Raw genomic sequence first — 49,409 nt, 5'->3', positions numbered from 1 at the left:
CTACCGCGCGCTTAGAAGCAAAAGCAAAAGCAAAAGCAACGGCAACGGCAACGACAACGACAACGACAACGACGACGACGACGGCCATTCAGGTTCGCGAACAGCACGTCCGAATACGGCAGGGTTGCGCGGGGAACTCGCCAGTTGACGAGATCATTCCCACCGAGAAAGACACCAAATTACCCCTTCGCCGAGCGATCAATGGAGAACCCAGCCCAGTCCTGGCTTACCGGCATCAGTTCCAGGCTGTTGATGTTGATATGCGCCGGCTGGTTGAGGATCCAGAAGATGGTCTCGGCAATGTCCTGTGGCTGAATCGGCTCGGCACCCGCGTAGGTAGCATCGTACTTGGCCTGGTCACCGCCAAAACGCACCAACGAGAACTCGCTCTCGCACAAGCCAGGCTCGATGTTGCTCACCCGCACGCCAGTGCCGCGCAAGTCGCACCGCAAGCTCAACGAGAACTGGCCGACAAACGCCTTGGTACCGCCATAGACGTTGCTGCCCGGATAGGGATAATTACCCGCCACCGACCCCACGTTCAGGATGGACGCCCCCCGCCCGTGGGCAATCAAGCGCGGCAGCAGCAAGCGCGTGGTGTAGATCAGCCCCTTGATGTTGGTGTCGACCATGGTTTCCCAGTCGTCGAGGCTGCAATTCTGTGCCGCGTCCACCCCCAGCGCTAACCCGGCGTTGTTGACCAGCCCGCGAAGCGTGTCGAAACCCGCTGGCAAGTTGGCGATGGCCTGTTCCATCGCCTGGCGATCACGCACATCCAGCACCAGGCCATGGACTTCGGTTTGCGCTGACAATTCGGCACACAAGGCATCCAGGCGGTCCTTGCGGCGCCCAGTGAGCACCAGCTTCCAGCCCGCCTCGGCAAACCGGCGGGCAGTGGCCTCGCCAAAGCCGGACGTGGCGCCTGTGATGAAGACGGTCGAAGTCATGCAGTGTTCCTCACGTAAGAGATCCTGGGTTAACCCGAAGCATGCCCGTGCTCGATGCGCCGGGCAAGTCGCCATACGCACTGATCGTTTTTTGACCACACCGCTGAAGGCCGCGTATGCACTGGGCTGCAGCCACCTATGCGCACCTTATCCACAAGCCTTTCCCCGCCAATTGGGGGCAACGGCCGCACCCGGCGGAACCCTTTCAGCGAACCACGGTCTCGTCTGACTTTTTCACTAGGGCCAGATCCTTGGCCACATGCTGCTTCCAGACGTCTGTCCAATGCTTTTCCACAATTTTATCCACAGACATCTGACCTTATGACATCACACTTAAAAAGTACTAGTCAGATAGGCATAGCACCACCCAGCACGCCCATGGTCAAAAAATGATCAAACCTGTGAAAGCCTTTGATTCAAGGGCCTGCAGAAAGATGCCACCATGTTTTCCACAGGCACCTCCACACGAATGGTGGACTAAATCAAGTTGTGGGTAACCGAGGGCGGCCTGTCGCCTCGCGCCTGTGCATAAGCCCGAGGTCATGGCAGTTGTCCACATGAGGACTGGCCTGTTGAGACGTGCAGGAAGATGCTTTCGAGCGCTGACCAGCCCCGATTGGCTCAAGGCTGGACGACCATCAGGGCTCAGTGCCCGCCCAGATAAGCACTGCGCACCTCTTCATTGACCAACAACTCCTGGCCCGTACCCGTCATGCGTATCTGCCCGTTGACCATCACGTAAGCCCGGTCGGACAGCTTCAACGCATGGTTGGCGTTCTGCTCGACCAGGAAGATGGTCATGCCCGTCTTGGCCAGCTCGCGCAGGGTGGCGAAAATCTGCTTGACGACGATGGGCGCCAGCCCGAGCGAAGGCTCATCCAGAAGCAGCAGTCGAGGCCGGCTCATCAGGGCGCGGGCGATGGCCAGCATCTGCTGCTCACCCCCCGACATGGTCATGGCGCGCTGGTTGCGTCGCTCCTTGAGGCGTGGAAACAATGCATACATCCGCTGCATGTCCTCGTCAGCATGCTTGTCGCCGATGGGGATGGTGCCCATCATCAGGTTTTCTTCGACACTCATGTCCGGGAACACCCGCCGCCCTTCCGGCGATTGAGCGATGCCATTGGCGGCGATGTAGTGCGAGGACTTGCGGGTGATGTCGGTGCCCCGGTAGAGGATCTGACCGGAAGCGGCGCGAGGTTGCCCGAAAATGGACATCAACAAGGTGGACTTGCCCGCCCCGTTGGCACCGATCAGGCTGACCGTCTCACCTTCGTCGATGTGCATGGACACCTGCTTCAGGGCCTGGATGGGGCCGTAGAATACATCCAGGTCCTTCAATTCCAGAATGGGTGCAGTCATATCAGCTCCTCTTCGTCGGCACCCAGATAGGCAGCGATCACTGTCGGGTTGTTGCGGATATCCTGGGGCGCGCCCTCGGCGATCACGTTGCCGTGGTCCAGTACGACGATGTGGTCGGAAATGCTCATGACCATGCCCATGTCATGCTCGATCAGCACCACGGTGATGTCATGTTCGTCGCGCAGGACCCGCACCATGCGGCTCAACGCTTCGGTTTCCTGAGGGTTCAGGCCCGCGGCAGGTTCGTCCAGGCAGATCACCTTCGGGCGGGTGCACATGGCACGGGCGATTTCCAGGCGTCGCTGCTGGCCGTAGGACAGTTCGCCGGCCAGGCGGTTGGCGCAGTCGACCAGGTCCACCACTTCCAGCCAATAGAACGCATGGTCAAGCGCGTCGCTCTCGGCCTTGCGATACCCCTTGGTGTTGAGCACGCCAGCCAACAGGTTGCGGTTGACCCACATGTGCTGGGCCACCAGCAGGTTCTCGACGACGGACATTTCCTTGAACAGCCGGATGTTCTGGAACGTCCGGGCCAGGCCGGCCCGGTTGACCAGGTGGGTGCCGCCAAACATCTTGTAGTACAGCCGGCTGGCGAACCGTGATGGCGAGACGAAGTCCGCCGCCTGGAAGCGTTCGCCCAGCAATTGGATGACGTTGGTATGGCTACCCCGCGCGTTGAGCTCGATCCGCCCGCCGCTGGGCTTGTAGAAGCCGGTCAGGCAGTTGAACACCGTGGTCTTGCCTGCGCCGTTGGGGCCGATCAGGGCGAAGATTTGGTTGCGCCTGACTTTCAGGCTCACATCGCTGAGCGCCTTGATGCCACCGAACTGCATCATCAGGTGGTCTACCGAGAGAATGATGTCGTCGCTCATGGCGCCACTCCTTTACGCGGGGTCACACCGGACCGGCTGATGCGGATCAGCCCGCGCGGTCGCCAGATCATCATCAGCACCATTAGCACGCCAAACAGCAGCACCCGGTACTCGGAGAAGCTGCGCAGCAGTTCTGGCGCAACAGTGAGCACGAACGCGGCAATCACCACGCCGACGGTCGAACCCATGCCGCCCAGTACCACGATGGCCAGGATCAGCGCTGACTCGAAGAAGGTGAACGAGGACGGGTTGACGAAGCCTTGGTAGGTGGCGAAAAACACCCCCGCCAGCCCCGCCGTCGAGGCGCCCAGGGTGAACGCCGAGAGCTTGACCAGCACATGGTTGAGCCCCATGGAACGGCAGGCAATCTCGTCTTCGCGCAGGGCCTCCCAGGCGCGACCTACTGGCATGCGCGTCAGCCGGTGCTTGATGTACAGCACGGCCAGCACCACCAGGAACAGTACCGCGTAGATGAACACGAACTTGAGGTTGGGGTTGTAATCGATACCCATGAACTCATGGATGGGCACGCCCCCGTCCTTGGCCCGCCGCCCGAACTCCAGGCCGAGGAACGTCGGCGCCGGGGCCGGCATGCCGTTGGGGCCGCCAGTGAACGACAGCCAGTTGTTGAGCACCAGGCGAATGATTTCGCCAAAGCCCAAGGTAACGATGGCCAGGTAATCGCCGTGCATGCGCAACACCGGAAAGCCCAGGATGCACCCGGCCAGCGCTGCGGCAATGGCCGCCAAGGGCAGCACGCTCCAGAAGCCAAGCCCCAGGTACTGGTAGCCCAGCGCCAGGCCATAGGCACCGATGGCATAGAACGCGACATAGCCCAGGTCCAGCAGCCCGGCCAGGCCAACCACGATATTCAGGCCAAGACCCAGCAGCACGTAAATCAGCCCGAGGATCACCACCGTCAGCAAGTACTTGTTGGCAAAGATCGGGAAGATGATGGCGATCACGATGAGCGCAGGAATGATATAGCGCAGCCGCGACTTGTAGTCTGGCGGGTTCACATGCACGCCCGAGCCGCCGTTGTCGAAGCCTTGCAGCATGCGCCGGCCAGCAGCGGTTTGCAGGTAAAGGCTGAGCAGGAAGCGCCCAAGCATCACACCGCCGACCAGCCACGCCACACGCCGCGGTTCGGCGTTGAAGCTGTAGCCGTCGAGCACTACACCGACGACCGGGCCGAACACGATGAGCGCCAGCAGCCCTGCGACCAGGGTTTCCACTACGCTGCGCTTGAGATCCAAGCCTGTCTTTTGGGGAACGGATACGGATTTGGCAACGGACATGGTCACACCTTAGCCACGAGTGGGCGACCCAGCAGGCCTTGGGGGCGGAAGATAAGGATCAGTACCAGCAGCGAGAAGCTGAATACGTCCTTGTAGTCCGAGTTGATCAGCCCGGAGAACAGCGATTCGGAGATGCCCAGGATGATGCCGCCAAGCATCGCGCCAGGCAGCGAGCCAATACCGCCGAGCACCGCGGCAGTGAAGGCCTTGATACCGATGATGAAACCGGCATAGAAATCGAAGGTGCCGTAGTTCATGGTGATCAGTACGCCGGCCAGCGCCGCCATCACGGCACCGATAACGAACACGTAGGAAATCACCCGGTCGGTATTGATGCCCAGGATCGACGCCATCTTGCGGTCCTGCTGAGTGGCCCGGCACATGCGCCCCAGCTTGGTGTACTTGATCACATAGGTCAGCAGGCCCATGCCAACGAAGGCCGCTACCAGAATGAAGATCTTGGTGTAGGTCAGTTGCACGAAGCCGCTGCCCACCTCGACGCGCCAGGCGCCTTCAAGCAGGGTTGGTACCCCCTGTTGCCGCGCACCTTGGCTGATTTGCGCGTAGTTCTGCAGGATCAGGGAAATGCCGATGGCACTGATGAGCGGCGCCAGGCGGGTGGAGTTGCGCAAGGGTTTGTAAGCGATGCGCTCGATGGTGAAGCCGTATACCCCGGTCACCACGATGGTGAACAACAAGGTGCCCAACATCAGCAGAGGGAAGGACTCGACGCCGAAATAGGCCAGCAATGCCAGGCTGATCGCCGCCAGGTAGGCGGAAATCATGTACACCTCGCCGTGCGCGAAGTTGATCATGCCGATGATGCCATAGACCATTGTGTAGCCGATGGCGATCAGGCCGTAGACCGACCCGAGGGTCAGGCCGTTGACCAGTTGCTGCAGGAAAATACCATCCATAACGCAATCTCACCTGATCGAGATCGCACCGGTGCTGCCCACGCAGGGCCCGGTACCAGGCAGCCATGACGCTGCAGCACTGTGCTGATCTTCGGATAAAGACGGGTACCGCAGGGCCGGGCCCTGGGGCTCGCGCCCCAAGTCCCTGGAGCCGTTGTTATTGTTGTTTTTCCAGCTGGTGGTACTTGCCGTCCTTGTCCCACTGGTAGACCACGTAGTCCGACACCGTCAGGTCACCCTTGCTGTCCCACTTCTTCTCGCCCATCACCGTCTGCACAGGGTTGGCCTTCAACCACTTGGCCGCGTCTTCGCCCTTGTTGGACTTGGCGCCGTTGAACGCTGCAGCCAGTGCCTGCAATGAGGCGTAGGCGTAAAGGGTGTAGCCTTCAGGCTCGGTGCCGCCTTTACGGAATTCCTCGACCACTGCCTTGCTGTCGGGCAGTTGACGCGGATCGGCGCCGAAGGTCATGTAGACGCCATCGACGTACTGCGCCCCGCCTGCCGTGGACACCAGTTCGTCGGTGACGATGCCGTCATCGGACATGAACCTCACGTCCTTGAGCCCTTGCTCGCGCAGCTGGCGGACCAGGGGGCCGGCCTCAGGGTGCAGGCCACCGAAATAGACCACGTCGGCGCCGGTGGAGCGGATCTTGGTCACAATGGCGCTGAAGTCTTTCTCGCCGCGGGTCAGGCCCTCGTACAGCACAGGCTTGACGCCGCGTTTTTCCAGCTGAGCCTTGGTCGCATCGGCCAGCCCCTGGCCGTAGGTGTCCTTGTCGTGCAACACCGCTACTTTCTGGCCCTTGAGTACATCGACGATATAGTTGCCAGCGACGACGCCCTGCTGGTCGTCACGCCCACACATGCGGAACATGGCCGACAGCCCGCGCTCGGTGACCTGCGGGTTGGTCGAGCCGGGCGTGATGGCAATGACGCCTGCTTCGTCGTACACCTCGGATGCCGGGATGGTATTGGAGGAGCAGAAATGCCCTACCACGCCAATGACCTTGTCCTGATCCACCAGCCGGTTCGCTACAGACACGGCCTGCTTGGGTTCGCACGCGTCGTCGCCTTTGACCAGCACGATCTTCTCGCCATTGACTCCTCCGGCTGCGTTGATCTTGTCGGCCGCTGCCTGCGCACCTTTCATGTATTGCTCGCCAAACGCTGCGTTGGCACCGGTCATCGGGCCTGCAACACCGATCTTGACGTCGGCCTGTACATACGAAGAAACACCCATGGCCGTGGCAACGGCCAGGGCGAGGAAACCTTTCCTGTAAAACGTCTGCGACATGAGGTGGTGCTCCTAGAGTTTTTTTGATTGGCACTACAACGACTCAGCCCTGTGCTCTGAGCAAGGGCCGTGCCATTAGATTCGCATCATCTCCAAACACCATCGTGCGTAGGGTGGCGGGCCGGCGTTGGCCGTTTCTTTATTGAGCGTGCAACCGTCTATTCCACCTCAGGTGACACCCATTATCGCGGCGCAGGGCAACCGTAACGGCAGGGCGTTGCAACTGGTGCACGGGCCGATGGGCAACCGACCTGTAACAATTAACGTCACCGAACTGCACACAGCTGGTGCATGACTGCTACAGCCCGCACCTTAACTACACTCGGCACGTGATGTAACGCCGCCTGGTTTGGCTGGTACGACACCGTAGTCAGATTCTTCTGAAGGGTTTCACGCTGCCTTACCTCTCCACCGGCGTCGCAATCACATCGGCATGGCAAAGACTGGCACAATGACCGCCTATTGCCGTTTCTGGAGCCACCTTGATGAGCGAGAGCGCATTCGCCGAGCGCATCGTGCATAACCTGCTCGACACCGATTTCTACAAGCTCACCATGATGCAGGGCGTGCTCCACAACTACCCTGACGCCGATGTCGAATGGGAATTTCGCTGCCGCAATGGCGAGGACCTGCGCCCCTACCTGCACGACATTCGCCAGCAACTCGAGCAGCTTGCCGAACTGACGCTGGATAACGGCCAACTTGCCTTCCTGGAGCGCATCAGCTTTCTCAAGCCTGATTTCCTGCGCTTTCTGAGGTTGTTCCGCTTCAACCTGCGTTACGTGCACCTGGGTATCGACGACGGTCAGCTGGTGCTGCGCCTCAAAGGGCCCTGGCTACATGTGATCCTGTTCGAGGTGCCGCTGCTGGCGATCGTCAGCGAGGTGCGCAACCGTTCGCTGCACCCGCACATGCGCCTGGCCGATGCCCGTGATCAGCTTTACCGTAAATTCGATTGGCTGCGCGCCAACGCCAGCACCGATGAACTGGCCGAAATGCAGGTCGCTGACTTTGGTACCCGCCGGCGTTTCTCCAGCCGTGTGCAGGAAGACGTGGTGCGCGTGTTGCGCGATGACTTCCCGGCCCGCTTCGTCGGCACCAGCAATGTGGACCTGGCCTGGAAACTCGACATCAAGCCGCTGGGCACCATGGCTCATGAATGGATCATGGCCCATCAACAGTTGGGCCCGCGGTTGATCGACAGCCAGATCGCCGCACTCGATTGCTGGGTGCGTGAGTACCGGGGGTTGCTGGGCATCGCCTTGACCGACTGCGTGACCATGGACGCCTTCCTGGGCGATTTCGACCTGTACTTCGCCAAGCTCTTCGATGGGCTGCGCCACGACTCCGGTGACCCTGTGCTCTGGGCCGAGAAAGCCATTGCTCACTACCAGCACCTGGGCGTCGATCCGATGACCAAGACGCTGGTGTTCTCTGATGGGCTGAACCTGCCCCGGGCGCTGGAAATCTTCCGTGCCCTGCGCGGTCGCATCAACGTAAGCTTCGGTATCGGCACCAACCTGACCTGCGACATTCCGGGCGTAACGCCGATGAGCATCGTGCTTAAGATGACCGATTGCAACGGCGCACCGGTGGCCAAGATTTCAGACGAAGCGGCCAAGACCCAGTGTCGTGACGAGAACTTCGTCACCTACCTACGTCACGTTTTCAAAGTCCCCAGCAAGGAGTAACCCCATGCAAGCGGTTCAGCAAGAGATTGCCCAGGCACTCAAGGTACAACCGCCGTTCGCCGACGCTGCCGCCCTCGAGGCCGAAGTGACCCGGCGGGTAGCGTTCATCAAGGACTGCCTGGCCAATGCAAGGCTCAAGACCTTGGTACTGGGCATCAGCGGCGGCGTCGATTCGCTGACCGCAGCCCTGCTCGCCCAGCGCGCCATCAATGAGTTGCGTGATGAAACCGGTGACAAGGGCTATACCTTCATCGCCGTGCGCCTGCCCTATCATGTCCAGCACGATGAGCATGATGCACAGGCGTGCCTGGACGTCATCAAGCCGGACGAGACGCATACCATCGACATTGCCCCGGCCGTCAAGGCACTGGCAGGCGAAACGCAGGCGTTGAAAAACGGCTCGCCCACGCTCGTGGATTTCGTGGTGGGTAACATCAAGGCCAGGATGCGCATGGTTGCCCAGTACACCATCGCAGGCGCGCGCGCAGGCCTGGTGATCGGGACCGACCACGCAGCCGAGGCGGTCATGGGCTTTTATACCAAGTTCGGCGACGGCGCCTGCGACCTGGCGCCGCTCAGTGGCCTGGTCAAGCATCAGGTACGCGCCATCGCGCGCCATTTCGGGGCGCCGGAGTCACTGGTGGAGAAAGTGCCTACCGCCGACCTCGAAGACCTCGACCCGGGCAAGCCAGACGAAGCGGCCCACGGGGTTACCTACCAGCAAATCGACGCATTCCTGCATGGCCAGGAAATCGATCAAGCTGCGTTCGATGTCATCGTTGCCAACTACCGCAAGACCCAGCACAAGCGCCAACTGCCGTTCGCCCCTTGAATACGCAATTGGGGCCGCGTTGCGGCCCCAATTCGTGTTCTACCGCGTGGTGACATCACTTGACCACAACTTTGCCTTTCATCATCGCGATGTGACCTGGGAAGGTGCAGAAGAAGCTGTAGTCACCGCCGGCTTCGAGCTTGGCGGTGTCGAACGTCACTTCAGTTTCCTTCTCTGGCGCGCCGATCATCTTGGTGTGGGCGATGATGGCGGCGTTGTCGGCCTTGATGTAGTCCTTTTCCAGACCCTGACTCATGCCTTCGGTGGCGATGCCCTGCATGTCGGCCGTCTTGCTGATGACCAGGTTATGGCCCATGACGTTCTTCGGCAGGTTACCGGAGTGAGTCAGTTTGACGGTGAATTCTTTGCAGCTCTTGTCGACCGTGATTTCCTTGGTGTTGAAGGACATCTGGTCAGTCGAATCGACAGTTACCGAACACTCGGCGGCGAAGACAGAGGCGCTGGCGAGGGTCAGCAGGGATACCGCTACAGCTTTCGCAAACATCGTGAATCTCCTTGGCAGGGTTTTATCAACAGCGAGACTGCCTGAAACCGTCCAGCCCCTGGGTGACGTGCGTCAAGGGGATGTCAATGGGCCAGTCAGTTGAATTGTTCAATGGATTGTATACAACCAATCTAAGGGCACATCATGCCCTTTTAATAGACGATGGGACAACCTCTCATTTAGGAGCAGTACCAAATGCCCATGTCCAGTTTCTTGAACAGCCTGCTCGCTGCCTATGCCCACGCTGCCACAGGCGCGATCTGCGAGTTCTCGCGCCCCGAGTGATGCCGTTGTGCAGTGATCGAGTAACCCTTTGTTGCTGAGGAAGGGGCCGCCAGGCGGCCCGGGGTTTAGCGTGGGATGACTGGCTGGCGCGGCTTCTTCCCGCCTTTGCCACCCTTGGCCGACTCCTTGCGCTCCTTGGCCGCCTGCTGGTTGCGGGCGAACGCCTCCGCCTTGGCCTTCTCACGCTTGTCCCATGGCTTGCTGCCATCGCTGGCACGCGGCGGCAGGCCGGTGTGCTGGGTCAGGATCTTTTGGTCCTTGCCCACCTTGTGGCTACCGGCAGGCGTCGAGTTCTTGCGTCGGGCGCTCTGGTAGGTATCGGATTGCGGCTGGTGCAACGGGATCAGCTGATGCTTGCCTGGCCCGATCAGGTCGGCACGCCCCATGCGCTGCAGCGCCTCGCGCAGCATCGGCCAGCCCTTGGGGTCGTGGTAACGCAGAAACGCCTTGTGCAAGCGACGCTGCTCGTCGCTCTTGACGATATCCACGCCCTCGCTCTTGTAGGTCACCTTGCGCAGCGGGTTCTTGCCCGAGTGATACATGGCTGTGGCAGACGCCATCGGCGAGGGGTAGAACGCCTGCACCTGGTCGGCACGGAAACCGTTGCCCTTGAGCCACAAGGCCAGGTTCATCATGTCTTCGTCGGTGGTGCCGGGGTGCGCCGCGATGAAGTACGGGATCAGGTACTGCTCCTTGCCCGCCTCCTTGGAGAACTTCTCGAACATGCGCTTGAAGCGGTCATAGCTGCCAATGCCCGGCTTCATCATCTTGTCCAGCGGGCCACGCTCGGTGTGCTCCGGGGCAATCTTGAGGTAGCCACCCACGTGGTGGGTCACCAGCTCCTTGACGTACTCCGGCGATTCCACCGCCAGGTCGTAGCGCAGGCCCGAGGCGATGAGGATTTTCTTCACGCCTGGCAGCGCACGGGCCTTGCGATACAGCTCGATCAACGAACTGTGGTCGGTGTTCAGGTTCTCGCAGATACCGGGGAACACGCACGAGGGCTTGCGGCAGTGCTTCTCGATTTCCGGGCTCTTGCAGGCGATACGGTACATGTTGGCGGTAGGGCCGCCGAGGTCCGACACCACGCCAGTGAAGCCTGGCACCTTGTCGCGCATCTCCTCGATCTCGTTGAGGATCGATTCGTGCGAACGGTTCTGGATGATGCGCCCTTCGTGCTCGGTGATCGAGCAGAACGTACAACCGCCAAAGCAGCCGCGCATGATGTTGACCGAGAAGCGGATCATCTCGTAGGCCGGGATGCGCTCCTTGCCATAGGCAGGGTGCGGCACGCGCGCATAGGGCATGCCGAACACGTAGTCCATTTCCTCGGTGCTCATGGGAATGGGCGGTGGGTTGAACCACACGTCCACTTCGCCATGTTTCTGCACCAGGGCGCGGGCGTTGCCTGGGTTGGTCTCCAGGTGCAGCACACGGTTGGCATGCGCATACAGGACCGGGTCGTTACGCACCTTTTCGAACGATGGCAGGCGAATTACCGACTTCTCGCGCGTCACGCGCGGGCTGTCCAGTATCTGCACCACCTTGGCTTCGTTCGGGTCTTCCTGGTCGCCCTTGGCTTGTTCGATGGCGCAGGCCTGGGTGTCCTGGGTGTTGACGTACGGGTTGATGATCTTGTCGACACGCCCCGGACGATCGATACGGGTGGAGTCGATTTCGAACCAGCCGTCCGGGGTGTCGCGCCGCACGAAGGCCGTGCCACGCACATCGGTGATCGACTCGATCTTCTCGCCGTTGGACAGCCGTTGTGCCACCTCGACCACGGCACGCTCGGCATTGCCGAACAGCAGGATGTCGGCGCTGGCGTCGATCAGGATCGAGTGGCGCACCTTGTCCTGCCAATAATCGTAGTGCGCGATGCGGCGCAAGGAGGCCTCGATGCCGCCCAGCACGATGGGCACGTGCTTGTAGGCTTCCTTGCAACGCTGGCTGTACACCAGGCTGGCACGGTCAGGCCGGCTGCCCGCCAGGCCGCCCGGGGTGTAGGCGTCGTCGGAACGGATTTTCTTGTCGGCGGTGTAGCGGTTGATCATCGAGTCCATGTTGCCGGCAGCCACACCGAAGAACAGGTTGGGCTCGCCAAGCTTCATGAAGTCGTCTTTGGACTGCCAGTTCGGCTGGGCAATGATGCCTACGCGAAAACCCTGGGCCTCCAGCAACCGGCCGATGATGGCCATGCCGAACGACGGATGGTCGACGTAGGCGTCGCCAGTCACGATGATGATGTCGCAGGAATCCCAACCGAGCAGATCCATCTCCTCCCTGCTCATCGGCAGGAAAGGTGCTGGCCCGAAGCATTCGGCCCAGTACTTGGGATAATCGTAAAGTGGTTTGGCTGCTTGCATATCAGTGACCGGCTCTGGTGTGCAGGGAAATCGCGGGCGCGGAGAATAGCACAAATTTTAACCAAATCCGACTGGATTCGTGGGAATTGACAGGCGTGCGATGATTGGGGCGTGACACCTCGCGGGGCACGTTCGCCCCACGGTGCAGGTGATGAGGTACGTCTGGTGAAGCAGAAACAGGTGCTATTCGTCGTCGTCGAAGTTGTACATGCCCGGCGCGAGGTTCTCGAAGCGGGTGTACTTGCCGATAAACGCCAGGCGCACAAAGCCGATAGGCCCGTTACGCTGTTTACCGATGATGATTTCCGCCACGCCCTTGTGCTCGGTCTCCGGATGGTACACCTCGTCGCGGTACACGAACATGATGACGTCGGCGTCCTGCTCGATTGCACCCGATTCACGCAGGTCGGAGTTCACCGGACGCTTGTTCGGACGTTGCTCCAACGAACGGTTGAGCTGCGAAAGGGCAATGACCGGGCAATTGAATTCCTTGGCCAGGGCTTTGAGCGAGCGAGAGATTTCGGAAATCTCGTTCGTGCGGTTGTCACCGGAAGATCCGGGAATCTGCATCAACTGCAGGTAGTCGACCATGATCATGGCGATCTCGCCGTGCTCGCGTGCCAGGCGCCGGGTGCGCGCGCGCATCTCTGATGGGCTGATGCCAGCGGTGTCATCGATGAACAGCTTGCGGTCGTTGAGCAGGTTTACCGCCGAGGTGAGGCGTGGCCAGTCGTCGTCGCTCAATTGACCGGAGCGGACCTTGGTCTGGTCGATACGACCCAGTGAGGACAGCATACGCATGACCAGCGATTCCCCTGGCATTTCCAGCGAAAACACCAGCACGGCCTTGTCGGTCCGCAGCACGGCGTTTTCCACCAGGTTCATGGCGAACGTGGTTTTACCCATCGAAGGCCGGCCCGCCACGATGATCAGGTCGGCCGGCTGAAGGCCGCTGGTTTTCTCGTCCAGGTCGGTATAACCGGTGGAAATACCGGTGATGTCGCTGTCGGAGTTGAACAAGGTATCGATGCGGTCGATGGCCATGGTCAACAGGTCGTTGACCCCTACCGGGCCGCCGGTCTTGGGTCGCGCCTCGGCGATCTGGAAGATCTGCCGCTCGGCGTCGTCGAGGATTTCCGCCGCATCACGGCCTTGCGGATTGAACGCATTGTCTGCGATGTCGGTACTGATGCTGATCAGTTGCCGCAGCGTGGCCCGCTCGCGAATGATCGCGGCGTAGGCCTTGATGTTGGCCACCGAAGGCGTGTTCTTGGCCAGTTCGGCCAGGTACGCCAGGCCACCGACCTGCGTCGATAAGCCTTCCTTGTCGAGCTGCTCGTGCAGCGTCACCACATCGAACGGCTGGTTGGCGTCGGCCAACTTGTGCACGGCACGGAAGATCAGCCGGTGGTCATGCCGGTAGAAGTCACCGTCCGACACCTGATCCAGCACCCGCTCCCAGGCGTTGTTGTCCAGCATCAGACCACCGAGCACGGCCTGTTCGGCCTCGATGGAATGCGGCGGCACTTTCAGGGCTGCGGTTTGCAGGTCGAGCTGTTCGGAGGTAGTGATCTCGTTCATGGCCACGAAAGAATTCTGGAGGATGAAAAAGACAAAGGGCACGGCCTGTCGAAGACAGGACCGTGCCCGATGTTAACCGGCTGACACCTGAGGGGCCAGCCAGTCAGCGCAGCTTAGGCAGCTACGACGACCACGCGTACGGTGGCTTCAACGTCGCTGTGCAGGTGCACGGCTACGTCGTATTCGCCAACCTGACGGATGGTGCCGTTCGGCAGACGAACTTCAGCTTTGGCCACTTCAACGCCGGAGGCGGTCAGGGCATCAGCGATGTCGTGGGTGCCGATCGAACCGAATAGCTTGCCTTCGTCGCCAGCGGTGGCAGTGATGGTCACTTCCAGCTCGGCCAGTTGGGCAGCGCGGCTTTCAGCCGACGATTTACGGTCTGCAGCTGCTTTTTCCAACTCGGCGCGACGCTCTTCGAACGCAGCCAGGTTGGCGGCGTTGGCAACGGTAGCCTTGCCGAATGGCAGCAGGAAGTTACGGCCGTAACCAGCCTTAACTTTTACTTTATCGCCCAGGTTGCCCAGGTTGGCGACTTTTTCCAGCAGGATCAGTTCCATTTGGTAAAACCTCTTAACTTTTAACCTTCACCGTTCGCGGAGTCATTCCCTTTGGGGGACTTGCGACCGCGAAAATCAATCAGGCTGTCGACAATGGCCAGGACCACCAGCAACGGGTAAATCAGCTGCATGATCAGCGGCAGCGTCACGTACATCCCTACCAGCCAGAAACCGGCCAGTCGGCCCTGCGCCACGAGCCCATGCATCAAAGCGATGCCGGCCAGCACCAGTACCAGGCTCGAAGCCGATGCCAGGATGATGAACTGCGGCCCGATGAACGGGGCCACCACCATCACTGCCACCAGGGCCACCATGGTCTGTTTCGGCAGCTTCAGGGCACGAAACTCGTGACCGAAGCCTCCAGGGTTGTACAACGCTGCCTGCCAATAGCGCGCTAGCACCAAGGCCAGCACGCAGAACAACTGCACTGTCACCGCTGTGGAAGTGACCAGCAATGGGCGGATCACTTCACCGGAGAGCACCGGCTGCCCTTCTACTTGCGGCATGGCTTCGGCAAACGCCTTGGCCAGCGCATCGAAGGTAGGGGCCAGCGCCAGATCGAGCACGAGGCTGAACGCCACGGCGAACACGGCACTGACCACCAACACCCGACTCCAGGGATGCTCGGCCCGCAACAGGCCGGCAAGTGCCAGGGCGCCCGCGATCACCATGAAGGTGATCGGATCGCCCATGACCCAAACGGCCAACCCTGCCAGCAAGCCGCCAGCGATGACCGTTGAAGCATCCTTGAACCCGCGCCGCAGCAGCACAAGGCTGCCGGCAGCGGCACTCAACCAGAACAGCAGCGGCAATACCGCGCTGATGACCACCACGAGGGTGGCCTGCACACGACCGCGCATGATGAAACTTGCTAACGCTCGCATGCTAATCCCTTACTGCTTGTCGACGACCCGGTCTCAGCGGCCGTGGCTGTCGGTGTAGGGCAGCAGGGCCAGGAAGCGGGCGCGCTTGATAGCGGTAGCCAGCTGACGCTGATAACGAGCTTTGGTACCGGTGATACGGCTTGGAACGATCTTGCCGGTTTCGGATACGTAAGCTTTCAGGGTGTTGAGATCTTTGAAGTCGATCTCTTTCACGTCTTCAGCAGTGAAGCGGCAGAATTTACGACGACGGAAGAAACGTGCCATTTAATAGGCTCCTCTAAAGGTCCGTGGATTACTCGTCAGCGTTATCGCTGGAGTCGCTGTCATTGCTGTCGTCGCCTTCGGCGGACTCGGCATGCTCAGGACGCTCACGACGCTCACGGCGCTCGCTGCGGTTTTCTTCAGCCTTCAGCATCTCGGACTGACCGGTAACGGCTTCGTCGCGACGGATGACAAGGTTACGGATAACGGCATCGTTGTAGCGGAAGTTGTCTTCCAGCTCGGCCAGGGCCTTGCCAGTGCACTCAACGTTCAGCATCACGTAGTGAGCCTTGTGAACATTGTTGATGGCGTAGGCCAGTTGACGACGGCCCCAATCTTCCAGGCGGTGGATCTTGCCACCATCTTCTTCGATCAGCTTGGTGTAACGCTCAACCATGCCGCCGACTTGCTCGCTCTGGTCCGGGTGAACCAGGAAGATGATTTCGTAATGACGCATGAATGCTCCTTACGGGTTAGTAGTCTGCCAGCGAATCTGGTCAGACAAGGAGTGAATGACACTGGTGTGTCTTGCCAGGGAGTAGAGGCACATGCGCACCTGCCAGCTCGGCAAGGGGCGCAATTGTAGAGAAGGCCAGACAGACAAGCAAGGCAATTGGCGATTATTTGAACAACCGGAAACACTTCGACGCGGCGCCTGTCGCTCCACGGGTGCAGCTGCCTGCATAGGATCAGTTCACGTGGTCAGGTCAGGCTGACGCCGCGCCGGCCACAAGACCGGCACGGCCCTGGGCTCAACCCTTGGCCTGACGCTGGCGCACGGCCTCGAACAGGCATACGCCAGTGGCCACGGACACGTTCAGGCTGCTGACGCTGCCGCTCATCGGCAGCTTCACCAGAAAATCGCAGTGCTCGCGGGTCAGCCGGCGCATGCCCTTGCCTTCGGCGCCCATGATCATCACCAGCGGGCCGGTCAGGTCCTGCTGGTAGATTTCCTGCTCGGCTTCGCCAGCGGTGCCGACCACCCATAGGCCCCGCTGCTGCAACTTCTCAAGCGTACGCGCAAGATTGGTCACGGCCACCAGCGGGATCACCTCGGCTGCGCCGCATGCGACCTTGCGCACTACAGGCGTAAGGGTCGCTGACTTGTCCTTGGGCACGATCACAGCCGTGGCCCCCGCCGCATCGGCGGTGCGCAGGCAGGCACCGAGGTTGTGCGGGTCGGTCACCCCGTCCAGCACCAGGATCAGCGGCGGCGTTTCAGTGCGTTCGAGCAACTCCTCGAGCATAAGCTCGCCCCAGACCTGGCTGGGGCTCACCTCGGCCACCACACCCTGGTGCACGCCCTCGACCCAGGCGTCCATCTCACGGCGTTCGGCTTGACCCACGGCCACACGGTTCTCGGCGGCCAAGGCCAGCAGCGCTTGCAGGCGCGGCTCGCTGCGACCCTCTGACAGCCAGATCTGCTTGACTCGCTTGGGATGGTGCTGCAACAGCGCCTGTACCGCGTGAACGCCGTAGATCTTTTCCAACTGACTCATGAATTGCTCTTGCTCTTGCGTGAGGCGCCGGATTTCGACGGCCCTTTACGGTGCTTGGTAGGCTTGCCGGACGTCTTGCTGCCCTTGTCCGACTTGCTGCTGCCGTGGCCGGTAGTGCGGGCCTCGGTCATCAGCGCCTTTTTCATTTCGCGGCTCTTGCGCACCTCGGCGTTGCGCTGCACGGCGTCCTTGGGGAAATACGCCTCGGAGGCTTCGCTCTTGCGGCTGCGCGGCTTGGGCGTGGCCTTGGCCTTCACTTGCTCCGGAGCTTGCTCGGTCGGGGCCGCCGCAGCCGTTGCACCACGCTGCTTGCGACCGATCGGAGCGGCCAAAGTGGCGTCGGCCACCTCGAAGTCGATCTTGCGCTCGTCCAGGTCCACGCGCATGACCTTGACCTCGATCGTGTCACCCAGCCGGAAGCTGCGGCCGGTGCGTTCGCCCGACAGGCGATGATGCACAGGGTCGAAGTGGTAATAGTCGCCCGGCAGCGCACTGACGTGCACCAGACCCTCGACGTAGATGTCGGTCAGCTCGACGAACAGGCCGAAACCGGTCACCGCAGTGATCACACCCGGGAACGTCTCGCCCACGCGGTCCTTCATGTATTCGCACTTGAGCCAGTTGACCACGTCACGGGTGGCTTCGTCAGCCCGACGTTCGGTCATCGAACACTGCTCGCCCAGTTGCTCGAGGGTGTTCTCGTCGTACGGGTAGATACGCGCCTTGGGAATGCTCATGGCACCGGCACGCTTGACGTGCGGGGTATCGACCTTGGAGCGGATCACGCTGCGGATGGCGCGGTGCACCAGCAGGTCAGGGTAACGGCGGATCGGCGAGGTGAAGTGAGTGTACGCCTCGTAGTTCAAGCCGAAGTGGCCGTTGTTGTCGGTGCTGTACACCGCCTGGCTGAGCGAGCGCAGCATCACGGTCTGGATCAGGTGGAAGTCCGGGCGGGCGGCGATGCTCGCCAGCAGTGCCTGGTAGTCCTTGGGCGACGGATCCTTACCCTTGTGCAGGGACAGCCCCAGCTCGCCCAGGAACGCGCGCAGCTTTTCCAGGCGCTCCGGTGGTGGGCCGTCGTGCACGCGGTACAAGGCCGGCACGTTATGTTTTTGCAGGAACTCTGCCGTGGCCACGTTGGCGGCCAGCATGCATTCCTCGATCAGCTTGTGCGCATCGTTGCGCACGGTCGGGCGAATTTCCGCGATTTTGCGGTCTTCGCCGAAGACGATGCGAGTTTCCTGGGTCTCGAAGTCAATGGCACCGCGGGTGTGACGGGCCTCGAGCAGGACTTTGTACAGGTTGTAGAGGTTCTTCAGGTCCGGGACGACTTCCTTGTATTCCTCGCGCAGCGCCTTGCCTTCACGGGTGCGTGAATGCTCGAGCATGCTGCTGACCTTGTTGTAGGTCAGGCGGGCGTGGGAGTGGATGACCCCTTCATAGAACTGGTAGTCGACCATTTGCCCGGCCTTGTTCATGGTCATTTCACAGACCATGGCCAGTCGATCGACATGCGGGTTCAACGAGCACAGGCCGTTGGACAACTCCTCGGGCAGCATGGGCACCACGCGCTCGGGGAAGTACACCGAGTTGCCGCGCTGCTGGGCTTCCACATCCAGCGCCGAGCCCAGGCGAACGTAGCTCGACACGTCGGCGATGGCCACATAAAGGCGCCAGCCACCGGAGAACATCCGCAGCTTGCCCAGCGGTTCGCAGTAAACGGCATCGTCGAAGTCGCGCGCGTCCTCGCCGTCGATGGTCACGAAAGGCAGGTGGCGCAGGTCGACGCGCTTTTCCTTGTCCTTGTCTTCGACTTCGGAGCGGAACTTGCGGGCCTCCTTGATCACATCCTTGGGCCAAACGTGTGGGATATCGTAGCTGCGCAAGGCAACGTCGATTTCCATGCCCGGCGCCATGTAGTTGCCGACCACTTCCACCACATCGCCTTGTGGCTGGAACCGCGCCGTCGGCCAATGGGTGATCTTGATCTCGACGAACTGGCCGATCTTCGCGCCACCGTTGCGCCCGGCCGTGACCAGCACTTCCTGCTGGATCTTCGGGTTGTCGGGGGTCACGTAACCGATGCCGCCCTCCTCGAAGTAGCGGCCGACCACGCTCTCATGGGCGCGGGAGACAACCTCTACCAGTACGCCTTCGCGGCGACCACGGCGGTCGACGCCAGATACGCGAGCCAGGGCGCGGTCGCCATCGAATACCAGGCGCATCTGCGACGGGCTCAGGAACAGGTCTTCGCTACCGTCGTCGGGAATGAGGAAGCCGAAGCCGTCGCGGTGGCCGGAGACGCGACCGCAGATGAGGTCCAGCTTGTCCACCGGGGCATAGGTGCCGCGCCGGGTGTAGATAAGCTGGCCGTCGCGCTCCATGGCCCGCAGGCGGCGACGCAGTGCTTCGATCTGGTCTTCTTCGTGCAGACCGAACTCTGCCGCCAGCTCCTCGCGCGCGGCCGGTTCGCCACGGTCGGCAAGGCGCTGCAGGATCAGCTCACGGCTGGGAATGGGGTTGTCGTATTTTTCCGCTTCGCGAGCGGCCTCGGGATCGAGGGATTGCCAATCGGCCATCAGAAGGGGTTCACCTTGGGGTATATAGATAGGAATTCTGGCATAGGCGTATTGAAACCGGAAATGTCAGCCTTGGACAGCCCCCTGAGGAGCGCTCGGCAATCGGCAATAGGCCCATGAAATCAACAAGTTGAATTTTTTGAGATTTTTTTTGATCGAGGGCTTTACAGCCCTTGGGAGCATCCGTATAGTGCGCACCACGACGACGGACAACCCCGAAGTTGTAGTAGAGATGAGCGGCGCTGTAAAGCATCTTTTATCTCGAATGTGTGCCCAGGTGGCGGAATTGGTAGACGCGCTGGTTTCAGGTATCAGTGGCTTAACGGCCGTGGAAGTTCGAGTCTTCTCCTGGGCACCAAAATTTTCAAGTAATAGATGACCAAGGATCTGTTACTACTGTGTGAAGCGAACAATAGTCGCCTTCATCAGATGATGTAAAGCTTTGCCCAGGTGGCGGAATTGGTAGACGCGCTGGTTTCAGGTATCAGTGACTTAACGGTCGTGGAAGTTCGAGTCTTCTCCTGGGCACCATACAAAAACCCACTAGCTTGCTAGTGGGTTTTTTCTTGCCTGAAATTCAGCACCTTGGCCGCGCCCTCCCGTGCTTTCGGCCTTCTGCAAGACGGTGCACAAGACCCAACGCCCCGCCCCTTCCGATGCATGCATAAGCCCACGTAACCCGCTCAATGAATTTATCGTCACCTCGCCACATGAGAAACGATTTCGTTTACCATTGTTTCCGAATATGTAGCCGTAAGCGAGGAAGTACCCGCATGACGATCCGCCCGCAACCGCTGATGCGCACCCTGGCCGCCGCCGTATTGAGCCTGGTCATCGGCGCTCCGGCCGCCATGGCAGACGCGCCGGTCACCTTGACCATGTACAACGGTCAGCACAAGGAAATCGGCGAGGCCATCGCCAAGGCTTATGAAGCCAAGACCGGCATCCATATCAATATTCGCAAGGGCAGCAGCAACCAGCTGGCCAGCCAGATCATCGAAGAAGGCGAGCGCTCGCCGGCCGACATCATCTATACCGAAGAGTCGCCACCCCTGAACAACCTGGGTGAATTGGGCCTGCTGGCAAAGATCGATGATGCCACGCTCAACATGCTGCCCAAGGAATACGTCGCCGCCAACGGCACCTGGATGGGCGTGACCGCGCGGACCCGGGTGGTGGTGTACAACCCCAAGAAAATCGACGAGAAGGACCTGCCGACCACGGTGATGGACTTCGCCAACCCTGAATGGGACAGGCGTGTTGGCTTCGTGCCCACCAGCGGGGCTTTCCAGGAGCAGGCGGTAGCCATCCTGAAGATGCATGGTCGCGAGGCAACGGAAGAATGGCTGACCGGCCTGAAGGCCTTCGGCAAGACCTACACCAACAACATGGTCGCCCTCAAGGCCGTGGAGAAAGGTGAAGTGGACGCGGTGCTGGTCAACAACTACTACTGGTACGCCTTGGAGCGCGAGCGTGGCAAGCTCGATTCCAAGCTGTACTACCTGGCCGACGGCGATGCCGGCAACCTGGTGACCATTTCGGGTGCCGCGGCCGTGAAGGCCAGCAAGCACCCCAAGGAAGCCCAGGCCCTGCTCAACTGGATGGCCAGCGAAGAGGGCCAGCGTGTCATCACCCAGACGACAGCCGAGTACCCGCTGCACAAGGGCATGGTCTCCGACCGGGGCCTGAAGCCGTTTGAAGACCTGCGCCCGCCCAAGATCTCGCCTGCCGACCTGGGCAATGCCGAGGAAGCCATCGAACTGGAACGTGAGGTCGGTCTGCTCTAATGACTGCCGCCCTGACCCAGCCGGTGCCGGTACGTTTCGTACCGCGCCGCAAGCGCCCCTCGATCTGGGTGGTGCTGCCCGTGCTTTTCCTGGTGGCGATGAGCGTGCTGCCATTGCTCTACGTGGCCATCAAAGCCTGGGAAGCCGGCTGGCGAGAGGCGCTGTATCTGTTGTGGCGCCCCTATGTATGGGGGCTGATGCGCAATACCTTGTTGTTGATGGTCGGGGTAACCCTGACTTGCATGGTGGTCGGCCTGGCGCTGGCCTGGTTGCTCGAACGCAGCGACCTGCCCGGTCGCAGGCTGTGGGGGGTGGTGTTGTGCCTGCCCTTTGCCGTGCCGTCGTTCGTCAGCAGCTTCACCTGGGTCTCGCTGAGCGCTGACTTCGAGGGCCTGGGCGGCGCCATTTTGGTGATGGCCCTGTCCAAGTACCCGCTGATCTTCCTGCCAGTGGCCGCCACCTTGCGCAACCTGGACACCTCACTCGAGGAGTCGGCGCGGACCCTGGGCTGTAGCCGCTGGAGCGTGTACCGGAAAGTCACCCTGCCGCTGCTGTGGCCATCGATGCTCGGAGGCGCCTTGTTGATTGCCCTGCACATGCTCGTGGAATTCGGCGCGCTGTCGATTCTAGGCCTGCAGACATTCACCACCGCCATCTACCAACAGTTTGAGCTGGAGTTCAGCAACGCCAACGCGGCCATGCTCTCTGCCGTACTGCTAGCCATGTGCCTGGTCATGCTCTGGCTGGAGCTGCGGGTACGCGGCAAGGCCCGGCATGTGCGCATCGGCCAGGGTGTGGCACGCCGCGCTCAGCCTATAAAGCTGCGTGGCTGGGCAATACCTGCTCAGTTGTTCTGCCTGGGCCTGGCAGTATTGGGCAGCGGTATCCCATTGGCCATGCTCGGTTACTGGCTCAGTGTGGGTTCCTCCGCAGCGTTCCCCATTGCGGATATTTCCAGTGCCCTGTTCACTTCGCTGTCCGTGTCGCTGGGCGGCGCCGGCTTCTGCGTCGTGCTAGCTCTGCCGATCAGCTTCCTGGTGGTGCGCTACAAGGGGCGCCTGGCCATTTGGGCAGAACGCTTGCCGTACCTGCTGCATGCCCTGCCCGGCCTGGTCATTGCCCTGACGCTGGTGTTCTTCGCCCTGCACTACGTGCCGGTGCTGTACCAGACCACGGCGTTACTGCTTTTGGCCTATGCACTGTTGTTCCTGCCTCTGGCCCAGTCCCCTGTACGCACGGCCTTGACCAAGGCCTCCCCTACGCTGGAAGAAGCGGCCCGCACCCTGGGAGCAAGCAGCTTTGCCGCGTTTTGCAAAGTGACCCTGCCGATCATCTTCCCGGCGATGGCAGCGGCCTTCGCCTTGGTGTTTCTGGACGCCATGAAGGAATTGACGGCAACGTTGCTGCTCAGCCCGACCGGCATGACGACCCTTGCCACCGAAGTCTGGGCACACACGGCCAATGTGGAGTTCGCGGCCGCAGCCCCGTATGCGGCGTTGTTGATTGTGGTGTCGGGGTTGCCGGTGTACCTGCTGACAACGCGGATGTACCTGAACCGGGCGTGATGGCCTCAAACGCATCAAGCCCGGAACTGGCCTAGACTCGCCCGAAGCTGCGCCGCCAGATCGTCCAGTACCTTGCTGCTTGCCGTGGTCTGCATCACCACTTCGGCTGAACGCTCGGCCTGGGTATGTATGTTCTGCACCCTGCCGCGCACCGCTTGCGCGCCGTTGGCTTGCTGTTCGGCGGCACGGGTAGCCAGGCCTATCGCCGCATGCACCTGCTCGACGGCAGCCTGTACCGACTGCTGGCGACGCTCGTTGTCACGCAGCACCAGCAGCCCTTCGCTGGCCTTTGTACCCGCCTGACTGATCGTGGCTACCGCCTCCTTCGCCCCTGCCTGCAGTGCGGCAATATGCGCCTGGATATCACCGGTGGAGCGTTGCGTCTTGCTCGCCAATGCCCTCACTTCGTCCGCCACTACGGCAAAGCCACGCCCAGTCTCACCGGCACGGGCGGCTTCGATGGCGGCATTGAGGGCCAGCAGGTTGGTCTGTTCGGCAATGCCATGGATCACCGTCAGTACCACCTCGATCTGCTCACTTTGCTTGGCCAGGCGCTCAATGACCTGGGAGCCTGCGTCCACCTGCCCAGCCAGGTTTTCGATCAGCCCGGCCAGTTGCGTCGAGGTTCGACTGTTTTCGTCGGTGGCCTGGCGGATGTCCACCACTTGCTGCAAGGCGGCCTGCATGGCGTAGCTCTCGGCCTGGGCTTCTTCAGCCATGCTCGACAGGTCGCTCAGGCTGGCCGCCACTTCATCACGTTGCAACGCAGCGGCGGCATCGGCGCCGGCGTTGCGCTGGGCCATGGCGTCGATTTCCACACCGGTGCGCTGGGCCACGTCACCGGCTTCGCGCACGATAGGTTGCAGCTTGTCGACGAAGCGGTTGACTGCAGAGGCCATGTCGCCAATCTCGTCGCAGCTGTCCAGCCGTACCCGCTTGGTCAGGTCGCCTTCGCCCGCCGCCAGGTCATCGAGCGCCGCGATCAACAGGCGCAACTTGCTCACTACACGCCGGCCCAGCACCACGGCCACCACCAACAGCACGCCCAACCCTACCAGCACCAGGCCCAGGCCGATGCGCCAACGCAATTCAGCCGCCGCATCGCGCACGGTTTGCGCTGTATTGTTCTGCATGGCCGCGGCGCTGCCTTGCGCAGCCTCAAGGCGTTCACGCAGGGTCTTGCCACTGTCGGCAGCCGCCCCTACCAGGCTGTCGCCAACCAGCTGTTCGCTGCTGGTGATCAAGGCTGCGAAACGCTGATCCAGCGCGGCCAGTTGCTGATCGATACCGGCGGTTGACACACCCAGCAGAACCTTGCCGATTTCCGCCCCGTTTGGGTTGATCGACGCTTCGACCATGTACACGGCAGGGTCACGGCGGGCGGCCTCGATCACCTTGTCCAGCGCTCGCTCCCCTTGGCCTTTCTCGAGCAATGCCTGGTTGATCGGGTTCTGTCGGTTCAGGTAGCGGGTCAGGTGCTGGCCTTCTGCATCGTCATAAATCACGAACAGAACGTTGGGATTGCGCTGCGCCCGTCGGGCGAAATCCGATAGCACCGGCACATCCTTGTCCCAGATGGCGCGCGGCGCCACCGAGGCCAGCAACTCTGCCATGTCGTTTGCGGACTCCTTCAGCGTGCCTTCGAGAGTTTCGCGCAGTTGCTGCTGCTCGGCCTGCAGGCGCGTCGAGAGCCCTGCACTCAAGCGTTGGCGCGTGCTGGCAGACAGGCCATCGAGGCCTGCGCGCACCTCCTGGCCGGCTTGCTCCAGATCGGTCGTGAGTTGCTGGCTGTCATGCCCCAGGCGTTCGGCCAGTTCGCGCTCAAGGGCCGAAACGGTGCTTCGTGTCAGGGCAACGGCCACCAGCACTTGCACCAAAAGGGCGATACCCAAGGCCACAAAAACAGGCCGCAACAGGCGGCTTCGTAACAGCGAAAGGATGGCAGACACGGTGAAACCCTCGCGTTTTCTGGCGCCATTACTTTGATGGCATCGACAGACACTTCTTACAGCAAGGGTTATGCCGGTAGCAGCGGGGATAAACGCCAAGTCCAAGCAATGCGCGTTTCATACCCACAATGAAAAACGCCGCGGCCCCTGTTCAGGGCCACGGCGTCAGATCAGCCTGCAGGGCAGATCAGGCGAACGGATGACGCAGCACGATGGTCTCGTTGCGGTCCGGGCCGGTGGAGATGATGTCGATCGGCGCGCCGATCAGCTCCTCGATACGGGTGATGTAGGCACGCGCATTGGCAGGCAGCGCTTCCAGGGTCTTGGCACCCAAGGTCGACTCGCTCCAGCCCGGCAGTGTTTCGTACACAGGCTGCAGGCCGATGTAGCTGTCGGCATCGGTCGGGGCTTCGATCACTTCGCCATTGGCATCCTTGTAACCTACACAGATGTTGATGGTCTCCAGGCCGTCCAGCACGTCGAGCTTGGTCAGGCAGATGCCCGAGATGCTGTTGACGTCGATGGCGCGGCGCAGGATGACGGCATCGAACCAGCCGCAACGACGGGCACGCCCGGTCGTGGAGCCAAACTCATGGCCACGCTTGGCCAGGGTGGCGCCCGTGTCATCGAACAGCTCGGTCGGGAACGGGCCCGAACCTACGCGGGTGGTGTAGGCCTTGGTGATGCCCAGGATGTAGTCCAGGTACATCGGGCCCACGCCGGAACCGGTCGAGATACCGCCAGCGGTGGTGTTGGAGCTGGTGACGTACGGGTAGGTACCGTGGTCGATGTCCAGCAGCGAGCCTTGCGCGCCTTCGAACATGATGTCCTTGCCGGCACGACGCAGTTTGTGCAGCTCGGCAGTGACGTCGAGCATCATCGGCTTGAGCTGTTCGGCATAGGCCATGCACTCGTCCAGCGTCTGCTGGAAGTCGATGGCAGGCTCTTTGTAGTAATTGACCAGCTGGAAGTTGTGGTAGTCCAGCAGCTCGCCCAGCTTGGCGGCAAAACGCTCGCGGTGGAACAGATCGCCCACGCGCAGGCCACGGCGGGCGACCTTGTCTTCGTACGCTGGGCCGATACCACGGCCGGTGGTGCCGATCTTGGCTTCGCCACGGGCTTTTTCACGGGCCTGGTCCAGCGCGACGTGGTACGACAGGATCAGCGGCGCAGCCGGGGAAATGCGCAGGCGCTCGCGCACCGGTACGCCCTTCTCTTCCAGCTTGGTGATCTCGCGCATCAGCGCATCGGGTGCAACGACCACACCGTTGCCGATCAGGCATTGCACGCCTTCACGCAGGATGCCGGATGGAATCAGGTGCAGAACGGTCTTTTCACCGTTGATCACCAGGGTGTGGCCCGCGTTGTGGCCACCCTGGTAGCGCACGACGGCGGCAGCATGTTCGGTCAGCAGATCGACGATCTTGCCTTTGCCCTCATCACCCCACTGGGTGCCCAGGACGACGACATTCTTACCCATTACATTGGTCCTCATTCACGCAAACTTGGTTGCCGGCCTGTTGCCGACGCAGAAACTCACTGGGCCAGCGGCAGAACCTGCCAGCGCCCGTCTTGCTGAATCAATTGACGATCACAATCCGCTTCAAGGGCAGCACTCAGCGGCTGACCAGGCAGGGCCTGGACCACACGCTGGCCCTCGTTGCGCAACTGGCAGACATGCTGCCATAGGGCCGCATCGCCACTGTCCGGCATCCAGATGCCGCCCGTGGGCAGTACGACCTCCGCTCGCCCCAGTGTGACCAGGGTCTTCAAATCCGTGGAGAAACCGGTAGCCGGGCGCGCCCGGCCAAAGTCGGCGCCGATGTCGTCATAGCGTCCGCCCTGGGCAATCGACTGCCCTTCACCTGGCACGAACACCGCAAACACCACGCCCGTGTGGTAGTTGTAACCGCGCAGTTCACCCAGGTCGAAGTACAACGGCAACTGCGGATAACGAGCGGCCAACCGGTCGGCGATGGCCAGCAAATCGTCCAGGGCCGCCAGCACGCTGGCAGGTGCACGACCCAGGCGTACGCGGGCCTCGGCCAGAACTTCCCTGCCGCCGCACAGCTCGACCAGGGCTCGCAGCATGTTGCCCACATCCTTTGGCAAGTCGGCCGTCAGCGCCTGCACTTCGTCGACCGCCTTGCGCTGCAGGGCGTCGAACAGCTGCTGCTCGACCGCGCCCGACAGGCCGGCGGCCCGAGCCAGGCCACGGTAGATGCCCACATGGCCCAGGTCCATGTGAACATCAGGCACATCGGCCAACTGCAGTGTGGCGAGCATCAGGCTGATGACTTCCACATCGCTGGTGGGGCTGGCATCGCCATACAGTTCGGCACCCAGCTGGATAGGGCTGCGCGAGGTAGACAAAGCACGCGGCTGGGCATGCAGCACACTGCCGGCGTAACACAACCGGCTTGGGCCTTCACGGCGCAGGGTATGGGCGTCGATGCGCGCGACCTGCGGCGTGAAGTCGGCACGAAAGCCCATCAAGCGGCCGGACTGCGGGTCCACTACCTTGAAGGTACGCTGATCCAGGTCCTGGCCAGCGCCGGTAAGCAGCGACTCCAGGTACTCGATATGCGGGGTGACGACCAGTTCGTAACCCCAACTCTGGAACAGGTCCAACACCTGGCGACGCGCGATCTCGATGCGCGCGGCCTCAGGTGGCAGTACTTCCTCGATGCCATCTGGCAGCAGCCAGCGGTCTACCGTTGCCATTACGCCTTTTCCCCTCTGGTCCGGGCGGCCGCCAGCAAGCCGGCCGTCAGTAAAGCAGGTATCGCGCACAGCAACGGGCAGCACTGATCCCAGCGCAGCCACCGTACCCGATACCCTCGAATTGCCTTGCGAACGTGTCAAAGGCGAACCGACACCAAGCCGATCAACCTTGCAGACGCAAAAAAGCCGGGAAATTTCCCGGCTGACTCATCATACACCCCTTTTGATTCGGGATGCACCCTGCCTGGCGTTTTAGCTGCCAGGCGGGGCGCCTGCCCGAATTCGCCTCAGGGCTTGCTCTTGTCCATGAAGCGGAAGAACTCGTTCTTCGGATCCAGGACCAGCACGTCGCTCTTGCTGGAGAAGCTCTCGCGGTAGGCTTGCAAGCTACGGTAGAACGCGTAGAAATCAGCGTCCTGCGTGTAGGCCTTGGCGTAGATAGCCGCCGCCTGGGCATCACCCTCACCGCGGGTCTGTTCAGATTCGCGATAGGCCTCGGCCAGCAGCACACGGCGCTGGCGATCGGCGTCGGCACGAATACCTTCGGCGAGCTCATTACCCTTGGCCCGGTGCTCGCGCGCCTCGCGCTCACGCTCGGTGCTCATGCGATCGAAGACACTGCGGTTGACTTCCTTGGGCAGGTCGATGGCCTTGACGCGGACGTCGATGACCTCGATACCCAGCTCCTTGTTGGCCATGCGGTTCAGCGAAGCGGTGATGTCGGCCATCAACGCGTCACGCTCACCGGACACCACTTCGTGCAGGGTGCGCTTACCGAACTGGTCACGCAGGCCGCTTTCCAGACGACGGGACAGACGCTCATCAGCGATCTGCTTCATGCCGGAAGTGGCCGTATAGAAGCGCTCGGCATCCTTGACGCGCCATTTGGCATAGGCGTCGACCATCACCGCTTTCTTCTCCAGGGTCAGGAACCGCTGGGTAGGGGCGTCGAGGGTCATCAGGCGGGCGTCGAACTTGCGTACCTGGTTCACGTACGGCACTTTCACGTGCAGCCCTGGCTGGACATCGGCCTGAACCACCTTGCCGAAGCGCAGCAATACTGCCCGCTCGGTCTGGGCCACGATGTAGAAGCTGTTCCAGGCCACGATGGCCAGAACCACGGCGGCGATCAGGGCGATCAGCGATCGGTTGCTCATCAGCGGCTCTCCCTAGTGCGCAGCGGCTGCTGTTGCTGTTGCGTGTCCTGCGCCGAGCGCGCGGCGGCAGCGTCGTTGGCCGACGATACACCGCTCGCAGGTGCGGACGAGTTGCGGCTGCCTTCGACCATCTTGTCCAGTGGCAGGTAGAGCAGGTTGTTCTGCCCATCCTTGGTTGCCACCATGACCTTGCTCGAATTGCTGTACACCGCCTGCATGGTTTCCAGGTACAAGCGCTCGCGGGTCACATCAGGTGCCTTGCGGTACTCGGTGACCAGCTTGGTGAAGCGGTCGGCCTCACCCTTGGCCCGGGCAATGACTTCATCGCGGTAGCCGTTGGCGTCTTCGATGATGCGCTGGGCCTGACCACGGGCTTCGGGCACCACGCCATTGGCGTAGGACTCGGCCTGGTTGCGGGCACGCTGCTCGTCTTCGCGCGCCCGGATCACGTCATCGAAGGCTTCCTGCACTTCACGCGGGGCTGCCGCGCTCTGCACGTTGACCTGGGTAACGGTAATGCCGGTGCGGTAGTTGTCGAGGAAACGCTGCAGACGTTCGCGGATGTCCACGGCCATCTGTTCACGACCTTCGGTCAATACCTGGTCCATGGACGTAGAGCCCACCACGTGACGCAGGGCGCTGTCGGTCGCATGCTGCAGGCTGACCTCAGGCTGGTCAACGTTGAGCACGAAGTCCTGCAGGTTGCTGATCTTGTACTGGACGGTCAGCGGTACCTCGACGATGTTCTCGTCTTCGGTCAGCATCTGGCCCTGCTTGGTGTAGGCCCGCTCGCGCGTGACGTTTTCCATGTACTTGCGATCGATCGGCGGGAAGTAGATGTTCAGGCCGGGACCGACCGTCTCATAGTACTTGCCGAAGCGCAGCACAACGGCCTGCTCCTGCTCGTCGACGACATACACGGCGCTGTACAGCCAGATGGCCGCCAGCACTGCCAGGCCGATGGCCAGCAGCCCGAGGCCGCCGCCTTTGCCGACATTGCGGTCACCGCCACCCCGTTTCTTGCCACCACCGAACATGCCGTTGAGGCTGTCCTGCAGTTTGCGGAAGGCCTCGTCCAGATCCGGCGGACCTTTTTTGTCGCCGCCACCACCGCCACCGCGGCGGCCGCCCCAGGGATCCTGATTGTTCGAGTTGCCACCCGGCTCGTTCCAAGCCATAGCGCTCTCCATCTGATAAAGCAAAGACGCGCCCACGGCGCGCCGTCCAATGCTACAGAATGCCTGTCACTGCTGCCCGACGACCTCGTAGGGCATTTATTGCAAAGTGTGTTGCTCGACAAACACTTGCGGCTCCATGCCTTCACGGCTGACCAGGCGATTGAGTTCTACCCTGGGCAGACGCACGCTCAGCAGGCTGCGCCCTTCTTCATCATGCGCTTCACTCTGCACCGCGCCCAGGTCAAAGAATTGCGCGCGCAGGCGGGCAAAACGTTGCTCCAGGCACAAGGTGCCGACAAACAGATCATCACCCAGCAGCTCGGCAATCGCCTGGCCAACCAACTCCAGGCCACGCCCGTCACGTGCCGAAACCCAGACCCGCTCGGGCTTGCCGTCGGCATTGCGCTGGATCTGCGGCTCGACCTCTTCGAGCAGGTCGAGTTTGTTATACACCTCGAGGATCGGCAAGCCTTCGGCGCCAATCTCGCCCAACACGGCCAGCACCTGCTCGATTTGCTCCATGCGCTCAGGCTCATGGGCATCGATCACGTGCAGCAGCAGGTCGGAGTTGCTCGACTCCTCGAGCGTAGCCCGAAACGCCTCGACCAGCTTGTGCGGCAGGTGGCGAATGAAGCCCACGGTATCGGCCAGCACGATAGGCCCCAGGTCGTTGAGCTCAAGCCGACGCAGCGTCGGGTCGAGGGTGGCGAACAACTGGTCGGCGGCGTACACCTCGGACTGGGTCAGGGCGTTGAACAACGTGGACTTGCCGGCGTTGGTGTAGCCCACCAGCGAGACCGACGGAATGTCCGCGCGCTTGCGCCCGCGACGCGCCTGTTCGCGCTGGCTGCGTACTTTCTCGAGGCGGGACTTGATCTGCCGGATGCGTACGCGCAGCAGGCGACGGTCGGTTTCGAGCTGGGTTTCACCCGGCCCCCGCAGGCCAATACCCCCTTTTTGTCGCTCAAGGTGGGTCCAACCGCGTACCAGCCGCGTACTCATGTGCTCAAGCTGGGCCAGTTCGACCTGCAGCTTGCCTTCGTGGGTACGTGCCCGTTGGGCGAAGATATCCAGAATCAGCCCGGTCCTGTCGAGCACACGGCACTCGAACACGCGTTCGAGGTTGCGCTCCTGACTGGGCGTGAGGGTGTGATTGAAAATCACCAGGTCTACCTGCTCGGCATGGACACGGTCGTGCAACTCCTCGACCTTGCCACTGCCAATCAGGTACTTGGCCGAGGGCTGATGCCTCGAGACCGTTACCAGCGAGACGATGTCGGCACCGGCCGACAACGCGAGTTCCTGAAACTCCTGCGGGTCTTCGCGCGCCTCAGGGTTCTGACCTTCCAAGTGAACGAGCAACGCGCGTTCACCACCACCGTGGCGCTCAAAGAACAATGCAGGCTCCTATCAGGCGTTGCCTGGCTCGCTGTCGCCGTGATCGGAATCGGACGGGCTTGGCAGACGAACCGGGCGGGCAGGTACAACAGTGGAAATGGCGTGCTTGTAGACCATCTGGCTGACGGTGTTCTTCAGCAGCACCACGAACTGGTCGAACGATTCGATCGAGCCTTGCAGCTTGATGCCGTTTACCAGGTAGATCGAAACCGGGACCTTTTCTTTTCTCAAGGTATTCAGGTAAGGGTCTTGTAGCGAATGCCCTTTTGACATATGCCGCACTCCTGTAAGGATAAATAATTGGAAAATCTGAAAAAACGATAAGTAAGGCCGGCTTTCACAAGGATAGACGGCAATCAGCAGGGACTCAGCTCAATATGGAGATGGCCCCAAGGTATTTCAAGGTGCGGGACAGATTGTCGCAGGCCAGGCTGTCGAGCCAATGCACGTCTGGCCAGCCACGCAGCCAGGTGAATTGCCGCTTGGCCAACTGCCTGGTCGCGATGATACCGCGTTCACGCATCTCATTCTCAGTCAGCTGGCCGTCCAGGTAATCCCAGACCTGCCGATAGCCCACTGCCCGTATAGACGGCAGTCCAGCGTGCAAGTCACTTCTGGCTCGCAGCAATCGGACCTCGTCGACAAAGCCCTGTTCCAACATCTGTGAAAATCGTAACGCAATTCGCTGATGCAGAATGTGACGATCTGTAGGCGCAATCGCAAGACTGGCGACAGTATAGGGCAAATGACCGCAGGCGCCTGCGTCTGCACCGCTACTTTCAGCCAATTGACGCTGTCGATGGGCCGTCATGCTTTGCCCGCTGACCCGGTACACCTCCAGCGCCCGGATCAACCGTTGCGGATCGTTGGGATGGATGCGCGCGGCCGACTCCGGATCGACCTCAGCCAATTGCTGGTGCAGCGCCTCCAGGCCCTCGGCCTCGGCCAGGGCCTCGAGCTCGGCCCTGACCTGGGCATCGGCCGCCGGCATGTCGGCCAGCCCCTCGGTCAACGCCTTGTAATAGAGCATGGTCCCGCCCACCAGCAATGGGATATTGCCGCGGGCGGTGATCTGGGCCATCACGCGCAAGGCGTCGGCACGAAACTGCGCAGCCGAGTAAGCGTCGGCCGGGTCGCGGATGTCGATCAGGTGGTGCGGATGGGCAGCCAGCACAGCCTTGGAAGGCTTTGCCGAACCGATGTCCATGCCCCGATAGACCAGGGCGGAATCGACGCTCACCAGCTCGCAAGGCAAGACCTTGCTCAGCTCGATGGCGAGGTCGGTCTTGCCCGATGCCGTCGGGCCCATCAGAAATATTGCAGGGGGCTTGCCACTCATTTCATCGACCGCGCAGGAATAGTTTGTCCAGATCATCCAGGCCCATCTGGGTCCAGGTGGGACGGCCATGGTTGCACTGGCCGCTGCGCTCGGTGTTTTCCATGTCGCGCAGCAAGGCGTTCATTTCCGGGATCGCCAGGCGCCGATTGGCACGCACGGCACCGTGACAGGCCATGGTGCCGAGCAATTCGTTCAGGTGTGCCTGGATACGGTCGCTGGTGCCGTACTCCATGAGGTCCGCCAGCACATCCTGTACCAGGCGGTTGGCTTCAGCCTGCTTGAGCAACGCAGGAATCTGGCGAATCGCCAGGGTTTCCGGGCCAAGGCGCTGCAACTCGAAGCCCAGGCGCTGGAACCAGGCGGCGTGTTCTTCGGCGCAATCGGCCTCGCGCTGGCTCAGGGCGAGCGTTTCGGGCACCAGCAATGGCTGACCGCTAAGACCCTCGCTGGCCATGGCCACCTTCAGCCGCTCGTACATGATCCGTTCATGGGCGGCATGCATGTCGACGAGCACCAGGCCTGCGGCGTTCTCGGCCAGGATGTAGATGCCCTTGAGCTGGGCCAACGCGAAGCCAAGCGGGGGGATGTCGCCCTGGCTTTCCGGCAGCGCGGCGGCGCCTTCGCTCAAGGGCTTGTAGAACTCGCGATAGACCGCCTGGGCCTCGGCAGCCGGCAATGGCGGCGACGGCCTGGGTGTGTATTGATACTGGTAACCCGCGCCACTGCCACTGCCGGCAACGGGAGACGGCGCAGCACGCGGTTGCTCGAGCACGGCCGCAGCCAGGCGCATTTCGCCCTGGGGCCCGAACTCGCCTGCCTGCTGCCCCGTCGGGCGGGTCGCCTCAGGCAGGGCAGCCGGGGCAGCCAACTGGTCTTCGGGACGCACATCGGCCAGGGCACGGTGCAATGTGCCGTACAGAAAGTCGTGGACGCTGCGTCCTTCACGGAAGCGCACTTCGTGCTTGGTCGGGTGAACATTGACGTCCACGCCATTGGGCTCAAGCTCAAGAAACAGGACGAAGGTGGGGTGACGGCCGTTGAACAGCACGTCCCGATAAGCCTGGCGTACGGCATGGGCCACCAGCTTGTCGCGCACCGCGCGCCCGTTCACGAAGAAGTACTGCAAGTCTGCCTGGCTACGCGAGTAGGTCGGCAACCCGACCCACCCCCACAGGCGCAGGCCGTTGCGCTCCACGTCGATGGGCAGGGCCTGCTCCATGAAACCCGGACCGCAGATGGCGCCCACCCGCCGGGCACGGTCGGCTTCCTCGCGTGCCTCGTGCAAGCTCAGAATGCTCTTGCCGTTGTGCCGCAGATGGAAGGCCACGTCGAACCGGGCCAGTGCCAGGCGCCGGATCACTTCCTGCAAGTGGTCGAATTCGGTTTTCTCGGCCTTGAGAAACTTGCGCCGCGCCGGCGTGTTGAAAAACAGGTCGCGCACTTCCACGGACGTGCCGACGGGGTGCGCAGCAGGCTGCACCCGCGCAGTCATCTCGCGCCCTTCGGTTTCCACCTGCCAGGCTTCGCTGGCGTTGGCCGTGCGCGAGGTCAGGGTCAGCCGGGCGACCGAGCTGATCGAGGCCAAGGCTTCACCGCGAAACCCCAGGCTCAGGACGCCTTCAAGGTCTTCGAGCTCGCGGATCTTGCTGGTGGCATGGCGCTCCAGCGCCAGCGGCAGGTCGTCGGCAGAGATGCCGCTGCCATCGTCGCGCACCTTCAGCAGCTTGATGCCACCCTGCTCGACGTCGACGTCGATCCGGCGAGCACCGGAGTCAAGACTGTTTTCCAACAGCTCCTTGGCAACCGATGCCGGCCGTTCCACCACCTCGCCAGCCGCAATCTGGTTGGCCAGCCGCGGGCTGAGCAGCTGGATACGAGAGCCGCCGCTCATTGCGAAGCCAACGTGGTGGCAGGAATGTCCAGGCGCTGGCCGACCTTCAGCTCATCGGTCTTTAGGCTATTGGTGCTGCGCAGGCTGGTGACGCTGACCTGATAGCGCACCGCAAGCATGGCCAGGGTTTCGCCGGGCCGCACCGTATGTTCACGCGGGCCCTGGGCGATCTTGCCGCTGTCGCGCAGCCACGCCACGTAAGTGCCTGGCGGTGGGTTCTGCTGGAAGTACTGGCGAACCCCGGTGTGAATGGAGCGCGCCAATGCCTGCTGGTGGCTGCGTGTGGCCAGCTTGGCGGCTTCTGCATTGTTCGAGATGAAGCCGGTCTCTACCAGGATCGAGGGAATGTCCGGGGACTTGAGCACCATGAAGCCGGCCTGTTCCACGCGCTGCTTGTGCAGCGAGGTGATACGCCCCATGTTGCCCAGCACCTTCTGACCGACGTTGAGGCTGGAGCTGAGCGTGGCCGTCATCGACAGGTCGAGCAGCACCCCGGCCAGCATGCGGTCCTTGTCATCGAGGCTGACATTGCCGGCACCGCCGATCAGGTCAGAGCGGTTTTCCGTATCGGCCAGCCAGCGTGCGGTCTCGGAGGTGGCACCGCGGTCGGACAAGGCGAACACCGAGGCGCCGAAGGCAGCGCGCGACGGGGCAGCATCGGCGTGGATGGAGATGAACAGGTCGGCGCCTTTCTTGCGGGCGATCTCGGTGCGCTTGCGCAACGGGATGAAGTAGTCGCCGGTGCGCGTCAGCTCGGCGCGAAAGCCCTTCTCGCTGTTGATCTGGCGCTGCAGTTCGCGGGCGATCTGCAGGACGATGTCTTTTTCATGCTGCCCGCTGGAGCCCGAAGCGCCTGGATCCTCGCCACCGTGACCGGCATCGATGGCCACCACGATATCGCGCTTGCCACTGGGCACCGGTGGCAGCTTGATGGCTGGCTGGGTTGGCGTGACGGGCACCGCTGGCGTGGTGGCTGGCGTTTGCACCGGTGGCGGCGTAGGCGGTGGGGCACTGGCGGCAATGGCGTCCGCCTCCTGATCGTACAGGTCGACCACCAGGCGATTGCCGTATTGCGCGTTAGGCGCCAGGGTGAAGCTCTTGGGCGTGACCGATTTCTTCAGGTCCACGACCACCCGCAGGTCGGTCGGCGTGCGCTGGGCCGAGCGCACGCTGCTGATCGGCGTATTGGACGTCGCCACCTTCAAGGGTGCGCCCAGGGTTGCGCCGTTGATGTCGATGACCAGCCGATCGGGTGCGCTCAATGTGAAGACACTGTGCTGCACAGGGCCAGACAGGTCGAAGACCAGCCGGGTGTTGTCCGGCGCACGCCACAGGCGCACGCTCTTGACTTGAGTGACGGCCAGAGCCTCAACGGTCACCGTTGTCAGCAAAAGCCCAACGATGGCGACCAGTGCGCGTATGCGCATACCTACCCCGCTTGCTGTTTATAGTATTCGGCCAGTGCCACGCACCAGGCGTCGCCGCGAGCCCCCTGCGGCGAAAGTACAAGCGAGCGTCCGCTCGCCTGGGGGCTTATGGTAATGGTCAGGTCAGGCTTTGGCAAAACGCCCGCACCCTTTTGTGGCCACTCGAACAGGCACAGTGGATCACCCTCGAAATAGTCACGAATGCCCATGAACTCAAGCTCCTCCGGATCGACCAGCCGATAGAGGTCGAAGTGAAAAGCTCGGACATCACCAATCTCGTAGGGTTCTACCACGGTAAACGTAGGGCTTTTCACTGCACCCGTATGGCCCAACCCACGAATAAGGCCGCGAGACAGGGTTGTCTTGCCAGCGCCGAGGTCGCCTTCCAGGAAGATGATCCCGCGCCCACCGGTCACACCGGCCAGTTGGCCGCCAAAGGCAACCATGGCCGCTTCATCGGCCAGAAACAGGTTTAAGCCAGACACGCTGAATGCTCCTCCAACAACGCACGAATCACAGGTATCAGATCACTGGCCGCCAACCCCCGGCCGCCGCTACCCAGGCGCTCGCCAGCACAGGCATGCAGCCAGACGCCCAGGCCTGCGGCGTCCCAGGCGCCAAGCCCCTGGGCCAGCAGCGCGCCGCACACACCACTGAGCACATCTCCAAGGCCTGCGCCCGCCATGGCTGGATGGCCACGGTCGCAGCGCGCCAACCGCCCTTCGGGGTCGGCGACCAAGGTACCTGCGCCTTTGAGCACGCACACACTGTTGTGGCGGCGTGCCAGCTTGCGCGCTGCACCCGGGCGGTCCGCCTGCACCGCTTCGGTGGAAATACCCAGCAGCCGTGCAGCTTCGCCTGGGTGCGGGGTCAGGATACTGCCACTGGGCAGCGCAAGGGGCGAGGCTGCCAGCAGGTTCAGGGCATCGGCATCCCAAACCTGCGCGCCCTCGGCGTTGGCCACAGCGGACAGCAGGCTGCGCCCCCATGCCGCCTGCCCCAGGCCAGGCCCCACGACCGCCACCGAAGCGCGGCCCAGCACGGTCATCAACTGGTTGGCCGACTGCACGCCCAGGCACATGGTTTCGGGCATGCGAGTCAGCCCGGCGGCCACGTGCTCCGGCCGCGTGGCTACGCTCACCAGCCCCGCGCCGCAGCGCAACGCGGCCTCGGCGCTGAGCAGGACGGAGCCGCCGGTGCCAAGGTCGCCGCCGACCACCAGCACATGGCCGAAGTCACCTTTATGGGCCTGAGCAGGGCGTGGCGGCAGGCGGGCAACGGTCAGGCTGCTCAGCACTGTGGGGGCGTGTACGGGGTTACTGGTCTGTTGCATGGGGTCAAAAGCTCCAATGTCTGGCAGAATTATACGCACCTCTGCCCGTATTGCTTGCCCATCCATGTCCGCCTTCACTCCTGACCTCGACGCACTGGCCCATAACATCAAGCTGTGGGGCCAGGAACTGGGCTTTGCCCACGTCGGCATCGCCGGTATCGACCTGGGCGAACACGAGCATCACCTGCAGCGCTGGCTGGACGCCGGTTATCAGGGGGAGATGGAATACCTGGGGGCACACGGCAGCAAGCGCGCCCACCCAGAGCAGCTGATTCCAGGCACCGTGCGCGTCGTCTCGCTGCGCATGGACTATCTGCCCGGCGACACGCAAATGGCGCAGCGCCTGGCCCAACCGGAAAAGGCCTACGTATCCCGCTATGCCTTGGGCAGGGACTACCACAAGCTGGTGCGCAAGCGTGTGCAGTCGCTGGCCGACCGCATCCAGCAGGCCATCGGCCCCTTTGGCTACCGAGCCTTCGTCGACAGCGCGCCGGTGTTGGAAAAGGCGCTGGCCGAACAAGCCGGGCTTGGCTGGATCGGCAAGAACACCCTGTTGCTCAACCGCAAGGCCGGCAGCTACTTCTTTCTGGCTGAACTGTTCGTCGACCTGCCCCTGCCAGTGGACCAGGCCACCACCAGCGAGCATTGCGGCCGCTGCACGGCTTGCCTGGACATCTGCCCAACCCAGGCGTTCGTCGGCCCGTACGTGCTCGATGCCCGCCGCTGCATCTCCTACCTGACCATCGAGCTCAAGGGGCCGATCCCGGTGCAGTTGCGCTCGATGATGGGCAACCGGGTGTTCGGCTGCGATGACTGCCAGATCGTCTGCCCCTGGAACCGCTTCGCCAAGCCCACCCGCGAGCAGGACTTCCAGCCCCGCCACGGCCTGGAGAACGCGGAGCTGGCGCAGATGTTCTTGTGGGATGAGCCTACTTTCCTGCGCAAGACCGAAGGCGGGCCATTGCGACGTGCCGGTTATGAGCGCTGGCTGCGCAACCTGGCCGTTGGTCTGGGCAACGCCCCCTCCACGATCCCGGTCATCGAAGCCCTCAAGGCGCGACGCGACGATGCCTCGCCACTGGTGAGGGAACACGTGGAATGGGCGCTTGCCCGGCACGGGGTGGCATGACCCTAAAGGGGAGGTCGCGATAGGCCGCATAGCGGCCTCTGCACCTTTGCGGTGTAGCACAAAGCCAGGGCCCGCTAGCCTGGTGCGGGCGCCCAACCTCACTGCTGGTCATTGTAATGAAACTTGGGCATCTCCCAGTGAAAGCGGATAGCCAGCAATCGCACCAGAAACCCACCGAACAAGGTCAGCAGCATGGCTTGCTCTGCGGGCACCTTGAAGTAGTCGCAGCCCAGGTAGAACCAGGCCGCAGCGAACGACACGCTCGCGTAAAGCTCCCGGCGGAACACAAGCGGAATGTCATTGCAGAAGATATCCCGCAAAATCCCGCCGAAGACCCCCGTGATCACACCGCTGATGGACGCCACCAGCATGCCCTGCCCCATCTCCAGCGCGGTCATGCAACCAATGAGGGTAAAGGCCACCAGCCCCAAGGCGTCGAGTACCAGAAACAGGGAGCGCAGGCGGCGCATCATCGGCGCGATGAAAATGGTCAACAGCGCCGCACAGCTGGTCAGCACCAGGTATTCCGGGTGCTTGACCCAGGTCAGCGGGTAGTGCCCCAACAGCACGTCACGCACCGAGCCACCGCCCAATGCGGTCACGCACGCGATCAGCACCACCCCGAACCAGTCCATGCCACGACGGCCGGCAGACAGCGCACCGGTCATCGCTTCGGCGGTGATGGCGATCAGATAAAGCATCAGCAACATGAGCAAGACCCACACCGATCACCCGCTCAAGCGACCGTCAGCGCACGGCCTCGGGCAGAAGTGCCGGGGGCCGTACGCTAATGGTCGCGTGAAGCGCGTGAGCTGCGTTTTTTTAGAATTTGATGAAGTGTTCGCGGTAGTGGCGCAGCTCGGCGATGGATTCGCGAATGTCGTCCAGCGCCAGGTGCGTGTTGCCCTTGCTGAAGCTGTCTCGCACTTCGGGGGCCCAGCGCGCTGCCAGTTCCTTGAGGGTGGAGACGTCGAGATTGCGGTAGTGGAAGTAATTTTCCAGCTGACGCATGTGCCGGTACAGGAATCGACGGTCCTGGCAGATGCTGTTCCCGCAGATTGGCGATTTGCCTTTAGGTACCCACTGCTCGAGGAAGGCGATGGTCTGGGCCTCGGCCTGGGCCATGCTCACCTGGCTCTCGCGCACACGCTGGGTCAGGCCGGAGGCGCCGTGGGTGCGGGTGTTCCAGTCGTCCATGCGCGCCAGCACTTCATCACTGTGGTGGATGGCGATGACCGGGCCCTCGGCCAGCGTATTGAGGTCGCTGTCGGTGACAATGGTGGCCATCTCGATGATGACATCGCTGTCCGGATCCAGCCCGGTCATCTCCAGGTCGATCCAGATCAGGTTCTGTGGGTTTTGCATGCAGGCACTCCTCCGATGGAGGCCTATATTAGCGCAGTGCACCCCCACGAACCAAAGTGAAGCGGACAGCGTTCAGGCCCGGCATGCTAGACTGCCAGTCGTTTTCTACGCCCCGCACGGGGCCTTCTACGGAGCGTTCATGGCCAAACGCCAGCTCAACCGTCGCCAGAACTGGCGTATCGAAAAGATTCAGAACGAGCGCGCTGCACGTGCGGCAAAGCGCGAGCAGCATGCCTTGCAGGAACTGGAAGGCGGCGACCTTGGGCCCGAGCAGCTGGGGCTGGTGATCGCGCACTTCGGTGTACAAGTTGAAGTCGAAGCCCAGGATGGCGACACCGCAGGCCAGGTGTTTCGCTGCCACCTGCGCGCCAACCTTCCTGCGTTGGTCACTGGCGACCGCGTGGTCTGGCGTGCCGGCAACCAGGGGATCGGCGTCATCGTTGCGCAGATGCCCCGTGCAACCGAACTGTGCCGGCCCAACAACCATGGCCAGCTCAAGCCAGTGGCGGCCAATGTCGACCTTATCGTCATCGTTTTCGCACCGGCGCCGGAACCGCACCCCAACCTCATCGACCGCTACCTGGTGGCCGCCGAGCATGCCGGCCTGCGGCCCCTGTTGCTGCTGAACAAGGCTGACCTGGTCAATGACGAGAACGGGCCAGGCCTGCAAGCGCTCCTGGACGTCTACCGTGAACTGGGCTACCCGCTGCTGGAAGTGTCGGCGCATCAAGGGGATGGCATGCAGCGCCTGCAGCAGTCACTGGATGGACACATCAGCGTCTTCGTCGGTCAGTCGGGGGTGGGCAAGTCGTCGCTGGTCAACAGCCTGCTGCCACAGGCCGGTACCCGGGTCGGTGACCTGTCGGAATGGTCAGGCCAGGGCACCCATACCACCACCACCGCCCGCCTGTACCACTTCCCCAACGGGGGCGACCTGATCGACTCGCCGGGCATCCGTGAGTTCGGCCTGGGGCATGTCAGCCGCACCGATGTGGAAGAGGGCTTTATCGAGTTCCGCGACCTGTTCGGCACCTGCCGCTTCCGCGACTGCAAACATGATCGCGAGCCTGGGTGCGCGCTGCTCAAGGCCCTGGAAGACGGGCGAATCAAGCCACAGCGGATGAACAGCTACCGCTCGATCATCGCCAGCCTGCCGGAAGAAACCTACTGATCAACCCTGCATGCCCAATGCAGGCGAGGTACCTTGTCCGCCCCGGCAGTGACCGGCAGCCCAACGGGGCTGCCAAGCCCTTACTGTTCCTTGGCCTCATCCATCTTCAACGTGCCGTCCTCGAAGATGTTGAGCTTCTGGCGCAACTCACGTGGTTGCATGGGCGTCTGGTCATCGGCCGCCGAGGGTGCCGGTGCAGTCGTTGAAGGTGGCTGCGCCCCGGTAGGGGCTTGCGCCGGCGGTGGCGCGGCGCCCTGCTCGCCTTCGATATCACGCTGGGCCTTCTTGGTCAGCACGATGATGTCGATCCGACGGTTTACCGGGTTGAACGGGTTCTTGCGATCGAACAGCGACGAAGACGCATACCCCACCACCCGTGCCACCTGGCCATCTGGATAACCCCCTGCCACCAGGGCCCGCCGCGCAGCGTTGGCACGGTTGGCCGACAGCTCCCAGTTGCCGAACTCGCCAGCGCCTGCGTACGGCTTGGCATCGGTATGGCCACTGACGCTGATCTTGTTGGGCACGGTCTTGATGGTATCGGCCATGGCCAGCAGGATGTCCTCGAAATAGGGCTGCAAGCGTGCACTGCCGATGTCGAACATGGGCCGGTTCTCGGCGTCCATGATCTGGATGCGCAGGCCGTCCTGGGTGATCTCGAACAGGATCTGGTCCTTGAACTTCTGCAGCTGCGGGTTCTCCTCCACCTTGTTCTGCAACTCCTGCAGCAGCAGCTCGAGGCGCTCGCGCTCGACCTGCTCGGCCATGGTTTCCACCTGGTCCTTGTTCAGTTCGATGCTGGTGTCTGGGGTCGGCTCCGATTTCACCTCGGGGTTGATGGTCTTCTCCGGCGCCAGCTCGGGCGAGCCGCCCAGGTCGATGACGTAGGGTGTACCACTCTCGGAGAAGCCGATCGGGTCCTTGAAGTACCCGGCGATGGCGATCTTCTGCTCAGGGGTTGCGGTCGACAGCAACCACAGCACCAGAAAGAACGCCATCATGGCCGTGGCGAAGTCGGCAAAGGCGATCTTCCAGGCGCCACCGTGGTGGCCGCCGCCAAAGCGCTTTACGCGCTTGACGATGATGGGCTGATTGTTCTCCATGACTCAGCGACCGCGTACCGCTTGCTCGAGCTCGGAGAAGCTGGGGCGATGCTTGGGGTACAGCACCTTGCGCCCGAACTCCACGGCCAGCGACGGCGGCATGCCCGAGGCCGAGGCGACCAGCGAGGCCTTGATCGACTCGTACAGGTTGAGTTCTTCCTTGGCATCGTGCTCAAGGCACTTGGCCAGTGGGCCGAAGAAACCGTAGGCGGCGAGAATACCGAAGAAGGTACCCACCAAGGCGGCGCCCACGTGCATACCGATGGCTGCCTGGTCACCATCGCCCAGCGACGCCATGGTGACGACGATACCCAATACGGCTGCAACGATACCGAAGCCTGGCATGCCGTCTGCGACCCCAGTGACCGCGTGGGACGGATGCTCCAGCTCCTCCTTCATGCTCAGCAGCTCCATGTCGAACAGACCTTCGAGTTCGTGGGGGGCCATGTTGCCGGTGGACATGATGCGCAGGTAGTCGCAGACGAACGCGGTCATGCGCTCATCGGCCAGTACGGTCGGGTACTTGGCAAAGATCGGGCTGGCCGAGGCGTCTTCGATGTCGGCCTCGATGGCCATCATGCCTTCGCGGCGGCTCTTGTTGAGAATTTCATAGACCAGTCCCAGCACTTCCAGGTAATAGGCATGGGTGAAGCGCGAGCCGAACATCTTCATCGACTTCTTCAGAACGTGCATCGTCATGTAGCCAGGGTTGGCCTGCAGAAACGCACCAAAGGCCGCGCCGCCGATGATCAGCACTTCGAACGGCTGGATCAGCGCCGCAATCTTGCCGTGGGAAAGGACGTAGCCGCCGAGTACGCTCGCGAATACGACGATGATGCCGATAATTTTAGCCATAGATTCAAAGCACTTGCTGTCGTGGTCAGGGAAAGAGGCGGGAGCGTCAAAACTCTTCTTCTCCTTATCGGCAGAACTGCGCCAGACTATAGCCACTAAAAGCGAAAAGCCAGTTCGGACTGATGTCAAAATGCCAATTGAAACCGAGGTATCCGGCCAGGCCCCACGTACGTTAGAAGCCTGGGTGAAGCTGCTGGAGAGTGTGCGCATTCCTGTGCCCAAGCACAGCTACGACCGGGTCATGGCGGCCATCAACGATAACCGGCGTTCATTGCGCGACATCGCCGAGCTGATGCAGGACAGCCCGGCCCTGGTGCTGTCGGTGATGCGCGAAGCCAACCACCCGACCAACGCCAGCCAGGCCGAGCCGGCCGAAAGCCTGGAAATTGCGCTCAATCGCCTGGGCCTTGAGCGCAGCGCACTGCTGCTCAAGCGCCTGCCAGCGCTGCCGATGGAAGACATCCCGCCGGTGCTGCGCCAGTTCCAGATGATCAGCCAGCATGCCTCGCAGCAGGCCAGTGGCCTGTTCGCCAGCCGACTGGCGCGGCTGTGGCAGGAAATCCACTGGGGTAGCCTGCTGTTTCTGTCCCCGTTATGGCCGCTGGCATTGGCCCACCCGAAGCTGCTCGACACCTGGGAGCTGCGGGTCATCCATAAAGGAGAAGACGCCGCCATTGTCGAGCAGGAGCTGTTCGGTGTTCGCATCATGGCGCTGTGCCAGGCCGTGGCCCAGCAGTGGCGCCTGCCGCAATGGGTGACCCAGGGTTACCGTCTGCTGCTCGAAGAGCGCGAGCAGCTTGCCCAGGTGTTGAACATCGCCCGGGACGAAGACCTGCTCAACCAACAACATCGGCTCGATGCCGAGCCCGGTCTGCGGCGCTGGTTCAATCAACCGGCCAACACCGTGCTGTTGGCCAATAACCTGGCGCTGGCAGCCCAGGTGGGCTGGGACAATCCCCATCTGCTGCGCTGGCAACTGCTGACCGCACTCTACCTGCAGACCTCGCTCGAAGACATACAGCAGCAGGTGCACCAGCAAGCCGCGGCCAGTGCCAGGCGCCATGCGCGCCTGGCACTGTTCCACCCAGCCGAGGCCTTGATCTGGCCATGGCATCAACGCCGCCCCCACCCGGACATGCTGGCGCCCCCGCCCCCCACCGCCGATGAACTGGCGCGCTGGCGGTCGCTCTGCCAGGACTTGCTGGCCCAGCCCAGCCCTTTCACCAATACCGTGCACCTGGCGGCCCAAGCCCGTGAGGCGGTACTGGCGTGCGGCATGCAACGCCTGCTGCTGCTTGGCCTGGACCGGGCCAATGACTGCCTGCGCGTGCAACAGGCGGCCGGGCTAGCGAAAGAGGCGACCAGCCTGGTATTGCCGGTGGCGGCGAACAAGCTGCTGCAAAAGCTGATGTCCAAGGCCGGGCAACTGCGCATCACGCCCGAAAACCACACGCAGTTCGCCTCGTTGTTGCCGCCGCCCTTGCGTGCCCTGTTCCGAGGCGAGCATGTCCTGCTGCGCTCGCTGGCGGTCAATGACCAGGTGGTCATGTTATTGGTGGCCGACCAGGGGTGCCGGCCCCTGGCCGATATCAGCGTGCAGGCTTTTGGCAAAACCTCGCAATGCATCGAACGGGCGCTGTGGGTGTTTGCCAACCGCAACGGCTGAGCCTTGCGCTACAATCGCCCCTTTGCACACTGGAGACCGTGGATGACCGACTTTTCCGGCCTGCCGCTGGTGATCGAAGCCGCCGACCTGCTGCCACGCCTGGGCTCGCCCGACCTGATCCTGGTCGACCTCAGCAGCGCCAATCGTTACGTCAGCGGGCATATCCCGGGCGCGCATTTCGTCGAGGGCAAGCGGACCCAGCTCGGCCAGCCGCCTGCGCCTGGGCTGCTACCGCCGCAGAGCGACCTGGAAAAGCTGTTCGGCGAACTGGGCCACCGCAGCGATGCGGTCTACGTGGTGTATGACGATGATGGCGGTGGCTGGGCTGGCCGCTTCATCTGGTTGCTCGATGTGATCGGTCACACCCGGTACCACTATCTCAACGGTGGCATCCAGACCTGGCCGGCCGACCGGCTCAGTACCGATGTGCCTGCCAAGGGTACCCGGCCGGTGAGTTTGCAACTGCATCCGGAACCCACCGCCACCCGCGAGTACCTGCAAAGCCGCCTGGGCGCCGATGACCTGGCCATCTGGGATGCTCGCGCCCCACAGGAATTCACCGGCGAAAAAATGCTCGCGGCCAAAGGCGGGCACATACCTGGTGCGGTCAATTTCGAATGGACCGCCGGCATGGATCTCAATGACCATCTGCGCATCCGCCCGGACATCGCCGAAGTGCTGCAGTCCCTTGGCATCACGCCTGACAAGGAAGTGATCACCCACTGCCAGACGCATCGCCGCTCCGGCTTCACTTATCTGGTGGCAAAGGCTCTGGGCTACCCGCGAGTCAAAGCGTACGCTGGCTCCTGGAGCGAGTGGGGCAACCACCCGGACACGCCTGTCGAAGTTTAAGGAACCTGAATGAAATCCCGTCTGTTCATCATCAGCCAGTACCTGCTGCCGCATCACCTGCTGTCGCGCCTGGCCGGCTGCGTTGCCGAGTGCCGCGCCCGCTGGTTCAAGAACGCCTTCACCGCCTGGTTTGCCAAGCGCTACCAGGTCGACATGCGTGAAGCGCTGGTCGAAGACTTGACCGCCTACGAGCACTTCAACGCATTCTTCACCCGCGCCCTGAAACCAGGCGCACGCCCCCTGGACCAGACCCCCGGCGCCATCCTGTGCCCGGCCGACGGTGCAGTGAGCCAGGTTGGCCCGATCGAGCACGGCCGCATCTTCCAGGCCAAGGGCCACAGTTACAGCGCACAGGAACTGCTGGGCGGCGACCCGGCCCTGGCAGCCCCCTTCATGGGCGGCGAGTTTGCCACTGTCTACCTCTCACCCAAGGACTACCACCGCGTGCACATGCCGCTGGCAGGCACGCTGCGCGAGATGGTCTACGTGCCGGGGCGGCTGTTCTCGGTAAACCAGACCACCGCAGAAAACGTGCCTGAACTGTTCGCTCGCAATGAGCGGGTGGTCTGCCTGTTCGACACCGAGCGCGGCCCGATGGCGGTTGTCTTGGTCGGTGCCATGATCGTGGCCTCCATCGAGACCGTCTGGGCAGGGCTGGTCACGCCGCCCAAGCGCGAGCTCAAGACCTTCCGCTACGACGATGCCAGCCGTGCGCCAATTCACCTGGAAAAAGGCGCCGAACTGGGTCGGTTCAAGCTGGGTTCGACGGCGATCGTGCTGTTCGGCCCCGACCAGGTCAAATGGGCCGACCACGTGGGCGCCGCCTCGGCGGTGCGCATGGGCCAGCTGTTGGCCACGCCGCTGCAGGCGTGATGGCCCAAGACGTGGCCCCAGGGTTCGGGCGCTAACGCCAAAACCCTGGGGTCTGCGCAGGCTGGATCAGCCGCGGGTATCGCGATCGCGCAGGCCCAGCAGGTACAGCACACCATCAAGGCCCAGCGTGGAAATCGCCTGCTTGGCCGACTGACGCACCAGCGGCTTGGCGCGGAAGGCCACGCCCAGCCCCGCCAACGCCAGCATCGGCAGGTCGTTCGCGCCATCGCCAACGGCGATGGTCTGCTCCAGTTGCAGGCCCTCTTCGCTGGCCAGTTGCTGGAGCAGCTCGGCCTTGCGCTGGGCATCGACGATAGGCTCCACCGCCACGCCAGTCACCTTGCCGTCGACCACTTCCAGCTCATTGGCGAAGACGTAGTCGATGCCCAGGCGCGCCTGTACCTGGCGGGCGAAGTAGGTGAAGCCACCCGACAAAATGGCGGTCTTGTAACCCAGGCGCTTGAGCTCGGCAAAGAGGTTTTCCGCGCCCTCGGTCAAGCGCAGCGATGCGCCGATTTCATCCAGCACGCTGACATCCAAACCCTTGAGCAGCGCCATGCGTTCCTTGAAACTGGCCCGGAAGTCCAACTCGCCCCGCATGGCCCGCTCGGTGATCGCCGCGACCTGCTCACCCACGCCAGCGGCCTTGGCCAGCTCGTCGATCACTTCGGCTTCGATCAGGGTCGAATCCATGTCGAACACGGCCAGGCGGCGGTTGCGGCGGAACAGGTCGTCCCGCTGGAAGGCGATGTCGATGCTCAGGGCCTCGGACAAGGCAAAGAACTCGGCGCGCAACGCCTGGCCATCGTCAGGCTCGCCGCGAACCGAAATCTCCACCGCGGCCTTGCCCTTGCTGGTGTCCGCGTCCAGCGCCACTCGAGCCGACAGGCGCTCGATGCGCTCGATGGTCAGCCCGTGCTGGCTGATGATGGCGCTGACACGCTGTAACTGGTCGGGCGAGATCTTGCGGCTAAGCAGGGTCACCACGTGCCGTGCTTCACCATGGCCATCGGCCCAGTGCTGGTAGTCCGCTTCGGAAATCGGTGTGTAGCGCGCCTGCAAGTTCAGCTCGTGCGCCTTGGCCTGGACACTCTGCAGCAGCTTGGTCGCCACTTCGTTATCCGGGATATCCACCAGGATGCCGAACGACAGCGTGCCGTGCATCACCGCCAGGCCGATGTCGAGAATGCTCACACCGCCCTGCAGCAGGACGCCAGTGATGGCAGCGGTAAGACCGGGGCGGTCCTCACCGGTGATGTTGATCAGGACGATTTCGCGCACAACCAGGCTCCGACTTCGATGAAAAATGCGCATTCTACCGATTTTCCGTGACCATCGGGCGCTAACGATACTTTGCCGACAAAACCCGTGTCGCTATACTGCCCCCCACTTCATGCCATTAAGAGCCGAGCTCAGTGAACCGGCCCACCTCAGTCAAAACAGACAATTTCTTCCTGATGATCTATCGCGCCCTGAGTCAACGTCGCGTGCCATTGGCATTGCGCATCGCCTGCACCAACATTTTCCTGGTGGCCCTGGCGCTGGTGATCTATGCCTGCGTAATGGGGTTGCAGTTCAAGCAGGCCATGCACGACCAGGCCGATGCCGTGGGCCAGAGCCTGACGACCCAGACGGCCACGTCGGCGACCGAGTTGCTGGTGGCCAACGATATCCTCAGCCTCAACGTGCTGCTGGGCAACCTGGTGAAGAACCCGCTGGTGGCGCATGCCGCCATCTACAGTGTCGACAACCGCATCCTCGCCGAGGCAGGCCAGCGTCCGCGCAACAGCCTGCTGGGTGAGGCCGAGGGCGTCTATCAGACCAAGATCACCTTCCAGGACGTGGCCGCCGGACAACTGCGCATGAGCCTGGACATGAGCCAGTTCCAGCAGCCCATGCTGATCAGCATGCAGAGCATGGCTATCCTGGCGGCCATTCTGCTGGTGCTCGCCCTGACCTTGAGCCTGCGCCAGGGCCGATTCATCACCTTGCCGCTGCTGCAACTGCGGGTCTGGTTGCGCGACCCGCAGTATTACACGCCCGCCACCGACCGCCAGGACGAGATCGGCGACATCGCCCGGCAACTGCACGCCCGACTGGCGCCACCGCCTCCGCCAGAGCCGGAACCGGAACTGGAGGACGACGAGCACTTCGATGAAGCGCCCGCCCCCGTTTCCAAGCCTGCCCAGCGCACTACCGTGACCAGCGCGGACGATGACGACGAGGCATTCGCCGGCCTGCTGGACGACACACCGGCGCATGCGATCGAAATGGAGTCCGATGAGCCCCAGTTCAGCGCAGTGCTTGCCGTGCAACTGGGTTCCCAGGAGCAGCTGCGGCGTTTGCCGCGCACCCGCCTGACCGAGCTTACCGAGCGCTATCAGGAGTGCCTGGAGCATGCGGCCTCGCTGTACGAGGGCGAAACCCACACCCTCAACGATGGCAGTACGTTGGTCCTGTTCCACAGCCGCCAGTGCGGCGAGGACTACCTTACCAATGCCATCTGTTGCGGTGAGTTGCTACGTGCCTTGGGCCATGCCTTGCAGATCGACGTCGCTGACAGCGGCATCACCTTGCAACTGCAACTGGGCCTTGCCATGAGCAATGACCTCGATGGCCTGGAACTGGTCGACCTGCTGATGGCTGAGAAGGTGCAGGATGCGCTGGCACTGTCTCAACACAGCCGCAATCTGTTGCTGGTCGAGCGCAAGGTCAATGACGACGGTTTGATTCGCCAGCGTGCTCGCATCCGCCCCATTGCAAGCCCGGAAGGCGCCTGCTGTGTGGAGCGCCTGATGGAGCCATACCCCTCGATGCTGGAGCGCCAGCTGGCCCGCATGCACGAACGCCGCGCCTGAGCCATTACAGGGTCGCTGCGCGGCGCCGTACAGCGCCCACGAAAAAGCCCGCCTTG

The 49,409-nt window shown here is 62.3% G+C and carries 42 protein-coding genes, 2 tRNA genes and 1 pseudogene; 12 read left to right on the top strand and 33 right to left on the bottom strand.

Annotation, left to right across the window (positions count from 1 at the left end):
• Positions 1-179 precede the first annotated feature (179 nt).
• The 6 genes from ACF8E5_RS06695 to ACF8E5_RS06670 form a co-directional block, all read right to left on the bottom strand.
• On the bottom strand, positions 180-947 hold the full coding sequence (locus ACF8E5_RS06695; protein WP_058638002.1) for an SDR family oxidoreductase: 768 nt from the start codon (positions 945-947) through the stop codon (positions 180-182).
• A gap of 645 nt (positions 948-1,592) precedes the next feature.
• Positions 1,593-2,309 (bottom strand): ABC transporter ATP-binding protein, encoded by a 717-nt coding sequence (locus tag ACF8E5_RS06690; RefSeq protein ID WP_058638001.1) that lies wholly within the window; start codon positions 2,307-2,309, stop codon positions 1,593-1,595.
• On the bottom strand, positions 2,306-3,181 hold the full coding sequence (locus ACF8E5_RS06685; protein WP_023532980.1) for an ABC transporter ATP-binding protein: 876 nt from the start codon (positions 3,179-3,181) through the stop codon (positions 2,306-2,308). Before ACF8E5_RS06685 ends, ACF8E5_RS06690 begins: the two co-directional genes overlap by 4 nt.
• On the bottom strand, positions 3,178-4,479 hold the full coding sequence (livM, locus tag ACF8E5_RS06680; protein ID WP_167338948.1) for a high-affinity branched-chain amino acid ABC transporter permease LivM: 1,302 nt from the start codon (positions 4,477-4,479) through the stop codon (positions 3,178-3,180). The genes ACF8E5_RS06685 and livM overlap by 4 nt, the downstream gene beginning before the upstream one ends.
• Positions 4,480-4,481: 2 nt before the next feature.
• Positions 4,482-5,396: a branched-chain amino acid ABC transporter permease gene (locus ACF8E5_RS06675; protein WP_023533025.1), complete on the bottom strand. Its 915-nt coding sequence runs from the start codon at positions 5,394-5,396 to the stop codon at positions 4,482-4,484.
• A gap of 157 nt (positions 5,397-5,553) precedes the next feature.
• The gene (locus ACF8E5_RS06670; protein WP_058637999.1) at positions 5,554-6,690 is read right to left on the bottom strand and encodes a branched-chain amino acid ABC transporter substrate-binding protein; all 1,137 of its coding nucleotides are present in this window, start codon (positions 6,688-6,690) and stop codon (positions 5,554-5,556) included.
• Positions 6,691-7,175: 485 nt separating this feature from the next.
• Between ACF8E5_RS06670 and pncB the strand changes: the two genes are divergently transcribed.
• Together pncB and nadE are read left to right on the top strand one after the other, a co-directional pair.
• The gene (gene pncB / locus ACF8E5_RS06665; RefSeq protein WP_392475049.1) at positions 7,176-8,381 is read left to right on the top strand and encodes a nicotinate phosphoribosyltransferase; all 1,206 of its coding nucleotides are present in this window, start codon (positions 7,176-7,178) and stop codon (positions 8,379-8,381) included.
• 4 nt (positions 8,382-8,385) lie between these two features.
• Complete coding sequence (gene nadE, locus ACF8E5_RS06660) at positions 8,386-9,213, top strand: ammonia-dependent NAD(+) synthetase (protein WP_392475048.1); 828 nt, start codon at positions 8,386-8,388, stop codon at positions 9,211-9,213.
• Between the two features lie 55 nt (positions 9,214-9,268).
• On the opposite strand, the gene azu is transcribed toward nadE, so the two are convergent.
• The 9 genes from azu to rnr form a co-directional block, all read right to left on the bottom strand.
• Positions 9,269-9,718 (bottom strand): azurin, encoded by a 450-nt coding sequence (gene azu / locus ACF8E5_RS06655; RefSeq protein ID WP_058637996.1) that lies wholly within the window; start codon positions 9,716-9,718, stop codon positions 9,269-9,271.
• 350 nt (positions 9,719-10,068) lie between these two features.
• Positions 10,069-12,369 (bottom strand): YgiQ family radical SAM protein, encoded by a 2,301-nt coding sequence (locus tag ACF8E5_RS06650; RefSeq protein WP_078477912.1) that lies wholly within the window; start codon positions 12,367-12,369, stop codon positions 10,069-10,071.
• A 183-nt stretch (positions 12,370-12,552) separates the two neighbouring features.
• The gene (dnaB, locus tag ACF8E5_RS06645; protein ID WP_023532900.1) at positions 12,553-13,950 is read right to left on the bottom strand and encodes a replicative DNA helicase; all 1,398 of its coding nucleotides are present in this window, start codon (positions 13,948-13,950) and stop codon (positions 12,553-12,555) included.
• A gap of 113 nt (positions 13,951-14,063) precedes the next feature.
• The gene (rplI, locus tag ACF8E5_RS06640) at positions 14,064-14,510 is read right to left on the bottom strand and encodes a 50S ribosomal protein L9 (RefSeq protein ID WP_012316464.1); all 447 of its coding nucleotides are present in this window, start codon (positions 14,508-14,510) and stop codon (positions 14,064-14,066) included.
• 20 nt (positions 14,511-14,530) lie between these two features.
• Positions 14,531-15,394 (bottom strand): hypothetical protein, encoded by an 864-nt coding sequence (locus ACF8E5_RS06635; protein ID WP_023533001.1) that lies wholly within the window; start codon positions 15,392-15,394, stop codon positions 14,531-14,533.
• A gap of 33 nt (positions 15,395-15,427) precedes the next feature.
• Positions 15,428-15,658 carry a 30S ribosomal protein S18 gene (rpsR, locus tag ACF8E5_RS06630; RefSeq protein WP_003249563.1) on the bottom strand — a complete coding sequence of 77 codons (231 nt, stop codon included), beginning with the start codon at positions 15,656-15,658 and terminating at the stop codon, positions 15,428-15,430.
• 28 nt (positions 15,659-15,686) lie between these two features.
• Positions 15,687-16,112: a 30S ribosomal protein S6 gene (gene rpsF / locus ACF8E5_RS06625; protein WP_021783885.1), complete on the bottom strand. Its 426-nt coding sequence runs from the start codon at positions 16,110-16,112 to the stop codon at positions 15,687-15,689.
• Between the two features lie 295 nt (positions 16,113-16,407).
• The gene (rlmB, locus tag ACF8E5_RS06620; protein ID WP_023532995.1) at positions 16,408-17,154 is read right to left on the bottom strand and encodes a 23S rRNA (guanosine(2251)-2'-O)-methyltransferase RlmB; all 747 of its coding nucleotides are present in this window, start codon (positions 17,152-17,154) and stop codon (positions 16,408-16,410) included.
• A complete protein-coding gene (gene rnr, locus ACF8E5_RS06615) occupies positions 17,151-19,733 on the bottom strand; it encodes a ribonuclease R (RefSeq protein ID WP_058605823.1) in 2,583 nt (860 codons plus the stop codon). The genes rlmB and rnr overlap by 4 nt, the downstream gene beginning before the upstream one ends.
• Positions 19,734-20,004: 271 nt before the next feature.
• Between rnr and ACF8E5_RS06610 the strand changes: the two genes are divergently transcribed.
• The 4 genes from ACF8E5_RS06610 (at position 20,005) to ACF8E5_RS06595 (ending at position 23,085) form a co-directional block, all read left to right on the top strand.
• A tRNA-Leu gene (locus tag ACF8E5_RS06610) sits at positions 20,005-20,091 on the top strand.
• Between the two features lie 86 nt (positions 20,092-20,177).
• A tRNA-Leu gene (locus ACF8E5_RS06605) sits at positions 20,178-20,264 on the top strand.
• Between the two features lie 242 nt (positions 20,265-20,506).
• Entirely contained in the window at positions 20,507-21,520 is a 1,014-nt protein-coding gene (locus ACF8E5_RS06600; protein WP_058637993.1) for an extracellular solute-binding protein, read from the top strand.
• Entirely contained in the window at positions 21,520-23,085 is a 1,566-nt protein-coding gene (locus tag ACF8E5_RS06595) for an iron ABC transporter permease (protein ID WP_196186561.1), read from the top strand. Before ACF8E5_RS06600 ends, ACF8E5_RS06595 begins: the two co-directional genes overlap by 1 nt.
• Positions 23,086-23,099: 14 nt before the next feature.
• Here ACF8E5_RS06595 and ACF8E5_RS06590 read toward each other — a convergent pair whose 3' ends face one another.
• The 13 genes and pseudogenes from ACF8E5_RS06590 to ACF8E5_RS06530 all read right to left on the bottom strand — a co-directional run bounded on the left by ACF8E5_RS06590 (position 23,100) and on the right by ACF8E5_RS06530 (position 37,481).
• On the bottom strand, positions 23,100-23,804 hold the full coding sequence (locus ACF8E5_RS06590) for a methyl-accepting chemotaxis protein (RefSeq protein ID WP_392475052.1): 705 nt from the start codon (positions 23,802-23,804) through the stop codon (positions 23,100-23,102).
• Between the two features lie 201 nt (positions 23,805-24,005).
• Positions 24,006-24,218, bottom strand: a pseudogene (locus tag ACF8E5_RS06585) (methyl-accepting chemotaxis protein); the annotation flags it as partial.
• A gap of 1,003 nt (positions 24,219-25,221) precedes the next feature.
• Positions 25,222-26,514 (bottom strand): adenylosuccinate synthase, encoded by a 1,293-nt coding sequence (locus ACF8E5_RS06580; protein ID WP_058637990.1) that lies wholly within the window; start codon positions 26,512-26,514, stop codon positions 25,222-25,224.
• A 56-nt stretch (positions 26,515-26,570) separates the two neighbouring features.
• Positions 26,571-27,758, bottom strand: coding sequence for an ATP phosphoribosyltransferase regulatory subunit (locus tag ACF8E5_RS06575; RefSeq protein WP_023532898.1), 1,188 nt, complete (start codon positions 27,756-27,758; stop codon positions 26,571-26,573).
• A 287-nt stretch (positions 27,759-28,045) separates the two neighbouring features.
• Positions 28,046-28,915 (bottom strand): protease modulator HflC, encoded by an 870-nt coding sequence (gene hflC / locus ACF8E5_RS06570; protein WP_058605819.1) that lies wholly within the window; start codon positions 28,913-28,915, stop codon positions 28,046-28,048.
• A complete protein-coding gene (gene hflK, locus ACF8E5_RS06565; RefSeq protein ID WP_058637989.1) occupies positions 28,915-30,093 on the bottom strand; it encodes an FtsH protease activity modulator HflK in 1,179 nt (392 codons plus the stop codon). The genes hflC and hflK overlap by 1 nt, the downstream gene beginning before the upstream one ends.
• A gap of 96 nt (positions 30,094-30,189) precedes the next feature.
• Complete coding sequence (gene hflX, locus ACF8E5_RS06560; protein WP_058605817.1) at positions 30,190-31,491, bottom strand: ribosome rescue GTPase HflX; 1,302 nt, start codon at positions 31,489-31,491, stop codon at positions 30,190-30,192.
• Between the two features lie 12 nt (positions 31,492-31,503).
• Positions 31,504-31,764 carry an RNA chaperone Hfq gene (hfq, locus tag ACF8E5_RS06555; protein WP_015272006.1) on the bottom strand — a complete coding sequence of 87 codons (261 nt, stop codon included), beginning with the start codon at positions 31,762-31,764 and terminating at the stop codon, positions 31,504-31,506.
• Positions 31,765-31,858: 94 nt separating this feature from the next.
• Positions 31,859-32,830: a tRNA (adenosine(37)-N6)-dimethylallyltransferase MiaA gene (miaA, locus tag ACF8E5_RS06550; protein ID WP_392475051.1), complete on the bottom strand. Its 972-nt coding sequence runs from the start codon at positions 32,828-32,830 to the stop codon at positions 31,859-31,861.
• A 1-nt stretch (position 32,831) separates the two neighbouring features.
• Positions 32,832-34,721: a DNA mismatch repair endonuclease MutL gene (mutL, locus tag ACF8E5_RS06545; protein WP_078477908.1), complete on the bottom strand. Its 1,890-nt coding sequence runs from the start codon at positions 34,719-34,721 to the stop codon at positions 32,832-32,834.
• Positions 34,718-36,148 carry an N-acetylmuramoyl-L-alanine amidase gene (locus ACF8E5_RS06540; RefSeq protein ID WP_392475047.1) on the bottom strand — a complete coding sequence of 477 codons (1,431 nt, stop codon included), beginning with the start codon at positions 36,146-36,148 and terminating at the stop codon, positions 34,718-34,720. Before ACF8E5_RS06540 ends, mutL begins: the two co-directional genes overlap by 4 nt.
• A 2-nt stretch (positions 36,149-36,150) precedes the next feature.
• Positions 36,151-36,633, bottom strand: a complete 483-nt coding sequence (tsaE, locus tag ACF8E5_RS06535; RefSeq protein WP_058605813.1) for a tRNA (adenosine(37)-N6)-threonylcarbamoyltransferase complex ATPase subunit type 1 TsaE — start codon at positions 36,631-36,633, stop codon at positions 36,151-36,153.
• A complete protein-coding gene (locus tag ACF8E5_RS06530; RefSeq protein WP_078477907.1) occupies positions 36,621-37,481 on the bottom strand; it encodes an NAD(P)H-hydrate dehydratase in 861 nt (286 codons plus the stop codon). The genes tsaE and ACF8E5_RS06530 overlap by 13 nt, the downstream gene beginning before the upstream one ends.
• Before the next feature lie 64 nt (positions 37,482-37,545).
• On the opposite strand from ACF8E5_RS06530, the gene queG reads away from it, so the two are divergent.
• Positions 37,546-38,610: a tRNA epoxyqueuosine(34) reductase QueG gene (gene queG, locus ACF8E5_RS06525; RefSeq protein WP_058637985.1), complete on the top strand. Its 1,065-nt coding sequence runs from the start codon at positions 37,546-37,548 to the stop codon at positions 38,608-38,610.
• A 98-nt stretch (positions 38,611-38,708) separates the two neighbouring features.
• Here the strand turns inward: queG and ACF8E5_RS06520 are convergent, their stop codons facing one another.
• Both ACF8E5_RS06520 and orn read right to left on the bottom strand, forming a co-directional pair.
• Positions 38,709-39,320, bottom strand: a complete 612-nt coding sequence (locus ACF8E5_RS06520) for a trimeric intracellular cation channel family protein (protein ID WP_023532953.1) — start codon at positions 39,318-39,320, stop codon at positions 38,709-38,711.
• A gap of 112 nt (positions 39,321-39,432) precedes the next feature.
• Positions 39,433-39,975, bottom strand: a complete 543-nt coding sequence (gene orn / locus ACF8E5_RS06515; protein WP_027913960.1) for an oligoribonuclease — start codon at positions 39,973-39,975, stop codon at positions 39,433-39,435.
• 139 nt (positions 39,976-40,114) lie between these two features.
• On the opposite strand from orn, the gene rsgA reads away from it, so the two are divergent.
• A complete protein-coding gene (gene rsgA / locus ACF8E5_RS06510; RefSeq protein WP_058637984.1) occupies positions 40,115-41,146 on the top strand; it encodes a small ribosomal subunit biogenesis GTPase RsgA in 1,032 nt (343 codons plus the stop codon).
• Between the two features lie 80 nt (positions 41,147-41,226).
• On the opposite strand, the gene motB is transcribed toward rsgA, so the two are convergent.
• Both motB and motA read right to left on the bottom strand, forming a co-directional pair.
• Positions 41,227-42,249 (bottom strand): flagellar motor protein MotB, encoded by a 1,023-nt coding sequence (gene motB / locus ACF8E5_RS06505; RefSeq protein WP_392475045.1) that lies wholly within the window; start codon positions 42,247-42,249, stop codon positions 41,227-41,229.
• Positions 42,250-42,252: 3 nt separating this feature from the next.
• Positions 42,253-43,104 (bottom strand): flagellar motor stator protein MotA, encoded by an 852-nt coding sequence (motA, locus tag ACF8E5_RS06500; protein WP_058605808.1) that lies wholly within the window; start codon positions 43,102-43,104, stop codon positions 42,253-42,255.
• Between the two features lie 130 nt (positions 43,105-43,234).
• Between motA and ACF8E5_RS06495 the strand changes: the two genes are divergently transcribed.
• The 3 genes from ACF8E5_RS06495 to asd are packed head-to-tail and all read left to right on the top strand — an operon-like array spanning position 43,235 to position 46,495.
• Complete coding sequence (locus ACF8E5_RS06495; RefSeq protein WP_078477905.1) at positions 43,235-44,770, top strand: HDOD domain-containing protein; 1,536 nt, start codon at positions 43,235-43,237, stop codon at positions 44,768-44,770.
• A gap of 42 nt (positions 44,771-44,812) precedes the next feature.
• Positions 44,813-45,622 (top strand): rhodanese-like domain-containing protein, encoded by an 810-nt coding sequence (locus ACF8E5_RS06490; RefSeq protein WP_058603990.1) that lies wholly within the window; start codon positions 44,813-44,815, stop codon positions 45,620-45,622.
• Positions 45,623-45,631: 9 nt separating this feature from the next.
• Positions 45,632-46,495, top strand: a complete 864-nt coding sequence (gene asd, locus ACF8E5_RS06485; RefSeq protein WP_058638926.1) for an archaetidylserine decarboxylase — start codon at positions 45,632-45,634, stop codon at positions 46,493-46,495.
• A 66-nt stretch (positions 46,496-46,561) separates the two neighbouring features.
• Here the strand turns inward: asd and serB are convergent, their stop codons facing one another.
• On the bottom strand, positions 46,562-47,776 hold the full coding sequence (serB, locus tag ACF8E5_RS06480; protein WP_058604066.1) for a phosphoserine phosphatase SerB: 1,215 nt from the start codon (positions 47,774-47,776) through the stop codon (positions 46,562-46,564).
• A gap of 134 nt (positions 47,777-47,910) precedes the next feature.
• Here serB and ACF8E5_RS06475 point away from each other — a divergent pair, with 134 nt between their 5' ends.
• On the top strand, positions 47,911-49,353 hold the full coding sequence (locus ACF8E5_RS06475) for a hypothetical protein (protein WP_058638925.1): 1,443 nt from the start codon (positions 47,911-47,913) through the stop codon (positions 49,351-49,353).
• The last annotated feature ends 56 nt before the right edge of the window (positions 49,354-49,409 follow it).

Source organism: Pseudomonas sp. WSY_20 (genome assembly GCF_043104335.1).
Lineage (GTDB): Bacteria > Pseudomonadota > Gammaproteobacteria > Pseudomonadales > Pseudomonadaceae > Aquipseudomonas > Aquipseudomonas parafulva_B.
The sequence above is the reverse complement of the archived record's forward strand: the minus strand, read 5'-3'. Positions and strand labels throughout refer to the sequence as shown.

Excerpts from the sequence above, each read along its gene's own strand:
- rplI (WP_012316464.1), bottom strand. The coding sequence starts at position 14,510 with ATGGAACTGATCCTGCTGGAAAAAGTCGCCAACCTGGGCAACCTGGGC.
- rpsR (WP_003249563.1), bottom strand. The coding sequence starts at position 15,658 with ATGGCACGTTTCTTCCGTCGTCGTAAATTCTGCCGCTTCACTGCTGAA.
- ACF8E5_RS06650 (WP_078477912.1), bottom strand. The coding sequence starts at position 12,369 with ATGCAAGCAGCCAAACCACTTTACGATTATCCCAAGTACTGGGCCGAA.
- ACF8E5_RS06495 (WP_078477905.1), top strand. The coding sequence starts at position 43,235 with ATGCCAATTGAAACCGAGGTATCCGGCCAGGCCCCACGTACGTTAGAA.
- ACF8E5_RS06580 (WP_058637990.1), bottom strand. The coding sequence starts at position 26,514 with ATGGGTAAGAATGTCGTCGTCCTGGGCACCCAGTGGGGTGATGAGGGC.
- asd (WP_058638926.1), top strand. The coding sequence starts at position 45,632 with ATGAAATCCCGTCTGTTCATCATCAGCCAGTACCTGCTGCCGCATCAC.
- rlmB (WP_023532995.1), bottom strand. The coding sequence starts at position 17,154 with ATGAGTCAGTTGGAAAAGATCTACGGCGTTCACGCGGTACAGGCGCTG.
- hfq (WP_015272006.1), bottom strand. The coding sequence starts at position 31,764 with ATGTCAAAAGGGCATTCGCTACAAGACCCTTACCTGAATACCTTGAGA.
- mutL (WP_078477908.1), bottom strand. The coding sequence starts at position 34,721 with ATGAGCGGCGGCTCTCGTATCCAGCTGCTCAGCCCGCGGCTGGCCAAC.
- livM (WP_167338948.1), bottom strand. The coding sequence starts at position 4,479 with ATGTCCGTTGCCAAATCCGTATCCGTTCCCCAAAAGACAGGCTTGGAT.
- ACF8E5_RS06540 (WP_392475047.1), bottom strand. The coding sequence starts at position 36,148 with ATGCGCATACGCGCACTGGTCGCCATCGTTGGGCTTTTGCTGACAACG.
- ACF8E5_RS06575 (WP_023532898.1), bottom strand. The coding sequence starts at position 27,758 with ATGGCAACGGTAGACCGCTGGCTGCTGCCAGATGGCATCGAGGAAGTA.
- ACF8E5_RS06520 (WP_023532953.1), bottom strand. The coding sequence starts at position 39,320 with ATGTTGCTGATGCTTTATCTGATCGCCATCACCGCCGAAGCGATGACC.
- nadE (WP_392475048.1), top strand. The coding sequence starts at position 8,386 with ATGCAAGCGGTTCAGCAAGAGATTGCCCAGGCACTCAAGGTACAACCG.
- pncB (WP_392475049.1), top strand. The coding sequence starts at position 7,176 with ATGAGCGAGAGCGCATTCGCCGAGCGCATCGTGCATAACCTGCTCGAC.
- motA (WP_058605808.1), bottom strand. The coding sequence starts at position 43,104 with ATGGCTAAAATTATCGGCATCATCGTCGTATTCGCGAGCGTACTCGGC.
- rsgA (WP_058637984.1), top strand. The coding sequence starts at position 40,115 with ATGGCCAAACGCCAGCTCAACCGTCGCCAGAACTGGCGTATCGAAAAG.
- ACF8E5_RS06695 (WP_058638002.1), bottom strand. The coding sequence starts at position 947 with ATGACTTCGACCGTCTTCATCACAGGCGCCACGTCCGGCTTTGGCGAG.
- ACF8E5_RS06490 (WP_058603990.1), top strand. The coding sequence starts at position 44,813 with ATGACCGACTTTTCCGGCCTGCCGCTGGTGATCGAAGCCGCCGACCTG.
- rnr (WP_058605823.1), bottom strand. The coding sequence starts at position 19,733 with ATGGCCGATTGGCAATCCCTCGATCCCGAGGCCGCTCGCGAAGCGGAA.
- ACF8E5_RS06590 (WP_392475052.1), bottom strand. The coding sequence starts at position 23,804 with ATGGCTGAAGAAGCCCAGGCCGAGAGCTACGCCATGCAGGCCGCCTTG.
- ACF8E5_RS06690 (WP_058638001.1), bottom strand. The coding sequence starts at position 2,309 with ATGACTGCACCCATTCTGGAATTGAAGGACCTGGATGTATTCTACGGC.
- dnaB (WP_023532900.1), bottom strand. The coding sequence starts at position 13,950 with ATGAACGAGATCACTACCTCCGAACAGCTCGACCTGCAAACCGCAGCC.
- ACF8E5_RS06530 (WP_078477907.1), bottom strand. The coding sequence starts at position 37,481 with ATGCAACAGACCAGTAACCCCGTACACGCCCCCACAGTGCTGAGCAGC.
- ACF8E5_RS06595 (WP_196186561.1), top strand. The coding sequence starts at position 21,520 with ATGACTGCCGCCCTGACCCAGCCGGTGCCGGTACGTTTCGTACCGCGC.
- queG (WP_058637985.1), top strand. The coding sequence starts at position 37,546 with ATGTCCGCCTTCACTCCTGACCTCGACGCACTGGCCCATAACATCAAG.
- motB (WP_392475045.1), bottom strand. The coding sequence starts at position 42,249 with ATGGAGAACAATCAGCCCATCATCGTCAAGCGCGTAAAGCGCTTTGGC.
- miaA (WP_392475051.1), bottom strand. The coding sequence starts at position 32,830 with ATGAGTGGCAAGCCCCCTGCAATATTTCTGATGGGCCCGACGGCATCG.
- rpsF (WP_021783885.1), bottom strand. The coding sequence starts at position 16,112 with ATGCGTCATTACGAAATCATCTTCCTGGTTCACCCGGACCAGAGCGAG.
- ACF8E5_RS06600 (WP_058637993.1), top strand. The coding sequence starts at position 20,507 with ATGACGATCCGCCCGCAACCGCTGATGCGCACCCTGGCCGCCGCCGTA.
- hflK (WP_058637989.1), bottom strand. The coding sequence starts at position 30,093 with ATGGCTTGGAACGAGCCGGGTGGCAACTCGAACAATCAGGATCCCTGG.
- hflC (WP_058605819.1), bottom strand. The coding sequence starts at position 28,915 with ATGAGCAACCGATCGCTGATCGCCCTGATCGCCGCCGTGGTTCTGGCC.
- ACF8E5_RS06675 (WP_023533025.1), bottom strand. The coding sequence starts at position 5,396 with ATGGATGGTATTTTCCTGCAGCAACTGGTCAACGGCCTGACCCTCGGG.
- ACF8E5_RS06670 (WP_058637999.1), bottom strand. The coding sequence starts at position 6,690 with ATGTCGCAGACGTTTTACAGGAAAGGTTTCCTCGCCCTGGCCGTTGCC.
- ACF8E5_RS06635 (WP_023533001.1), bottom strand. The coding sequence starts at position 15,394 with ATGCGAGCGTTAGCAAGTTTCATCATGCGCGGTCGTGTGCAGGCCACC.
- orn (WP_027913960.1), bottom strand. The coding sequence starts at position 39,975 with ATGCAAAACCCACAGAACCTGATCTGGATCGACCTGGAGATGACCGGG.
- ACF8E5_RS06685 (WP_023532980.1), bottom strand. The coding sequence starts at position 3,181 with ATGAGCGACGACATCATTCTCTCGGTAGACCACCTGATGATGCAGTTC.
- azu (WP_058637996.1), bottom strand. The coding sequence starts at position 9,718 with ATGTTTGCGAAAGCTGTAGCGGTATCCCTGCTGACCCTCGCCAGCGCC.